Here is a 57,671-nt window from a genome sequence, read left to right as displayed (position 1 = left end):
CTCACCCCGCCCGCCCCGGTCGTGGTCGTCGAGCCGCAGCAGGCGGCCGGCGCCGTGCCCGTGCAGACGGAGAAGCAGCAGGAGCTGCGCCGCCGGGCGGCGGCCTTCGTCGAGGAGCTGGCCGCGATCGACACGAACTCGCCGGCCTTCCAGCAGAAGGTCGCGTCGATCACGTCGATGGGCGAGCAGGACATGCGCGCGGCGGCCGGGATGTCCAACCGCATGTTGGAGCGTCCCGCCGCCGCGATGGGCCGCGGCCGCAGCCGGGGCGCCACCGACGACGCCCAGGTCAGGGTGGCCAACACCCTCGTCGACCTGCGCAACACCATCACCGACCTGGACCCCAACCGGGCCGACCTGACCGGGGTGCAGAAGGTCCTGAAGTGGCTGCCCGGCGGCGACAGGATCGACCGGTACTTCGCCAAGTACAAGTCGGCGCAGTCGCACCTCAACGCGATCATCGTCTCGCTGGAGTCGGGACAGAACGACCTGCGCAAGGACAACGCGGCCATTGAGACCGAAAAGGTCAACATGTGGACGACGATGGGCCGCCTCGCCGAGTACAACGAGCTCGCCGCGGCCCTCGACGACGCGATCCAGGCGAAGGTCTCCGCCCTGGAGGCCGCGGGCCAGACCGAGGCCGCCGCGACGCTGCGCTCCGACGCGCTGTTCCCGGTGCGGCAGCGCCGGCAGGACATCATGACCCAGATGGCGGTCAACGTGCAGGGGTACATGGCCCTCGACCTGGTCCGCCGCAACAACCTGGAGCTCATCCGCGGCGTCGACCGGGCGCAGAGCACCACGATCGCGGCGCTGCGCATCGCGGTCATCGTGTCGCAGGCGCTCGCCCGGCAGAAGCTGGTCCTGGACCAGATCACCCAGCTCAACACGGTCACCTCGAACCTCATCGAGGCCACGTCCCAGCAGCTCAAGACGCAGGGTGCGGCGATCAACCAGCAGGCCGCGTCAGCCACCGTCGACATCAACAAACTCCAGGCGGCGTTCGACAACGTCTTCGCCACCATGGACGCCGTCGACACCTTCCGGGCCCAGGCGGTCGAGTCGATGGCGCAGACGGTGCAGGCCCTGGAGGGGCAGATCGAGCGGGCCAAGCCGTATCTCGAGCGCACGCTGCGCGGCCAGCAGACAGGCTGAGCCCGCGGTGCGCTGGTTGCGATGGTGGGGGGAGGCCGACGAGCCCGCGCCGGCCCCCGACCCTGCGGCCGACCCGACCAGCGCGGCGGTCGGCGACCCCGAGCAGATCCGCCGGCGCATCGTCGACGCCGAGCACTTCGTCAACCAGCAGGCGTCCCGGCTGCCGACGGCCGCGGTCGTCAAGGCGCGCTGGCTCACCGACACGCTCCGGGAGATCCTGGACACCTCGGCGAACCGGCCGCTGGACATCCACGCCGTGCTGCTGGTGCGCAACACCGTCGAGGACTTCCTGCCGACCACCCTTCGCAGCTACCTCAACCTGGAGGCGTCGATGCGCGACCGGCCCGGCCCGGTCCCCGAGCTGCTGGCCCAGCTCGACCTGCTGCAGGAGGCCGCGTCCAACATCCTGGTCGCCGTGCGCGGCCAGGACCGTGACGCCCTCGCCACGCAGGGCAACTTCCTGCGGACCAAGTTCTCCGGCTCCGACCTGGACCTGCCATGAGCGGGCCGCGCAGCGGAGGGCCGCGAATCATAAGCGCAGGGTGGAGCTCATGCCGACGCCGCAGCGCAGCGGAGGTGGCGGCATGAGCGGGCCGCAGCGCAGCGGAGGGCCGCGAATCATAAGCGCAGGGTGGAGCTCAGGCCGACGCCGCAGCGCAGCGGAGGTGGCGGCATGAAGGAGATGAAGCGGGGGGCGAACGTCACCCTGACCCGGGAGATCCCGGATCTGCGGGGTGTCGTGCTGGGGGTGCAGTACAACGCGGGCATGGAGCAGGTGCTCGCCGACAACATCGTGGTCGCCGCCATCCTGTGCCGCGGCGACGGTGACGCCCTGTCCGACCGGCACTTCGTGTACTTCAACCAGCTCGCCTCCCCCGACCTGTCGGTGCAGCAGCTGCGCGACGTCATGGGCGAGGACCAGGACCAGATCGAGGTCGACCTGCTCGCCGCGCCGGCCGAGGTGAGCCGGATCGTGATCGTCATGTACGTCAACGAGGGCACCGCGGCCCGCCGCACCCTCGGCCGGCTGAAGTCGTGCGTCATCCGGGTCCTGAACCTCGACGGCAACGCGGAGCTGATCCGGTCGGAGAACCTGGCCCCGGTGCTGAACCTGGAGACCGGCCTGGCCCTCGGCGAGCTGTACCGGCACAGTGGCGGCTGGAAGTTCAAGGTCCTCGGCGACGGGTACGCCAACGGCGTCACCGCCCTCGCGGCGGACTACGGGATCCGGTTGTGAGCGGCCAGCGCAGCGGCTCGGGCCGCGAACCATGGGCTCAGTGTTGAGCTCGCGGCGGCGCCGGAGCGCAGCGGAGGTGACGACGTGAGCGGCACGGACGACCTGTCCTGGCTGCGGCACCGCGGCCGTCCCGCCGCCGGCGCCGCCACCGACGACCTGTCGTGGATCCGGCACCGGCGCCGCCCGGCCGGCCCGCCGCCGGCGGCCACGACAGCGCCCCCGGCCGCGGCTGCCCCGGTGACGCCGCTGGCGTCCCTGGACCTGTCGCCGGCCGGGAGCACGTCGCTGGACCTGTCCGGGCCCCCGCCGACGTCGCTGGACCTGTCCGCGCCCGCACCGGCGCCCGCACCGGCGCCCTCGCCCACGCCCTCGCCACCGCCGACGTCGCTCGACCTGTCCGCGCCCGGGCCGACCGCGCCGCCCGCCGGCTCGACGTCGCTGGACCTGTCCGCGCCCGGGCCGACCGGGCCGGCCGCGCCACCGGCCGGTTCGGCCTCGCTCGACCTGCCTGCCCCCGGGCCGGCCGTGCCACCGCCGCACGGCGGGACGTCCCTGGACCTGTCCGGACCCGGGCCGGCCGCCGCGCCGCCGCCGTCGCACGGAGAGACCTCCCTGGACCTGTCCGGTGAGACGGCTCGGCGGCCGGTGCCGGCCGCCGCCCCGGCCCCGCCGGCCGGGCGGGCGGCGCAGCCGGCGTTCACGCCGCCGCGGACGCTCGGCTCGGCGCCGACGGTGCTGACCCCACAGCGGCCGTCGGTGCAGCTGGACCGGCTGCAGTCCGGGATCGGCATGCTGACGTTCGAGGCCGCGTGGTCGCCGGACGAGGGGTTCGCGCTCGGGTGCGCGTACCAGATGGACAGCGGCTGGTCGTCGGTGCTGCGGCCGGGCGAGACGTTCGGCCCGCTCACCATGGACCGGCGCGGCGGGCACCAGCGGCTGCGCCTGGACCTGCTGCACGGCCGGCACCTGCGGCGGCTCATCGTGTTCGGGGTGCCGGCCGCCGACCCTGGGCCGCACTGGGCCGGCACCCTGCTCATCAGCACCCACGGGCAGGCCCGTATCGAGGTGCCGGTCCAGCCCCCGCCGCCGGGCCCGACGGTGCTGCTGTCGCTGTACAACGTCGACGGCGAGCTGGTGCTGCGCGCCGAGGCGCAGACGGTGCCGGGCCGCATCCGCGACGCCTGCCTGGCGTTCGGCTACGACCGCATCGCCTGGCGCGACGCCGACACCGCCATCCCGCCGGCCGCCACCTGACGGCCCCACCGGACCACCCCGCGACCGCCGCCTGACGAACGCCGCCTGACGAGCGCCGCCTGACGACCGCCGCCTGACGAACGGCACCCGCGAGCGCCGCCCCGAAAAGCGCCGCCTGACGAGCGCCGCTACCCGGCGCCCCGACCGGCCGCCGGAGCGCCCTGCGAGGCACCGCGGCCGGCGCGGCGGGCCCGGTACGCGGCCGCCTTCACCCGGTTGCCGCACTCCTCCATGCCGCACCAGGCGCGGTTGCCGGCCCGGGACCGGTCCACGAACAGCCGCGTGCACTCGTCGAACGCGCACTCCCGGATCACGCTCGCGGTGCCGAGCAGCTCGACCGCGGCCACGGCGACCGCCGTGCCAAGCTCCGTCGCGCCGCCCGTGCGCCGGACCCCGCCGCCGGTCAGGCTGCGCACCGGCAGCGGACCGGCGGCGGCCGCGTTCAGCGCCCGCAGGTCCCGCGCCGGCCACGAGCGCCCCTCGGCCGTCGCGGCGGCCAGCCGGTACACCTGCTCCCGCAACGACACCAGCGCCTCGAAGTCCACAGTGGACACCGGTGGGGCGGCGCTCAGCACGCCCGCCTCGACCGCCCAGCGGGCCGCGTCGGCCGGGGTCACGAGGAGCTCCTCCGGCGCGCTGCGGCGCCACTTGCGCGTGCCGGCGAAGTCGAGCGCGAGGTCGCCGCTGACGAACACGAACGTCACGTCACCACCTTGACAGGTGACGCCATCCCGGCGCAAGGTGTGCGTCACCGGTCAAACAGGTGACGCGAGAGGGATGGGCATGATCAGCGCCGAGGAGTACCTGTACTACACCGACCGTGCGCTGGACGGCATGGTCCGCATCGTCACCGAGCTCGGCGACGAGCGCGCGGGGTGCCGGCCGCTGCCGGGGGCCAACTCGCCGTTCGCGCTGCTGACGCACTGCCTCGGGGTGGTCGAGTACTGGGCGGGCACCCTCGTCGCGGGCCGGCCGTCGCAGCGCGACCGCGACGCCGAGTTCACCGCCGAGGGGCGGGTCGGCGACCTCGTCGCCAGGGTCGCGCGGGTCCGGGCCCAGTTCGCCGACGACGTGCGCGCCGCCGAGCCGCACGCGGCGCTGCGCGGCACCCCGCCCGCCGGGTACCAGGGCCCCGACCGGGTCGCCACCCAGGGCGCCGCGCTGCAGCACGTGTTCGAGGAGCTGGCCCAGCACCACGGCCAGATGGAGATCCTGCGCGACTGCATCGCGCCCGTCCGCGGCGACGAGACCGCCCGGCTGCGCGCCGGGCACGGCGTCAAGTGGGGCGTCACGGCGCCGGACACGATCGGCGCCTGGGTCGCCGACATGGACCTCGGCGTCTCGCCCGCGATCCGCGACCGGCTCCTGGAGGTGGTGCACCGGGAGGACTTCGGCTACCCGTACTGGCGCGGCGAGGACCCGGTCGTCGCGGCGTTCGAGGACTGGATGCGCCGGCGGCACGGATGGGACCCGCGGCCGGGGCGGACCAGGATCTTCACCGACCTGCTGCAGATCCTGCAGGTCGTGGTGGAGCACACCACCGCGCCCGGCGACGGCGTCGCGGTCCACGTGCCGGCGTATCCGCCGTTCCTGGCCAGCATCGCCCGCGCCGGCCGGCGCGTCGTGCCGCTGCCGATGCTCGACGACGGCACCCGCTGGACGTTCGACACGGAAGGGCTGCGGCGGCGCCTCGCCGGCTGCCGGCTGCTGGTGCTCGTCAACCCGCACAACCCGACCGGCCGGGTGTTCGACCGCGCCGAGCTGGAGGCCCTCGCCGGGGTCGCGGAGGAGCTCGACCTGGTGGTGCTCGCCGACGAGGTGCACGCCGATCTCACGTACCGGCCGCACCGCCACATCCCGTTCGCCTCGCTGGACCCGGCCGTGGCCGCGCGGACCGTGACCATGACGTCGGCGACGAAGGCGTTCAACCTGGCGGCGTTGCGGCTCGCCGTCGCGCACGTCGGCCCGCGTCGGCTGCGCGCGTCGCTGGACGCGCAGCCCCTGGACCTGTACGGCACGCCGAGCATCCTCGGCCGGGTGGCGACCGTCGCGGCGTGGCGGGAGTCGGCCGGCTGGCTGGAGCAGACCCGGGCGCTGCTACGGGCGAACCGCGACGCCGTCGCCGCGCGGCTGCCGCACCACCCGCCGGAGGCGACCTACCTCAGCTGGATCCGGTGGGGCGGCACCGACCCGGCCGGGCACCTGGAGCGCACCGCGAAGGTGCGGCTCAGCGCCGGCGCGGAGTTCGCCGAGGGGACCGCGGTGGACACCGGGGGCTTCGTCCGGCTCAACTTCGCCACCGGCCCCGACGTGCTCGCCGACCTGCTCGACCGGCTCACCGGTGCGCGCTGACGACCCCGCCGAGGAGGTCGACGACCCGGCGCAGTCCCGGGTCGTCGCCGGGCTCGGCCGTGCTGACCGTCCATCGCCGGTACTGCACGACGTAGACGAGCCTGTCGCAGCAGCGGGCCGGGGCGCGCGCCGGCAGCCGCGCGAAGTCGGTCGCGGCGAGGGCGGCGCGCAGGTCCCGCCGCTGCCACGGGGTCAGCCGGGTGCGTGCGGTGACCTCACCGGTGATCACGGTGCGGCCCGAGTCCCACACCGCGACGGTGGTCGTCGTGCCGCGCAGGCCACCGCTGGCCGACAGGCGCACCAGCAGCCCGTCGTAGAGCACCCCGAGCGTGTCGGCGGCCAGCAGCACCGCCGCGGCCGCGAGGACCGCCGTGACCAGCAGGATCGACCGCCGTCGCACTGATTTCACCATGAGCCACCGGATCCGTAGACTGCACAGCCATGCGGGGGATCAGAAGGGGTCGATATGCGAACCTGCGGCGCATCGAGAGCAGCGACGCGGGCGTCGACTACCTGCTGATCCACCAGCTGACGCTGCGCGAGGAGTTCCCCTGGGACATGCGGATGGCGTTCAATCTAGCGTTCAACCGGTCGTTCGCGTTGCCCCGCGTCGCGCGGGAGCTGGTGCGGACCGGGCGGGTGCTGAGCGAGCCGCGCCGCCGCGCCGACGACACCGGCATCATCATGTACGAAATCCTCCTGCACGGCTTCGAACACCCCCGCGGGCGGCTGGCGCTGCGCCTGCTCAAGGAGGCGCACCGGCACGTCACCGCGGACAACGACGACAGCGTCTACGTCCTGGCGGCGCTGGCGGTCGTGCCGATGCGGTGGCTGCAGCGGTACGGCTGGCGACCGCCGGCCCGGCAGGAGCGCGAGGCGGCCGCCCGCTACTACCGCGAGGTCGGGCTGCGCATGGGGGTGCGCGACATCCCCACCGGCTACGGGGCGCTGGAGGACTGGTTCGACGCGTACGAGGCGGCGCACCTGCGGCACACCCCGGAGGCGGAGCGCATCGAGCGGACCACCCGGCAGCTGCTGCGCGGCCGCATCCCGGCACCGCTGCGCGGCGCGGCCGACGCGCTCATCGCCGCCCTGTACGACCCGCCGCTGCGCCGCGCCTACGCGGTGCCGGACCCGCCGGCGTGGGCGCGGGTCGGGCTGCACGTGGCGCTGCGGGCGCGGGCCCGGCTGCTGCGGCTCGCCGCGCCGCGGACCACGCCGCTGTTCGCCGACGGGATCGTCACGAAGTCCTACCCCGACGGCTACGACCTGGCGAAGCTGGGCCGACCGTCGTCGTGACCCGGGCGAGGGACGGGGTGCGCGGGGTGGAGCCGAAGCCGAAGCGCACCGGCGGGTCCACGTCGGTGAGGGCGCCGAGGTCGGCACCGTCCCAGGTGGCGGTCGCGGCGGTGATGCGGTGCAGGTCCTGCACGCCGTACCACTCGTGCCGGTCGTTGCCGGCGCTGCCGTGCGTGCGCACCCCCGGCTGCAGCAGGCGGGCCGGGACGTCGATCGCGGCGATCCAGCGCGGGTGCCGGGCCACGGGCGGCGGCACGCACCGCAGCAGCCCGCCCAGCGCCCCGCGGCGGCCCGTGGTGAAGTCCAGGCGGAGCGGACCGGCGGTGGCGGCCCAGGTGGTACCGGCGACGACGACATCGACCGGGACGAGCAGGATCTCGTCGAAACGGTAGGTGCCGGCGACGAAGTCGGCGAGCTGCCCCGTGCCGGCCAGCAGGATGCGGTGACCGTCGGGGCGTTCCACCATGACGTCGCTGACCGGCCCGAACGGCGAACGCGGCCAGTGACCGAGAACGAGGCGGGTGCCGCCGGCGGTGCCGATGCCGGCGATCCAGCCGTCGAAGCGCAGCACGGTCACGGGCGCCGCCGCCGGTGCGAGGTGAGCAGCAGGACCAGCCCGGCGGCGCACAGCAGCGCGGCGGCGGCGTACGCGAACCGGAACCCGAAGTGCTGCGCGAGGCCCAACAGCGGCCCGGCGACGATCGCGGCGACCGGGTAGGCGTTGCCGGCGAGGGTGGCGGCGCGGCCCGGCTCCCCCGGCAGCATCTCCTGCACGTAGGAGATGCCCAGACCCTGCACGGCGGCGATGAAGCTGGCGTTGACCAGCTGCGCCGCGGCGACCTGCCAGGTGTGCGCGGACGCGGCGACGAGCACGTAGTACAGCACGCCGAGCCCGGCGCCGGCGGTGACCAGCCGGCGCAGCGGCCAGCGCGTGGACAGCGCGCCGAAGCCGAGCATCAGCGGGATCTCCAGGGCGGCGCACAGGCCGAGCACCAGGCCGGCGTCGCGCACCGAGCCGCGCAGGTCGTGGCTGAGGAACAGCGACATCGCCTGGACGCCCAGCACCCCGGCCGCCTGCAGCAGCATGAGCGCGGCGACGACCCGCAGCACCGTGGACGGCGCGTGCCCGTCCTGTGCGCGTTCGGGTTTCGGCGCCGGTACGACGTCCTCCAGCACGAACACGGCGACCAGGACCGCCACGGCGTACATGGTGGCGGCGGACAGGTACAGCGCGCGGAACCCACCGGTGCTGAGCAGGACCGCGGCCACCGGCGGCCCCGCCACCCACGCGATGGAGAACAGCATCCGCAGCGTGCTGATCGTCATCGCGGCGCGGGTCGAGCCGTGCCGCTCCAGGACCTCCCGGGCGTACGCGAACGCCTGCGGGAACAGCGAACCGCTGATCGCGGTGACCGTCACCGTCAGCGCCAGCAGCACCCAGTAGTCACGCACGAACGCGGTGGCGCTCGCGCTGAGCGCCCCGGCGGCGGCCGCCCCGGCGAGGATCTTCCGGCGGACCGGCCGCCGGTCCGACACCCGGCCGATCAGCGTCGAGGACACGACCGTCGACACCGGCCCGACCACGAGGAACGCGGCGACGTGCACGGGGTCCGCCTTGACGGCGGTGCTGAGGAACAGCGACACGAACGGCCCGACGACCGCGGTGGACAGGCCGACGAAGAGGAACATCACGCCGAGGGGCACCAGAACCCTGGTCGCGCCCGGCGCCCGGGTGACGCTGACAGGAGTGCTGGGCGGGGCGCTCGTTACCACGAGTCGTTACCTTACCGCTAAAGATGGGGCTCGCGCCGGTGAACCGGCTCACGGTGGGCAGGGTTCGCGGCTGGTCGGTGTTGGAGGCGCTGATCGCCGTCCAACGCCGATCACGTCCCGGCAGCGATCGCCAACCAACGGCGATCAGGCTCCCGCGACGATCGCGTTCCTACGGCGGTCAAGGTTGCGGGCGGCGTCCGCCGTCACAGCGCCGGCGACGCCGCCGCGAACGGAACGGTGTCGACACCGAGGGCGAGCGCCACCCCGCCGAGCGCCGCGGCGCGCAGCGACAGAGCGCTCTGCACCACCTCGACCGACGCCGCCGCCGCCGTGAACGCCGTCTCGGCCAGCCCCCGCTGCAGCGGCTCGCGCAGGATGTCGGTGGCCGCGCCCAGCTCGTCGCCGAGCAGGACCCGCTGCGGGTTGATGAGGTTGACCAGGTTGCCGAGGGCGTACCCGAGCTGGGTGCCGGCGTCGGCGAGAAGCCGGCGGCAGCCGGGGTCGCCGGCCTGCGCGAGCGCGATGAGCCCGGCCAGGTCGGTGAGCTCCGGGTGCGACAACCGGGCGTGGCTGAGCAGGGCGCGCCCGCCGGCGGACAGCTCGACGCAGCCGCGGTTGCCGCACCGGCAGACGGGGCCGCGCGCGTCGAGGGTGACGTGGCCGAGCTCGCCCGCGGTGCCGGCGGCACCCCGGTACAGCCGGCCGTCGAGCACGATCCCGGCGCCGATGCCGGTGGCGAGCTTCACGTAGACCAGGTCGGCGCAGCCGCGGCCGGCGCCCCACACGTACTCGCCGAGGGCGGCGAGGTTGGCGTCGTTGTCGACCCGGACGGGCAGCGCCAGCCGTTGGGTGAGCTCGTCGGCCGGCAGCACGTCGGCCCAGCCGGGCAGCATCCCCGGCGACCCTATGCGCCAGTCCCTGGTGATCGGCGCCGGCACGCCCAGCCCGACGCCCACGACGTCGGCGCGGGTGGCGCCGATGTCGCGCAGCGCCGCGTCGACGAGGGTGGTGCCGAGGTCGAGGGCCTCGCGCGGCCGGTCGTCGATGTCGAAGTCGGTGCGGGACTGCCGCTCGGCGAGCACCGCGTGGCCGAGGTCGGCGAGCGCGACCCGCACGTGCCGGCGGCCGACGTCGACGCCGACCGCGATCCCGGCCCGCCGGGTCAGCCGCACCACCGACGCTGGGCGGCCGCCGACCGGTTTGGCGGCGGCACCCACCTGCTCGCTGACCAGGTCGGCGCCGCCGAGGTCGGCGAGGGCCGAGGACACCGTCGGGCGGGACAGGCCGCTGAGGTGGACGAGCTCGGCGCGGGTGCGTGGGCCGTACAGGCGCAGCGTCTCGGCCACCCGCCGGCCCGCACCACCGGTGTCGGGGTGCCATAGGGTGTGAGGGTCGATGCGCTGGGCCGCCACGGCGCGATCCTCACGGCGCGGACGTGTTCTGTCAAGGACTTACCGAAAGTATTGCCCCAAACCGGTATCCGGCGTTGGCATCTGTCAGGACTTGACAGAACGTGCGGCTTCGCCCCTCCATGGTGCCACGCGGTCAGTCGCCGCTGATCCAGTGGGAGACGCAGTCGGTGGTGGCGCGGTGCACGCGCAGCAGCCGCTCGGTGCGGGCGAATCCGGTGGCCCGGCCGGCCACGCCCGCGCCGGCGAGCCAGCCGAGGACCAGGTCCCGCGCGGCCTGCCGGGGCAGCGTGGATGTTGCCGAGGTCGCGGTGCGCGCCGGCGCGGTGCTCCTCCTCGAAGCAGAACGTCTGCGGGCGCGGCCCGACCCAGAACCGCAGGGTGAGGAACAGGTCGCCGGCCCGCAGCACCTCGTGCACGCGGGGGCGCCCGCCGACGCGGCGGGACAGGCCCGCCTCGAGGATCCGGCGCTCGACGAGGTCGCGGTTGCCGCCGGGCGGCAGGTGCGGGCCGAGCTCGCCGGCCGCGACCCGGGCCCGCATCGCGGTGACGGCGGCCGCCTCGGCGTCACGACCGTCCACCCCGGACCGTCCGAACAGGACGATCGCCCGCCGGGCCGTGTCGACCTCGAAGGTGTGCCGGCCGGCGGTCGGGTGGTCGTACACCTCGCTGAACCGAACCCGAAGGACGGCGCCGTGGAATCCCGGAACTCCAGCAGCAGGACCCCGCGGCAGCCGTCCTCCTCGGTGACCAGGAAGAGGTGTCCACCGTGGACGGACGTGGTCCGGCGGCCGTCGTGCCAGCGCGCGTCGAACGGCACCCCGGCGCGCACGCAGCACGGCACGAGCCCGTCGCGGGTGCTGCCGCCGGCCGCGCGGGCCAGCCGGCCGAGCAGGTCGCCCTCCGGCCCGTCGTGCCCCATGGACGCGGCGAGGGTCGCGGCGGCGTCCAGCGACAGCCACAGCGCCCCGCCGCGGCCGTGCCGGTCACGGGGCTCGCGGAGCTCGACGCCGGGCGGGTCGATGGTCGGGTGCGGCTCCAGCGCCATGGCGACACGGTAACGGGTGGCGGACGTTTCCCACACCTATCCGGACGTCCCGGTCATCCCGCCCACCGGCCGGTCCGGCGGCTTCGAAAAATGTCGCACCCTGTGACTAACCTCCCGGGGGTCAAGGTAGTCCGAGACCCGATGAGGCAGGGATCGCATGACGTGGCTGACCGCCGGCGGTGGCTATGAGGTCACCCTGGATGCCGGGCGCATAGTGTGCCGCAACGCCAAGGGAAAGCTGCTCAAGTCCGTGCCGCCGGCGTTGAAGGACGACGCCGCCGTGTTCGGGCTCAAGCAGCTGCAGGAGTGGCTCGGCCGGCACGAGGCGCAGGTGCGCGAGCAGGTCGACCGGTGGATGGTCCGGTCACTGCCTGTGCCCGCCGAGGTCCTCGCCAGGGTCTGGGCCGACGAGGTGTGGCGGGCCGCGCTGACCGATCTCGTCGTCGCGGTCCTCGACGACGACGGCGGGTGGGATCCCGACGAGGTCGGCTTCCTGCGCGACGCGTCCGGTGACGGCGGCGGCACCGTCGGCATCGTCAACCTCGACGGTGAGACGGTCCGGCTGCCCGCGGCGCGGGTCGCGATCCCCCACCCGGTGCAGCTGGCCGACCTGGACGACCTGCGGGAGTTCGCCGCCGACCTCGGCGTGCGGCAGTCCGTCGACCAGCTGTTCCGCCAGACGTGGACGCGCGGGGCCGACGTCGAGCCGACGGCGACCCGGGTCAGCGACTATGCCGGCGGCAAGTTCGCCGAGCTGCGGCACCTCACGGCACGCTCGTCGTCGCTGGGCTATCCGGTGAAGGGCGGCTCCGCGGTCTGCCGCGTGTTCGAGGGCGGCCGCACCGTCGAGGCCCGCAGCTGGGTCGGTGCCGACGACCCCTATTACGAGACCGAGACCGGCGACCTGGTGTTCGTCCGGGAGGACGGCACGTCACTGCCGCTGGGTGAGGTCGGGCCGGTCGCCTGGTCCGAAGGCATGCGCATGGCCGCCGCGCTGTATGCGGGGCGGGTCGTCGAGGAGAGCAAGGACAAGGCAGCATGAGCATCCCAGTGGCCGTCTCGGAGGCGCTGCTCGACGCCGGTGCGGTGCTGCCGTCCGGCGACGGCCTGCCGCAGGACACGATCGACACGCTGACCACCCGGGCCTACCGGCACCCGGTCCTCAGCGAGCGCACCGTCGTGCGGCTCGTGCCGGGCACGCTCGGCCCCGCCGAGGACCTCACCATGGAGTTCCTCGGCTTCACCGCCCCCGAGGCCGTCGCCGAGGTCGGGGTCGTGCGCCAGCAGGCGCTCGGGTTCCCCGCGTGGGCGCTGGTGCACGACCCCGCCAACGGCCACCACGCCCTCGCGCTCGTCAAGGACATCGAGCGGCTGGTGCGGATCGCCAAGTCGCGCATCGGCCCGGCGCGCGACGGGTTCGTCGAGCTCGGCGACCGGCTGGCCCGGTCCGTGCCGCACTTCCTGCCGACGTTCTACGAGGAGGCCGCGCGGGCGTTCCTCGCCGCCGACAGCCCCACCTATGCGGCGTCGATGTTCGGCAAGGCCCGCGACGCCGAGCGCGCGTTCGCGCTGCGCATCGACGAGGACCGGCAGCACACGGTGTTCCTGGAGTTCGCGCTGGCCGGCGCGCTCACCGCGAAGGCGCTGTCGGCGTATGCCCGGGACCTCGCCGCCCGCGCCGACGCGGCCACGGCGTATGAGCGGTTCCGCCGGCTGTGCGTGGAGCGGACCCTCGGCGGGATGCCGCCGTATGCGTCGATGCACACCGACCTGCGCCGGCTGGCGAAGGCGGCGAAGCTCGGGCAGGACGAGGAGGAGGCGCTGCTGCGGGTGCTGCTCACCGCCCCGTCGATCGTGCGGGCGCCCGGCGGCTTCTGGACCGCCTACCGGGCGGTGCTGGTCTCCGTCGCCCGGCAGGACCCGGCGATCCGCGGCCAGCTGCTGACCATGTTCCCCGGCAACTGCCCCGACGAGACGTGGCTGGAGATCCTCGATGAGTCCGGGGCGACCGCCGCGCTGACCGAGCCGGCCGGCACCGTGCCCGCCGAGGCCGAGTCGCCCGACGGTCCCGCCGGCTGGCTGACCCGCCTGCACCACCACCGTTCCGGCTGGCGGCGGCAGCGGCTGGCGGCGCAGTCCGCGCTCGTGGCCCGGATGGCGCCGCGGCTGCGGGCCGACGGCGTGCCGGCCGACCTGTGCGGCTCCGGTGGCTACGTGGACCTCGACTTCGTCGACCTGTGCCTCGAGCTGGGCGTGCCCCTCGGCGAGGTCGCCGCCAACGCCAACTGCCCGGTCGAGCGGTGGCTCAAGGACGACGCGCCCGGCCGCCGCGACCTCGTCCACGTCGCCGCGCACGAGCGGCTGCTGCCCCGCCTCGCCGACAGCGTCGAGGGCCACCTGCGCCCCAGCTGGCACCGCACCACGGTGTCGCCGGAGCAGGTCGCCGAGGTCGTCGCGGTGCCGGGCCTGCGCACGGCGCTGCACTGGTGGATGGACCGGCTCGCCGACAGCGTGACCGCGCAGGGCCTGCCCGGCATCGACGAGCAGCTCGACCGGCTCGCGCTCGTCGCCTGCCCGGAGGGGCTCGCGGTCAACCCCGAGGCGGTGCGGCGCATCACCGGTCACGACCTGGCCCCGGTCCTCGCCGCGACACTGCGCGCCGGGATCTTCGACGAGTATGGCTGGCCGGCACTGGAGGCGGCGGTCGACGCGCTCGTCGGTGAGGCCGCCGTCGAGTCCGACGACGACGCCTACGACGCGAAGGTGCGCACCCAGCAGCAGTGGCCGCAGCTGCTGGTGCGCGCCGGCGACCAGGTCGCCGTCGTCGGCGCCGACGGCATCGAGCTGGAGCACACCCTGCGCATCCCCACCGGCCAGCGGCACTACGACTGGAACACGGTGCTGCGTTACGTCGACGGGCAGCTGCTGGTCAGCTGGGACGTCGGCGAGGAGCGCGCCGGCTACTGGAGCGGCACCGCCGACGACGTGTTCACCAGCCCCGGCGAGTCGTTCACCACCAGCAGCCACGTCTCGATCGCCCTGCCCGGCGGCGGCCGCACCGCCGGCGGCCGGCCGCTGCACGTCGGCGACCACGCGGCGCACGAGCGCGGCCCGGTGTGCAGCGACGGCCGGCACTACTGGACCCTCGCGCAGTCCGGCGCCGACGAGGCGTGGCGGTGGCACGAGTATGACGTGCGCACCGGCGCCCTCGGCCGGCCGTCGCTGCCGGCGTTCTTCGAGGCCGGCGCCGTCGACGGCGAGCCGCTGCAGCACGGCCAGTCGCGGCTGCTGCCGGCCCCGCCGCAGGCGGCGGGCAGCCCGCTCGGCCACCACGACGGGCTGGTCGGCTGGCGGGTGCGGGAGTCGGCGTCCGGCGCGCAGACCGGGACCGGCGTCGACGGCCGCACGTTCACCGTCCCCGAGCACGCCGGGCGGGGCGGCCGGCGCCGCCGGCACGGGCGGCTGGTCGGCGCGATCCGGTTCCCGGGCTCCGACACCGTCTACGGCATCGTGTACCAGGAGGCGTGGCGGGACAACCGGTTCCTGCTGCGCGCCGAGGACAGCACCGAGATCGCCACGCTGAAGACGAACCTGAAGCACGACCCGTTCCGCGAGGGCACCCGCATGCTGCCCCCGGCGGCGTACTGGCACTACCTGCGGGTCCGCGACGAGGCCGGCTCGGCGGCGCTGCGGGCCGCCACCGACGCGCAGGTCGCGCGGCTGCTCACCGCCGTCGTCGACCTCGTCGGCCCCGAGGCCGCGATCGACGCCGACACCGCCGGCAAGCTCGTCGCCGAGACGTTCCCCGAGGTCAGCGCTCCGGGGCTCGTCGCCGGGATCAGCGGCGTGGTGAAGCAGGCGGCCCGCTCCACGACCCGGCTGGTGGAGCTGACCACGGCGACCGCGGCGATCTCGGCCGGCACCGGGCCGGTCGACCCCGACGCGCACCTGCCGCACGACCGGGTGCTCAACGCGGCGCTGTCCGGGCTCATCCCCAGCTGCTACGACTACAGCCACGTCGCGGCCAACCTGTATCTGCACGTCGGTGCGGCGCTGCTCGGGCGGGAGCCGCAGCGGCCGATCGCGCCGATCGCCGGCGCCGCCGACGCCGACTGGTTCGAGGTGCTCGGCGCGCTGCCCGCCGTGGTGTACCGCGCGGTGTCGCCGCTGATCGACGCCGGGCACCACACCGACCTGCTCGGCCTGCTCGAGATCATCGCCGGCTCGGGGCTGCTGGCGCCCGGCGGGCGGCTGCGGCGGCTGTGGCTGAAGGCCGACGACCTCACCGCCCTGCCCAAGCCCGGCGACGTCGTCACCGCCGGGCAGCGGCGCCTGGTCGTGCTGCGCGTCGACGCGTCCGACGGCGAGGTCACCGCCGTGGAGCACTCCCCCGACGGCACGTTCGGCGCCGTCGCCGGCCACGCCATCACCGGCCACCGCGTGCTCGACCCGTGCGGGTGGGACACCAAGCGGCTCACCGCGTTCGTCGCCGCGGCCCGGGAGCGGGGGCCGCTGCCGTGGCGCCCCGAGCTGGTCCCGGCGCTGTCGGCGGCGGCCGGCATCACCCTCGCCGACGCCGCGGTCCTGCTCGCCGACCCGGTCGGGGTCAAGGACTGGCTGGAGCGACGCCCGGAGGACTGGCCGATCGACCCGGCCCTGACCGACGCGGCGGTCGAGGGCGCGGTCGGCGACCGTGACGCGCTCGACCGCGGCGAGCGCCACGCCCTCGCCGCGGCGCTGCTGCCCGACGACCCGGCCGGCCTGTGGAGCACCGGCCCGTCCGTCGAAGGCGCCGGCGCCTGGCACGTGGAGCGCTACGGCGCGCGGACCCCGCTGCCCGACGACCTCATCGTCGAGGTGCGCAAGGCCCGCATCACCGCCGGGATCCGCGCCTCGGTGTTCCTGCACGGCCTCGCCAACCCCGAGACGTGCCGCTGGCTGCACGGCACCGTCAACGGTGTCGGCCTCGGCGACCTGCTCATGGCGGTCACCCGGACCGTGCCGTGGCTGGTGCGGCGCCTGCCGGCCGGGCACCAGCTGCGCACCGGCCTGCCCCGGGTGCTGGAGCTGGTCCGCGAGCGCCTCGCCGACCCGGCGGTGGAGCTGCAGATCGGCACGCTGTACAGCGACCACCTCGCCGACTTCATCGCCAAGATCGGCCTGCCGGTCACCGTCGACGGCACCACCCACGACGCCGGGCTGTACAAGGCCGACATGGACCGGCGCTGGCCGTCGATCCTGCTGCGCCCCGCCCGGCTCACCGGCCCCGACGACCCGCGGCTCGCGGCGCTGCTCACCGAGCTCGACTCGTCCCCGCGGTTCCTCGTCGCGATGCGCGCCGTCCTCGGCGGCCAGCTCGACGCCTGGGCCGAGGCGGCCACGACGACGGCCGGCGCCGACGAGGACCACGACCCGTCGCGCTCCGCGCCCGACCTCGTCGCCGAGGTCGCCGCGAAGCACGGGCTCAGCGCCGACGCGGCCACGCTCTACCTGCAACTGCTGGCGCTGCCCGACCCGACCGACCGCAACGTCGCGGGCTGGACGGGCTGGAAACCGGCCCGGCTGAAGAAGGCCCGCGCCGAGCTCGCCGCCACCGACCTGGTCGTGGAGGCGAAACGGGCCCGGGCCGGCCGGACCCTGTTCCTGCCCGGCGGCTGGGTCGCGCTGTCCAGCCCTCACCTGCCGTTCGAGCTGTGGAAGCTGCCACTGTTCATCCGCGACGGCGACGACGTCACCGGCCTTGGCGCCGTCATCCCCGTCGCACCCGCGCCGGCGCTGTTCACCGTGGCCTGGGCCAGGGTCACCGGCGGCGACCACCCCCGCTTCGAAGAACTCACCACGAGAGGGCGTCGATGAGCACCACGTTGGAGACCGCGGCCGGGCTCGACCCGGGCCCCGTCCGGCAGGTCGACCCGGCCGAGCACGCGCACGCGGGCGAGCTGGCGTTCCTGGCCGCCTACGACGACGGCGCCCGGCCGCCCGGCTGGCGGCTCACCCCGCGCGCCGTGGTGACGTTCATCGTCGGCAGCGACGGCGAGCTCACCCTGCCCAAGGGCGCCCGCGCCGCCGGGCTGCCGGCGAAGCTGGCGATCACCCGCAAGTTCGTCGGTGACCGGGCGCTCGTCGAGCGGTGCGTCGTCACCCTCGCCGGCGAGCGCGGCCTGCTGCTCGTCGGTGAGCCCGGCACCGCCAAGTCGATGCTGTCGGAGCTGCTGTCGGCGGCGGTCTGCGGCACCAGCGAGCTGGTCGTGCAGGGCACCGCCGGCACCACCGAGGACCAGCTGCGCTACGGGTGGAACTATGCGCTGCTGCTCGCCGGCGGCCCCAGCCCCGAGGCGCTCGTGCCGTCGCCGGTGCTGACCGCGATGCGCGCCGGTGCCGTCGCCCGCGTCGAGGAGATCACCCGCTGCCTGCCCGAGGTGCAGGACGCGATGGTGTCGATCCTGTCCGACCGGCGCATCGCGGTGCCGGAGCTGTCCGGCACCGCGGGCGCCACGATCCACGCCGCGCCCGGCTTCACCCTCATCGCCACCGCCAACCTCCGCGACCGTGGCGTGTCGGAGATGTCGGCGGCGCTCAAGCGCCGGTTCAACTTCGAGACCGTCGGCCCGATCCCCGACCTGGCGCAGGAGACCGCGCTCGTCGGCCGGCAGGCGAGGGCCGCGCTCGACCGGGTCCGCACCCCGTTCGCCGTCGACGAGGCCGTCCTCGAGGCTCTCGTCACCGCGTTCCGCGACCTGCGGGCCGGGCGGTCCGTCGAGGGCTGGGAGGTCGACCGGCCCTCCACGGTGATGAGCACCGCCGAGGCGGTCGCCGTCGCCACCTCACTGGGCCTGGCCGCGGCGTACTTCCCCGGCGACCGCGACGTGCTGTCGCTGCTGCCCACCCACCTGCAGGGCGTCGTGTGCAAGGACGACCCCGCCGACGGGGCGAAGCTGCTCGGCTACTGGGACGGCGCGGTGCGCCGGCGCGCCGAGGAGGGGTCCCGGCTGTGGACCCAGCTGTGGGAGCTCCGCGATGTCCTCAAGTCCTGAGCCCGCCGCCTCCGCCGGGCCCGGTGGGCCCGGCGGACGGGGCGGCCCCGACGGGTCCGTCGACCTCGACGGGCTCGGTGGGGGTGTGGTGCCCGGCGGGGCGTTGCGGGCCCTCGCGGAGTCGACGGCGCCGTACCTGATCGGCGTGCGGCACCACTCCCCGGCGCTGTCCGCGGTGATGGAGGACCTGCTCGACGCGGCGCGGCCCGAGGTGCTGCTGCTGGAGCTGCCGGCCGAGTTCGCCGGCTGGCTGCCGTGGCTGGCGGACCCGGCCACCACGGCACCGGTCGCCCTCGCCGGCGTCGCCGGCCCCCGGGGCACCGCGGCGTTCTACCCGTTCGCCGACTTCTCCCCGGAGCTGGTCGCGGTCCGCTGGGCGGCCCGCAACGGCGTCGAGGTCGTCCCGTGCGACCTGCCCCTGGCCGACCGCGCCTGGCACGAGGACCTGCCCGAGGACACCCCGGCCGCCGCGCCCTCGCTCGACGCCCCGGCCGGCGGACCCGCAGACGATGCCCCGGGCGCCGGGGGCGGAGCGGACCCGCGCGGCGAGCGGCTGCCCGCCACGGTCGCGCCCGAAGGGTTGCGGCTGCTCGGCGACGCGTTGCGGCGCGCCGCGACCGGACGGCCCGACGAGGACATGTGGGACCGGGTCGTCGAGGCCCGGTCCCCCGGCGCGGCACCGGAGGCGGTACGCCGGGCCGCGCTCCTCGTCGGCTGGGCGATGCGGCACGACACCGGCGACGGCGTCACCGCCCTCGACCTGCGCCGCGAGGCCTGGATGCGCCGGCACCTCGCGGCCCTCGAGGGGCGGCGGGTGGCCGCGGTCGTCGGCGCGTTCCACGCGTGGGCGCTGCTCGACGTCGACAAGCAGCCCGACATCCCAGCCTCGAGGCCGGCGGCCGGCAAGCAGCCTGAGGTCGTCACGTCGCTGGTGCCGTACGCGTTCTCGCTCCTCGACGCCCGGTCCGGGTACCCGGCGGGGATCCGTGACCCGCGCTGGCAGCAGGCGGTCGTCGCCGCCGGTGGACGGCCCGCGGACGTGGAGCGGGCCGCGCTCGGCGCGATCGTCGACGTGTGCGCCCGGGTCCGCGCCGCCGGGCATCCCGCCGGGCCCGGTGAGGCGCGGGAGGCGTACCGGCTCGCCAGCGACCTGGCCCGGCTGCGGGCGCTGCCGGCACCCGGCCGCGGCGAGATCGTCGAGGCGTTGCAGAGCGTCATCGCGCACGGCGAGGTCCTCGGCCGCGGCCGGGTCGTCGCGACCGCGATGGAGCAGGTGCTCGTCGGCGACGAGCGCGGCGTCCTCGCGCCCGGCACGCCCCGGTCGGGGCTGCGGCCCGCGGTCGAGACCCTCGTCGGTGAGCTGCGCCTGCCCGGCCCCGGCGAGAAGTCCCGCGACCTGCGGCTGGACCCGCTGCGGTCGGACCTCGACCGGCGGCGGGAGGTGACGCTGCGGCAGCTGGAGGTGTGCCGGGTGCCGTACGCCGAACGCGTCGCCGTCGAAGGCGCCGGCGGCACCGACGCGCTCACCACCCGCTGGACGGTGCAGTGGGTGCCCGGCACGGAGGCGATGCTGGAGCTCGCCGGCATCCGCGGCGTCACCCTGGCCCAGGCGGCCGAGGGCACGCTGCGGCACCGCCGCCGCCTCGAGCAGGACGACAACGGTCCCACGTCGGCGCAGCTGGTCGACGGTCTCGCCGTCGCCGCCGGGTGCGGGCTCGTCGCGCTGACCCGGGAGCGGGTCGCGGAGGTCGCCGCCGAGGTGCCCGCCGCGGCGAGCCTCGACGAGCTGATGGCGGCGCTCGCCCTCGTCGACCGGCTCGACCGCGGGCACGTGCCCGGCATGCCGAGCGGCCTGCTCGGCGACCTCGCACCGGTGATCGAGTCCCTCGAGTCCGCCGCCGTCCGGCAGGTCGACGGCCTGACCGGCTCCGAGTCCGTGGACGACGTGCGGGCGCTGGTCGCGCTCGCCCAGCGGGCCGACGCCGCCGGGGTCGGGCTCCGGCTCGCGGCCGCCGTCGACCGGCTCGCCGGGGACGGCACCCCGGTCATGTCGGCGGCCGCGGGTGCCGTACAGGTGATGCTCGGCCTCACCGAGCCGGGCGCGCTCGGCACCAGGCTGGCGTCGTGGGTCGACGGTGCCCGCACCGACGACGGCCGGCGGCGGTTGCTCGGCCACCTCCGCGGGCTGCTCACCGCCGCGGAGCCGCTGCTGCAGGCCGGCGACGACATCCTCGGCGGCCTGCTGGACAGGGTCGAGACGCTGCCCGACGCCGACTTCCTGTCCCGGCTGCCGGCGCTGCGCGGCGGATTCCAGGTGGTCAGCCCCGCGGGGCGGGACCGGCTCCTCGTGGTGGTCGAGCAGCGGCTCGGCGACACCGTGTCGGCCCGTGACATCGCCGACGCGGCACCGGACGAGCTGCTCGTCAGGCTGCTCGCGGACCGGGCGGGTGCGGCGGCCCTCGCCGCGTACGGCCTGGCGTTGCCCGCGGCGCCCACCGGCGCGCCCGACGTGGAGGCCGCGTCGGCGACCGGCGCGCCCGACGAGGAGGCCGCGCCGAGCCGGACCGACCAGCCCGGCGCGACCGACCAGCCCGGCGCGGCCGACCGCACGTTGTCCACAGTGGACCGGTGGCGGTTGCTGCTGGGCCGGCGCTCCGACGAGCTGGCCCCGGGCGCGGCGCGGTACGCCACCGCGCTCGACGAGCTGTACGGTGCCGGCACCGGTGAGGGCGCCCGCGCCGACGCGGCCGGGCGGGCCGGGCGGGAGGCTCCGTTCCCCGGGGTGCGGGAGTGGGCCGAGGAGCTGTCGGCGTTGTTCGGGCCGGGCATCCGTGAGGAGGTCCTCGCCCGCGCCGCGGAGGCCGGGCGGCGGGAGGCCGCGTTCCTGCTCGACCCCGACGCGGTGACCCCGTCGGTGGAGCTGCTGCAGACGGTGCTGTCGCTCGCCGGCGCGATGCCCGAGTCGGCGGTCGCGCGGCTGCGGCCGCTGGTCGCGCGGATCGTCGAGGAGCTCACCCGGCAGCTGGCGGCCCGGCTGCGGCCGGCCCTCGCCGGGATCACGACGCCGCGGCCGACCCGCCGGCCGGGCGGCCCCCTCGACCTGCCCCGGACGTTGCGCGCGAACCTCGCCACGACCCGCCGCGACGACGACGGCCGGGTGCGGGTCGTCCCGGAGCGGCCGGTGTTCCGGACGAAGGCGCGGCGCGGGGTCGACTGGCGGCTCGTCCTCGTCGTCGACGTCTCCGGGTCGATGGAGGCGTCGGTCATCTGGTCGGCGCTGACGGGGGCGATCCTTGCCGGGGTACCGGCGCTGACGACGCACTTCGTGGCGTTCTCCACCGAGGTCGTCGACCTCACCGACCGGGTCAGCGACCCGCTGGGCCTCCTGCTGGAGGTCAAGGTCGGCGGCGGCACCCACATCGCGGCGGGGTTGCGGCACGCGCGGTCGCTGGTGACGGTACCGTCGCGCACGCTGGTCGTGGTCGTCAGCGACTTCGAGGAGGGGTACCCCCTCGGCAGCCTCCTCGCGGAGACGCGTGCGCTGGTCGAGTCGGGCGCGACCGTGCTGGGTTGCGCGAGCCTCGACGACGGGGGCCGCCCCCGGTACTCCGTGTCGGTGGCCTCGCAGCTCGTCGCCTGCGGCATGTCGGTCGCCGCGTTGAGCCCTCTGGAGCTGGCCCGCTGGGTCGGGGAGAAGGTGCGTGCATGAGGACTGCTGGACACACCGCACCCGTGCGGCGGCGCGCGGCGGTGACCCGGTGAGCGGGGCCGCGCTGCCGCCGGTGGCGGAGACGGTCCTCGTCGCGGCCGTCGACGCGCTGCCGGCGCGGCTGCGCAAGAAGGTCGACGACGCGGTGACCCGGTTCGCGGCGCTGCCGGTGACGGCGGTGGACGGGCGGTTCACCGTCGCGGTCGACGACACGACCACGGTCACGCTCGTCACGGACGCGGGGGTGGTGCGTTCCCCGGACGCGGCGACGTGCACGTGCCTGCTCGCCCCGAACTGCCTGCACCGCGCCGCCGTCCTCGCGCTCGCCCCGGCCCACGCCGGCGGCCCGCCCGAGGACGCACCAGGGAGGGCGGCCACGGAGGAAACGGCGGCGGACCTCAGCGGCACCGCGGACCCCGGCGGCACCGCGGACCCCGGCGGCACGGCGCACCCCGGCGGCACGGCGCACCCCGGCGGCACGGCGCACCCCGGCGGCACGGCGGACCCCGGCGGCACGGCGGCGGAGCCGGCTCGGGACGAAATCGCCGCGGATGCCGCACGGCCGCCCGCTGACCCGTCCGGGACTGCCGCCGCGCCAGACGGCGGCACCGGTCACACCGCGATCCCCGCCACCGCCCACGGCAACGCCACGGCCCACACCGGCACCACCGCCGTCGCCGACGCCACGGCCCACGCCGAGGTCACGGCCGGCACGATGCTGCCGGCGGAGGCGGAGACCGAGGCCACCGCCGAACCGCTGACACCGCAGCAGCGGGCCGCGGTCGAGCAGCTGTGGCGGGCCGCCGTCGACGTGCTCGCCGCGGGCGTCACCGGGTCGGGGACCGTCGCGCGGGCCGCGCTGCTGCGGGCGGCGCACGAGGGGCAGGCCTGCAAGGTGTACCGCCCGGCCACCGCGGCCCGGGTGGTGGCCGCGATGCTGCAGGCGGCCCGTACCGGCGACCCCGACTTCCGGCTCGGGGACCTGACGGCGGCGCTGCAGGAGCTCATCGGTGTCCTGCAACGGCTCCGGTCGGCCGGCGGAGGACCGGCCGGCGGAGGACCGGCCGAAGGGCTGCTCGGCACCGCCCGCCGGGCGTACGACCTGCAGGGCAGCCTCCGGCTGCACGGCCTGTGCACGACGGCGGTGCTCGCCGACTCCGGGTACGCGGGCGTCGTCACGTACGTCGCGGACCGCGCCGGTGTCCTGTGGATGATCGCGGACCTCATGCCCGGCGACGCCCGCCGGGCCGCGAAGGCGGGCAACGCGACCGTCGCGCTCGGCGAGACGGCGCTGAGCCACCGGGCGCTGACCCGCGCGGGGCTCGTCGTGTCGGGGGCGACGGCGTCCGCGACGCGGCAGCTCGGCGCGGGCCGGTCGGTGCGAGCGGTCACGGCCGGCGGCTGCGGCTGGCACGAGGCACCCCTCGCCGCGTTGTGGGCGGTGCCGCTCGCCGAGCAGGTGCACCGGGCGTTCACGGCGCTGGCGCTGCCGGTGACGGACCGTCGTGCCGGCGACGACCTGCTGTTCTTGTCGGTCCGCATCGACGGTACGTCCACCGCCGCCGACATCGTCCACGCCACCACCGACGGCGGCATCCCGCTCACGCTCGGGGTCGCCGACGACTCGCCGGCGCTGGCGTACCGGGACAACCTGCGGCTCCTGGGCCAGGCCACCAGCCTGGAGCTGCTGGTCGTCGCGCGCCCCGACCCGGCGCGGCCGGGGACGGTGCTCCCGCTGTCGGTCGCGCCGGTGGACAGCACCGGCTGGAACCTGCCGGCGGCGCAGGCGGGCCACGCGGACCTGGCGTTCGACCGGCTGCACCGCAGCCACCTGCCACAGGCCGGTCCGGCCGGGCCGGGCCCGGCCGGCGGCGGCCAGGTGCCCGGGCTCGCGGCACCCCGGGCGGGCGGCGCCGCGGCCGGTGACCCGGTGCTGCGGCTGCTGGCGGCGCAGGTCGAGCGGACGGTGTCCGGCGGGAGGGCGGTGCACACGTTCCCGGCGGGCCGGGGCCCGTCGGACGCCACCCGCCTGCGGCGGGCCAGGCTCGACACGGGCGCGGCGCTGCTGGACCGGCTGACGGAGGCGGCGTGCACCCGGCCCCGGGACACGTTCGGGCGGCTGGCCGGGGACGACGGCAGCGCGTTCGCCCAGGCGTGGCTGGCGACCGCCGTCTACGCCGACGCCGCGACCCGCGCCGTGGCCGAGGCCACCTGGCTCCCCGCCACGACCCCCTGACACTGATTCCCTGACCCCTGACGGCCGTCGCAGTCACCGTCGCCCGGACAAGAGGAGATGCTTCGAGGAGGCCGCCACATCGGAGCGACGGACACCGTGGGCGACCCGACCGCCCGCACCTCAGGCAACGTCGGCGGCGACGCCACCGGGCGCCACCCGCACGGCGGCGCTCACCGCACCACCTCGGTCACGGCGGCGATCCACGCCAGCGCGTCCTGTTCGGCAGCGAACGAGCGGCGGGTCGCGTACACCGCCGCCGTGTCGCCGACGGTGACCACGAACGTGACGGCCCACGTCTCCTGGTCGCGGCGCAGCATGCGGGCCTTCGTGTCCAGGTGCACGGGCGCGACCAGGGTCGCGTGGTCCAGGTTGAGGTACGTGGGCTGCGACGTCGCCATCTCCACGACCGGGACGAGCCTCATACCCGCACTGTAACCAGCCGTGCGCCCGCACCGCCGCCACCGGCGACCCCGCACCCCGCCTGAGACAGGCACCGCCGCCGGAACGAAGAAAAGGGGTGCCGCCGGTCCGCAAGACCGGCGGCACCCCGTGCCCGCGGACGGGTCAGACGTTCCAGACCTGGAAGGTCGAGATCTGCCCCGCCGGCCAGCCGGTGTTGGCGGTGATGTTCAGCCGGACGTAGCGCTGCGTCTGCGCCGTGAACGTGATGGTGACGGTGTTGCCGGAGCCGCCGGTGAAGGCGTACGACGCGCTCGCCTTCAGCGTCGAGAACGACGAGCCGGTGGTGCTGCCGACGACCTCGATGGTCTGGTTGCGGGCGCCCCACGCGGTGGGCAGCTGCAGGACCACCTTGCTGATGCTCTGCGCCGAGCCGAGGTCGACCTGGACCCACTGCGGGAACGCGTTGTTGGCGCTCTCCCAGTACGAGTTCTGGTCGCTGTCGGTGACGTTGCCCGAGCCGTACACCTGGACGTGGCTGGACTCGCTGGTCGGCTTGCCCGCGGCCAGGTTGGTCGGGGTGGTGCCGCCGGCGCCGGTGCCGGTCAGCGAGACCGTCGTCGGGCTGTTCTGCGCGTTGCTGGTGACGGTGAGCGTGCCGGTGCGGGTGCCGGTCGCGGTCGGCCGGAAGGTCACGTTGACCACGCAGGACGCGCCGACGGCGATCGAGGAGCAGTTGTTGGTCTGCTGGTAGTCACCGGTCACGGAGACGCCGGAGACGGTGGCCGCCGCGGTGCCGGTGTTGGTGATCGTGACCGCCTGCGAGCCGCTGGTGGTGTTCAGCGCCTGCGAGGCGTAGGTGAGGCCGGTCGGGTTGGCGCTGAGCACGGCCACGTTCGGCGTGGTGCCGCCGCTCGGGTACACCTCCAGCTCGGCGACCTGGCCGGCGGGCCAGCCGGTGTTCGCGGTGATGTTCACCCGCACGTACCGGGCGTTGGTGGCCGCGAACGTCAGGTTGACCGTGTTGCCGGAGGCCGGGTTGAACGTCTGCGCGGCCGAACCGACGATCGTGCTGAAGTTGGAGCCGTCCGTGCTGCCCTGGACCGACAGTGTCTGCTGGCGGGTCGCCCAGGCGGTGTCCGGCGGGAGCTTCAGGGTGACCTTGCCGATGCTGCTCGTCGCGCCCAGGTCGACCTGGATCCACTGCGGGAAGGCGTTGTTGGCGCTCTCCCAGTAGGTGGCGGCGTTGCCGTCGGTGGCGGTGGTCGCCGCCTGCGTGCCGTTGACCTGGCTGCTGGCGGTGGCGGGCTTGTTGAGCGCGATGTTGGTGTTGGTGCCGACCCCGGTGCCGGACAGCGCGACCGTGGCCGGGCTGTTGTTCGCGTTGCTGGTGACGGTGAGCGTACCGGTGCGGGCGCCCGACGCGGTCGGGGTGAACTTCACCGTGACCGTGCACGACGCGCCGACGGCGATCGACGAGCAGGTGTTGGTCTGGCTGAAGTCGCCGCTGGCGCTGACCCCGGAGACCGTCGCGGTGGAGGTGCCGGAGTTGGTGAGGGTCACGTTCTGGGTCGCCGAGGAGGCGCCCACGACGGTACCGGCGAACGACAGCGAACCGGGGCTCGCGTTGAGGACCGGACCGGGTGCCACGCCCGTCCCCGACAGCGGGACGGTGCTGGTGACGCCGGCCGCGGTCACGGACAGGTTGCCGGTGCGGGTGCCCGCCGCGGTCGGCTGGAACGTGACGCTGACCGTGCAGGACGCGCCGGCGGCGATGCTGCTGCCGCAGGTGTTGCTCTGCGTGAAGTCGCCCGACACCGCGATGGTGCCGACGGCCGCCGACGCGGAGCCGCCGTTGGTGACGGTGACGGTCTGTGCGGCGCTCGTACCGCCGGTCGCGACCGACCCGAAGCCGAGCGCGTTCGGGCTGACGCTGATGCTCGAGCCGTTGTCGGGCAGGTACGGCGGGAACGTCGGCGTGGGCATCGTGCAGGCCGTCGAGCCGAAGATGCCGGAGTTGCCGCCGCCGTCGGTGAGGTTGAACCCGACGCCGCAGCTGTAGATCGGCGCGGGGCCCTGGGTGCCGGTGGCGGTGCTGTTGGTGATCGTCGCGGCGCCGGCGACCTGCAGCTGCGCCACGAACGTGCCGGTGTTCTGGATCGTCGCGTTGTTGATCTTCACGTTGTTGATCTGGGAGCCCGAGACGAACTGGATCGCCTCGTACGGGCTCTGCTGGATCAGGATGTTGTCGACGTTCGTGAGGCCGTTCATGACGCCGTCACGGGCGTCGAACCACAGCGCGCCGACGCCGAACTGCCAGTTCGGGTCGAGGTTGCCGGACCGGATGATCGTGTTGCGCAGCACGTCGGTGCGGCCGATCGGGGTCGAGGCGAAGCGCTGCGCGACGTGGATGCCGCCGCCCTGGCTCAGGCCCGCGTCGATGACCCGGTTGTCGGTCACGAAGTTGTCGTGGCCGCCGTAGATCGCGATGCCGTTGGCGAGGATCGGCAGCTCGACCGTGTTGTGGTCGAAGGAGTTGTTCGCGTCGGCGTTCTGCTCCGCCCACATCGCCAGGCCGTCGTCGCCGGCGTTGCGCACGTGGCTGTTGGTGACCTTCGAGTTGGTCACGCCGTTGTGGAAGTTGATCGCGTCGGCGGTGTAGTTGCGCAGCCGCATCTGGTTGAACACCAGGTTCGTGAACGGCCCGTCCATCCAGGCGCCGACCTTGGTGTGCTCGATCCAGACCCGGTCGACGGTCGAGTTCGTCAGCGAGCCGCCGATGCCGTTGACCTGGTCGCCGTCGTTGCGCTCCTGGACGTTGCCGAAGATCGCGAAGTCCGACAGGTGCACGTTGGTGCTCGGCGACGGCGCGTAGTTGCCGTAGAAACCGATGCGGTCACCGGTCGTCTTCGAGTGCCACATGCCGGCACCCTTGATCGTGATGTTGTTGACCGCGATGTGGCCCTGGATCTTGAACGTGCCCGCCGGGATCCACACCGTGCCGCCGGCGCCCGCGGCCGCGATCGCCTGGTTCATCGCGGAGGTCGAGTCCGCCACACCGGACGGGTCGGCGCCCTTGCTCGTGATCGACACCGAGCCGGTCGGCTGGCTCAGCGGCCCCGCGACGTTCTCGAAGTCCGCGAGGTCGATGGTGTACGACGAGGCCGTCGAGTCCGAGTCCACCTGCAGGCGGAACTTCGTCCCCGCCGGGTACACCTGCGGGAAGAGGCGGTTGACCTCGTCGTAGAAGTGATGGTGGTTGCTGCCGGGCTGGTTGGTGAACGGGTAGCTGCCGTAGTAGTGGCTGTACGCGTTGGTCAGCGTGAAGTTGTTGGACCGGGTCCCGTTGATGTACAGCGAGATCGGCGCCGTGTACACCGAGCCGTTGCCGGTGTCCGGGATGCTGTACCGGAAGACCATCGAGTTCGTCGCCACGGGCGAGGTGAACTCGACGTACTTGCCGCTGCCCTGCAGCGTGACGGCCTTGCGGTAGGACGCCTCACCGGCGAGCGTGTTGTAGGCGGCGCTGGGGCCGATGACCGTGCCGTTGGTGGCGGCGTTCTCCGCCTGCACCTCGACGTAGGGCAGCGTCGCACCGACGCCGCCGGTCGCGGCCGCTGCCGCCGGCGACATCGTCAACCCGACGACGACGCCCGCGGCAGCGAGGGTGGTGCCCGCGGTCAGGGCGACGAGACGCCCCTTCCGCCCGGCACCTCGAGTGGACCGGAACATGTGTTGCTCGCTTTCGACGGGGCCAAGCGCGTCCGAGGCATCGGCCGGCCTGCCGCGAGCTGGCGGTCTCGGGCTGGTCGGCGCTGGCGGTGACGTTCGAACGGCGGGGTGGGTACGGACACCGGTTGGCGGCGGTGCAAGAGGGACCGTAACGCCGTCGACACCACGACGCAATATCCAGACTCATCTTTGCTGGATTCGAACGCGTTCTTGCAAAGCGTTGACGCGCGGCGACGCTGTGCGGTGGAGGCCCTGGAAGCGTGCCCTGTGGGCCCGGTCGGCGGCAACCCCTGGGCCGCGGGTGTGTTTCTGGCGCTCGGTGGCCGGCGCTTGGTGGCCGGCGCTTGGTGGCCGGCGCTCGGCGCTTGGTGGCTGGCGGCCCGGCCGGTGGTGATCAGGCGGCGCGATCACGGCGGTGAATGGCTGACGCGCCGCGGCGGTGACCGCTCGGCGCAGCACGGGCGGCGTTCGACCGGTCCGGCGCGCCGCTGGGCTCCCGGGTTGCGCCGTACATCGCCAAGACTCGATGCGACCGTCCCTGCCGGGGTGGCCGCGGTCCCCCGCCGCCGCCCCGGACCGCCCTCGGACGGCGCAGACGAAGGGAACCAGCACATGCGACGCACTCTGAGGCGGCTCGCCGCCGCCGGGTTCGGCCTCGCCCTCGCCGCGGGGCTCACCCTCGCCACAACGGGACCGGCGCACGCCGAGTCCAACGGCGGCGTCCGGGTCATGCCGCTCGGCGACTCGATCACCGACGGGTACAACGTGCCCGGCGGCTACCGGATCAACCTGTGGCAGCGGCTCGCCGCCGGCGGCTACACCGTCGACTTCGTCGGGTCCGGGTTCAACGGCCCCGCGTCCCTCGGCGACCACGACCACGAGGGCCACTCCGGCTGGCGGATCGACCAGATCGACGCCAACATCGTCGGCTGGCTGCAGGCGTACACGCCGCGGACCATCCTGCTGCACATCGGCACCAACGACATGAACCAGAACTACGACGTCGCCAACGCCCCGGCGCGCCTGTCGGCCCTCATCGACAAGATCCGGGCGACCGCCCCGTCGGTGGAGCTGTTCGTCGCGCAGATCACCCCGGAGACCGACGCGACCCTCGAAGCGCGGGTCCAGGCGTACAACGCGGCCCTGCCCGGCATCGTCGCCGGCAAGGGCCCCCTCACCCACCTCGTCGACATGCACTCGGCGATCACGACCGCGGACCTCGCCGACGGGGTACACCCGAACGCCACCGGCTACGACAAGATGGCCGCCCGGTGGTTCGGCGCACTGCAGTCGGTGCCCGGCAGCCTCACCCCCACCATCCCGCCGGTCGGCACCGCCGTGTCCCTGGTCAACCCGCAGTCCAACCGCTGCCTCGACGTCTCCGGCGTCAGCACCACCCCCGGCACGCAGGTCCACATCTGGGACTGCCACGGCGGCACCAACCAGCGCTGGACCAGAACCGCCGCCGGCGAGCTGCGCGTCTACGGCAACCGCTGCCTCGACGTCAACGGCAACGGCACCGCCGACGGCACGAAGATCCAGATCTGGGACTGCAACGGCACCACCGCCCAGAAGTTCACGTTCAACGCCAACGGCTCCATCACCGGCGCCGGCTCCGGCAAGTGCGTCGACGTGAACGCCTCCGGCACCGCCAACGGCACCAAGGTCCAGCTGTGGACCTGCAATGGCACGGGAGCCCAACGCTGGGCCGCGCGCCCCTGACGTTCCTCCACCCGGTGCGCGGCGCTCGGGGGTTTCCCTCCTTCCCCCACGGGCGCCGCGCACCGCCCTGCCGCCGCGGTGCCCGTGTCGCCCTCGCCCGGTCAGTCGGTGCGGACCAGGCCGATCTGATACGCGAACACGACCGCCTGCACCCGGTCACGCACCTCCAGCTTGGTCAGGACCCGCCCCACGTGGGTCTTCACCGTCGTCTCCGCCACGATGAGCCGCTCCCCGATCTCCGCGTTGGACAGTCCTTCCGCGACGAGCAGCAGCACCTGCCGCTCCCGCTCCGTGAGACTGGCGAGCCGCCGCATCGCGTCGGGGTCGTCGACCACGGGCGGCGCCGTCACGAACTTCCCCGCGAACCGGTCCAGCAGGCTCCGCGTCGCCCTGGGCGCCACCATCGCCTCACCGTCGGCCACCGCTCTGATCGCCGCCAGCAGGTCCGCCGGCGGCGCGTTCTTCAACTGGAACCCGCTCGCCCCCGCCTGCAACGCCGCGAACGCGTCGTCGTCGGTGTCGAACGTGGTCAGGATCAGCACCCTCGGCCCGCCCGGCCGCGCGCACAGCGCTTCGGTCGCCGCCACCCCGTCCATCACCGGCATCCGGATGTCCATCACGACCACGTCGGCCTCGACCTGCCGCAGCAGTCGCAGCGCCTCCGCCCCGTCCCCGGCCTCCCCGACCACCTCCATGTCGTGCTGCGCGGACAGCACCATCCGGAACCCCGCCCGGATCAGCTCCTGATCGTCGACGATGACGAGCCGGATCACCGGACCCACCGACCTGCCGCGACCGCGGTGCCGGCCTCACCGCCGACACCGGGGTCGCCGGCCTCCACCAGCGCGAGACCAGGAACCTCGCCCACGCTGGGACGTCCGACCACCTCACGAACAGGAGCAACGTCACGACCGCCGACATCCCAGCCACGGATCTCGGACTCATCCGTCCCGCCGACGCCGTCGACCGCCACCGAGCCCGGGTCCCCCGGCATCTCCACGGGCCGGGCCCCTCCCGCGGCGGCGCGCACGCCGCTCAACGCTCCCACGGCCTTCGCCGGTCCCTCCGATGCCGTCGCCGGCTCCGACCGCGACACCGCCGCCGAACCTCGGTCCAGCACCACCATCCGGGGTGCCCTGGGGATCGTGGCCGTGACCCGCCAGCCGCCGTCGAACCTCGGGCCGGCGGTCACCGTCCCACCGTGCAGCGCGACCCGCTCCCGCATGCCGACCAGGCCGTGGCCGCCCGGCGTGGCGGCGGTCGCGGGCCGCCCGGCGCCGTCGTCGGTGGCCTCGATCGCGACGTGCTCCGGCGTGTACTCCAGACGCAGCGCGACCTTCGCGTCGGGTCCCGCGTGCCGGAGCGTGTTGGTGAGGGACTCCTGGACGATGCGGTACGCGGTCAGCTCCTCCGCCACGCTCAGCCCCTCGGGGGTGCCGACCGTGCGCAGGTCGACCCGCAGGCCGGCCCGCTCGACGAGCCGGTCGAGCTCGGCGAGGCCGACCCGCCGCCTCGACGCCGCGTCGGTGCCGGGGGTGCCGCCGCGCAGCACGCTCACGACGCGCCGCATGTCCTCGAGCGCGTCACGCCCGGTCGCGGCGATCGTGTCGAGCGCCTGCCGGGCCCGTGACGCGGACGGTTCGAGGGTGTACCCGGCACCGTCCGCCTGGACGATCATCACGCTCAGGCTGTGTGCGACGACGTCGTGCAGCTCGCGGGCGATCGCGGCGCGCTCGTCGGCGGCGGCGAGACGGGCCAGATGGTCGCGCTCCCGTTCGAGGGTGGCGGCGCGCTCCTCGAGGCTCGCCACGTAGAGGCGTCGGGTCCGCACCCCGTACGCCGAGAACCACACGGCGACGGTCAGCGCGCCGATGACCCAGGCGATGGTGCCGAAGTTGTCGGTGCGGCTGGCCTCGACGGCGGCGCCGATGACGACGCCGAGGCCCGCGCCGACGCCCGCGAGGATGCCCCAGAACAGCTGCGCCCGGTACTTGACGACGGCGAACATCGAGATCAGGACAGCCATGTCATAGAGCCGCATCGCGTCGTCGAACAGCAGGTGCAGCGGCGCCGCCGTGTACACGACGCAGGCGACGGCCACCGGGTAGCGGCGGCGGCCCAGCATGGCGGCCGCCATGACGAGCCCGATCGCGACGACGGGCGGCTTCAGCCCGCGCTCCATCAACGTCACGTACAGCACGCATCCCGCGACACCTCCGTCGAACAGCCAGGTCTTGATGCGCCGCAGGTGTTCGCCGTCCCACACGCCGTCCACGATAGGTCGTCAATCGGCCAGCGCGGCGACGACCGCGACGTTTGCTGCCCTGCGTGACGGGAGCACTGCGGCGAGTGTGCCCGCGAGTGCGGCGAGCCCGACGAACGCCGCGAGCTGCCCGATCGGGACCGCGACGAGGGTCTCGATGTCGCCGAACGCCGCCTCGGCGGTCAGCCACCCGTACACGAGCCCGAACACGACGCCGACGACCGCGCCGGCCGCCGCCATGAGCAATGCCTCGGCGAGCAGCGTCGCACGCAGCTGCCCCCTGGTCAGGCCGAGCGCCCTCAGCAGGGCCGACTCCCGGGTGCGTTCCAGCACCGACAGCGACAGCGTGTTGGCGATACCGACGAGCGCGATGACGAGCGCCAGCGCGAGCAGGACGGCGATCACGGCGACGATCTGGTCGATCGCGGCGTTGCGTTCGTCGCGGACCTCGGCGAGGTCGCCGACCTGCACGAGCGGGTGGGCGGCGAGCGCGGTGTCGAGCCGGCTGCGTGCCGTGGCCGCCGCGACGCCGCCCGCAGTGCGGAGCATGACGAGGGAGTCGCCGGCCGCCGCCGCCGGGAACAGCGCCGCGAAGTCGGCGTCGGTGATCACTACGTCACCGACGAGCGTCGCGCTCTGGACGGTGGCGGCGATCGTGACCGTCATCGTGCGGGCACCGGTGGTCAGTCGCAGTTGGTCGCCGACGCGCCGGCCGACGAGGATGTCGGAGCCGCTGGCCACGACGGCGGTGCCCGGCCGCAGGTCCGCCAGCCGCCCGGCGGTGACGGCGGGCCGGTACGCCGTGCCGATCGCCGCCGCGTCGATGGTCCCGACGAGCAGTGCCCCGCCGGACGTCTTCGCGGTGCCCTGCCGGACCGCGGCGACGAGGTCGAACGCAGGGTCGGACCGCAGCCCCGCCGTCACCTCCGCCGGGACCGCGGCCGCCCGGTCGCCGCCGGTGACCGCCGGGGTGAGCAGGTAGTCCACGGGGAACGCCTGATTGAGCTGGGCCTCGGCGGTGCGGTTCACGGTCGCGGCGATGGTGCTGCCACCGGCCATCAACGCCACCCCGACGAGCAGCGCCGCGGTCGTCACCGCGGTCCGGCCCGGGTTGCGCCGGGCGTTGGCGGCGGCCAGGCGGACCGGCACGCCGGCGACCCGGCCGGGCAGCCACGCGAACGCAGACACCAGCGGGCCGATGAACAGCGGCGACAGCAGCAGCACCGCCAGGAACACGCACGTGCCGCCGACCATGACGATGGCCATCGCGGTCTGCGGGTCGTCGGTGCGCATCCCGACCGCGGTCAGGGCGGACCCGCCGAGCGCGAGCAGCGCGGCGGCAGCGACGAGCGCGACTCTTCCCCACCGTCCGCCGCCGCGGGCCAGCGGGGTGACCCGCAGCGCCGCGACCGGCGGCACCCTGGTCGCCCGGACCGCCGGCACCAGCGCCGACACGACCGTCAGGGCGACGCCGAGCACCAGCGCCACCAGTACCGGCGAAACATCCACCACCACGGGGCCGCTCGGCAGCCCGATCCCCGGCAGCGCCGCGCCGCGCGACAGGCCGGACCCGATCGCGACGCCGAGGCCGATCCCGAGCGTCGCGCCGGTGAGGCCGACGGCGGCGGCCTCCGCGACCACCCGCCGGAACACCTGGGCGCGGGTGGCGCCGACGCAGCGCAGCAGCGCCGTCTCCCGCATCCGCTGCGCGAGCAGGATGGTGAACGTGTTGGCGATGACGAGCGCGGCCACCAGCACGGCGACCACGGCGAACAGTTGCATCCCGACGAGCAGTCCGTCGATCTGCCCGAACGCCTCTCGGGCCAGGTCGTGACGCAACTGGTCGCCGGTGCGGACCGTGCCGGGTGCGGACACGCGGGCCCGCACGTCGGTCGGCGCGGTGCCGTCGGCGACGGTGGCGACGACCTCGCGGTAGCCGGTGGCGCCGGTGAGGTCCACGAGCGCCCGGCGGGTGAGCACGACGGTCGACGTGTTGCCTCCGTCGACGCCGGTGATGTCGACGATCCCGGCGAGCCGGAACTCGTGCCGTTGCTCGTCGGCACCGACGAGGACGATGGTGTCGCCCACCTGGTACCCGGTGCTGCGGGCGCTGCGGGCGTCGAGTGCAGCTTCCCCGCCCGTCTGCGGCAGGCGGCCGGTGCGCAGGTCGAACGGGCGCAGCTCGGCGCGCTCGCCGGCGTCGACGGCGTGGCCCGGGACGCCGAACTCGGTGACGAGGCGGCCCTTGCGGTCGATGAGCGGCGCCTGCTCCGCCATGCGTCCCTCGACGGACGCCACTCCCGCGACGCGGCGTAGATCGTCCACTGTGGACAAGGGGAGGCGTGTGCCGTCCTTGGCGGTCACGGCGAGATCCACGTTGCGGGCGGCCCGAGCGTAGTCGTCGAGCAGCGCGGCGCGGGTCGTGTCCCCGAAGATCATGATGCCGGCGACGAATCCGACGGCCAGCACGATCGCGAGTGCGGTCGGCACGAGCCGACGCGGGCGCAGGCCCGCCAGCGTGGTGCGGCGCATGTCAGCCTCCGAGTCGCTTGAGCAGGTCGAGGACGGTGTCGGGGGTCGGGCGGCGTAACTCGTCGACGATGCGGCCGTCGGCGAGCATCAGCACCCTGTCGGCGTACGACGCGGCGACCGGGTCGTGCGTCACCATGACCACGGTCTGGCCCAGCTCGTGCACGCTGCGCCGCAGCACGTCGAGGACGTCGGCGCCGGTGCGGGAGTCGAGGTTGCCGGTCGGCTCGTCGGCGAAGACCACGTCGGGGCGGCCGAGCAGTGCCCTGGCGCAGGCGACCCGCTGCTGCTGGCCGCCGGAGAGCTGGCTCGGCGTGTGCCGCAGCCGGTCGCCGAGGCCGAGGACCGCCACCACCTGCGCCAGCCGGCGGCGGTCGGGCCTGCGCCCGGCGAGGTCGAACGGCAACAGGATGTTCTGCTCGGCGGTCAGCGTCGGCAGCAGGTTGAACGACTGGAACACGAACCCGACCCGCTCCCGGCGCAGCACGGTCAGTGCCTTGTCGGACAGCTCCGTCAGCTCCGTGCCGCCCAGCCGGATCGAGCCTGACGTCGCCGCGTCGAGTCCCGCGAGACAGTGCATCAGCGTCGACTTGCCCGACCCCGACGGGCCCATGATCGCGGTGAACTCGCCGGCGGGAAACGCGACGCCGACGCCGTCCAGCGCGCGCACCGTGGTGTCGCCTGTGCCGTACACCTTCACCAGATCGGTCACTTCGACCGCGAGCGTCGTTGTCATGCGGGCAAGGTAGGCGGCGCGCGGGGTCGGCGTCGTCATCGTCAAGCACACCACGGGGGTCCTACTCAGGTCGGACATGGCGGGATCCGGGTCGGTCCTGGGGACGACGACACGGCCGCCGTGGCGGGGCTACGTTCGGCGGCACCCGAGCGAGAGGACCGCGATGCATCCCCTGGCCCTGTCCCGCCGCCGACTGCTGGCCACCGCCGCCATCGGCGCCGGCCTGACCTTGTTCTCCGCGCGCCCGGCCGCCGCCGCGCCGCACCGCACCAGGCCGGCGTTCCGGCTGCCGGCGCCGACCGGGCCACACCCGATCGGGACGGTGCCGCTGCACCTGGTCGACCCGTCACGGACCGACCCGTGGACGACGCCGGCACGCCCCAGGGAGCTGATGGTGCAGCTGTGGTATCCGACGGCGCGCCCGGCCGGTCCACCCGCGCCGTGGCTCACCCCGGCGGAGGCCGGGCCGGTCGGCCGGGATCTCGCCGAGACCGTGAGCGGCGTACCGCGGGACCTGCCGGGACTGGCGGAGGTCCACACGCACGCACACATGGGCGCTCCCGTCACCGCATGGCGCGGCGGCTGGCCGGTCGTGCTGTTCTCCCCCGGTTACGGCGCCGAGCGCAACTCCAGCGCGGCGGTGGTGGAGGAACTCGCCAGCCGCGGCCACGTGGTGGTGACCGTCGACCACACCCACGACCCGCTCGCGGTCGAGTTCCCCGGCGGGCGGGTCGAGCCGAACACGATCACGACGCTGATCGCGGGGATCGAGGACCAGGCCAAGTTCGCGGCGTTCGCGGCGAAGATGGTCGCGGTCCGCTCCGCCGACCTGCGGTTCGTGCTGGACCGGCTCGCGGTGCTCGACGCCGGCGGCAACCCCGACGTGCAGCGGCGCCCTCTGCCCGCCGGGACGCGCGGCTCCCTACGGTTGTCCCACGTCGGGGTCATCGGCCACTCGCTCGGCGGGGCGACGGCGGCGCAGGTGATGCACGACGACCGCCGCGTCCGCGCCGGGGTCAACCTCGACGGCGCGCTCTACGGTGCCGACGCCGCCGCCGGGCTCGACCGGCCTTTCCTGCTGTACGCCGCAGGTGACACCGACCGCGGCGACACCCCGGGCTGGGGTGTGTTCGCCGATCACCTGCGCGGCTGGCGTCGCGAGCTGCGCATGCCCGACGCGCGGCACCTGGCGTTCCACGACTCGGTGCTGATGGTGCCGACCCTCGCCGCGCTGCCCGGGGCACAGACAGCCGACGCGTATGGCACGATCGACGGCCCGCGGGTGGCGGCGGTGACCCGCGCGTATGTCGGCGCGTTCTTCGACCTGCACCTGCGCGGCGTCGGGTCGGCACTGCTCGACGCGGCGTCACCCCGGTATCCAGAGGTCAGGTTCGTGGCATGAGCGGCCGTTACCGTGGCGCGGTGCTGGAGGACTTCACCGACGCCGCCGTGGCCCGGCTCGTCAAGGCCGACCGGGTCGGCTTCTGGCGGACGTCGCGGCACGCTCCGGACGAGCTCGTGGACCGGCTCGCCGACCGGATCGCCGCGTCGCCTCCCGCGACGGTCCGGCGGTACGGGACTCCGCCGGGCCTCGACACTGCCCGGGTGGAGCTGCTGCTCGGCGCCGACACGGACCGCGCCCTGACGCACCTGACCCGGTTGGCGCACGGGTCGCGGGTGGTCACCGAGATGTGCGAGGCACGCGGTGTGTGGGTGCCGGCCGACGGTCCGGCCCGGCGGCGGTATGTGCAGCAGTCCCGGACGATCGTGACGGCGCGGCAGGGCGATCCGCGGCTGGCGACGTTCGTCGAGCCGGCCACGGTGTTCGCCGACCCGCGCGGGCTGGGATGTGCGCTGCCGCTCGCGGTGCCGCTGCTGGTGGGTGCCGCGCTGCTGCCGCCCCCGGTGCGGGGGGACGGGCATCCGTTCGTGATGAGTCACTGCGCCGAGTGCGACGCCGACGAGGAGTTGCGGGGCCGCTACGGCTGGCGGGCGGGCCAGTTCGACGAAGCGCGGGACGAGTCGTGTCCCGGCTATCCGCCGGACGGCGAGCCGGAGCGGCTGCGGCTGCGGCTCGCCCCGGCCGGTGAGCGGCGGTGGGATGACGTGGGGCGGCTCGGCGGGCGACCCGGGTGGTCGCAGGCGCATCCACGGTGGCTGGGGTGCTGCGGGCGGCCGATGTGGTTCGTCGGGGAGCTGCGGACCGGGGAGTTCGGTGGAGCGGGCGGGACGATCCACGGGTTCCGGTGCGAGTGCGGATATGCGGCGCAGACCCGGCGGACCACCTGAGCGCCCGGCTGCACGACAACATGGCAGCACGACGACACGGCAGCACGACGACACGGCAGACCGCAGGAGGGCAGCGTGGCAACGGGGCGGGGGCGCGGCAACGGGGCGGTGGCGCCGCAAGAGGGCGGTTCGGGAAGAGCGCGGCGCCGCCCTGAGGGCGGCACGGCAAGAGGGCGGTGCGCTGGCGCTGTGCCTACGCGTCCGGTCGCGGTCGGAAACGGCGACCGGACGGCGCGGGTCGTGGTGTCGACGGTGCCAGGCGGACTCCCGCACGGTTCCAGCGGCGAGCGGGAAGGCGGGCCGCCGCCGCTGAGATGTGCGGCGCAGGCGAGGAGCCGGCGGCACGTGGGAGTGCGGGCCGGGGCGTCATCCAGAGCCGATGATGCTTGGGCCGGCCCAGGTGCGGGTGGTGCCGTTCATGACAGGACCTCCTTGGTCGGTGAATCGATCGCAGGGAGGAGCATCGCCGGAGGAGGGCCTGTCGCGCATCGGGAATTCTGCCTACGCGGGGAGGTGGGGGCACCCAGTTCGGCCGGCACAGGCGCCCAGCTCGGCCGCGCGAAGAAGCGAAGCATCAGCTCAGCCCTGCGAAGGACCAGCTCAGTCCTGCAGCGTGCCGGCGAGGAGGCCCCGCATGAAGAAGCGGCCCAGCATGATGTACAGCGCGAGTGTGGGCAGGCTCACCAGGAGGGCACCGGCCATGGCCTGGCCGAAGGGGACGGACTGGCCGCCGGCGATGTTGTTCAGGGCGATCGTCACCGGCCAGGAGTCGCGGCTGGTCATCATGGCGCCGAACATGAAGTCGTTCCAGGAGGAGGTGAACTGCCAGATGATGGCGACGGCGAACGCCGGCTTGGCGAGGGGCACCGCGATGTCGACGAAGCTGCGCAGGATGCCGGCGCCGTCGAGGCGGGCGGACTCGAGCAGGGTGTTGGACATGGCGACGAAGTGGTTGCGGAAGATGAGGGTGGTGATGGGTAGGCCGTAGATGATGTGGATGAGCATCAGGCCGGCGAGGCCGCCGGTCGGGTCGGCGCCGCCACGCAGGCCGACCGCCGTCATGGTCTGCGAGACGGGGATGATGACGGCCTGGTAGGGCACGAAGATGCCGAACAGGATCAGCGGGAAGACCACGTTGGAGAACGGGAAGCGGATCTTCGACAGGACGAACCCGTTGGCGCAGCCGAGCAGGGCCGACAGGAAGCTGGCCGGGATCGCCAGGGAGAGGCTGTTGCGGAAGCCGGAGGAGAGCTTCGGCCAGACGAGGCCGAAGTTGTCCAGCGAGAAGCTGGTCGGCAGCTCCCAGATCCGGGTCACCGACACGTCGACGGGGTCCTTGAAGGAGGTGACCACCAGGACGTAGACCGGCAGGAGGAAGAAGCAGGCGAGGGCCCAGAGGACGACGTACCGCACGACGCTGCGGGCGCCGCCGGCGGCCTTCGACGCGGCGGGCGGGATGGGGTCGGAGACCACGTGCCGGGGCACCGTGGCGGTGGCGCGCACCATGCGGCTACCCCCGTCCCAGCAGCGAGGCGAGACCACGCGTGGCAGCGTCGCGCGACGCAACGCCCCGCGACGCAACGCCCCGCGACGCAACGTCCCGCGACGCAACGTCCCGCGACGCAACGTCCCGCGACGCAACGCCCTGCGACGCAACGCCCCGCGACGCAACGCGCCGGGTCGCAACGCAGCGGCGCACCGTCGACCTGCGCGGCAAGCCCCGCGACACGATGCGCGGCGACATGACGTCCCCGCCGCCGCGCACGCCGGCGCCCGACGGCGTGCGCGGGTCGACGAGCACGAGCACATCCCGCGTGGCAGCGCGGGCGGACCAGATCACCATGCGTCTACCGCCGTTCCGTGCGCAGCGCGTACCAGACATAAGGACCGACGACCAGGGCAACCCCGAGCAGCAGCACCGTCGCGATCGTCGCGCCGCGGTCGTAGAAGCCCCCGTCGAAGGTGGTGAACCACATGTACAGGGAGGGCGTGTCGATGCGCAGGTTGCCCTGATCGAGGGCGTACAGCAGGTCGAACGTCTTCAGCGAGATGTGGATCATGATGAGCATGGCGCTGAAGGTGACGGGGCGCAGGGCGGGGCGCACCACGTGCCAGAAGACCTGGCTCTCGCTGGCGCCGTCGAGGCGGGCGGACTCGCGCAGGGCCTCCGGGACGCCGCGCATGCCGGCGAGGAAGAGGGCCATGACGTAGCCGGACAGGGCCCAGCCGGCGGGCAGCGCCACGGCGGCGATCGCCCACACGGAGTCGGACTTGTGCCAGTCGCTGCGCAGGAAGTCCAGCCCGAGCACGGCGAAGAGCTTGTTGAGCCCGGCGGTGTCGTCGCCGGAACCGTTGTCCAGCAGCCAGCGCCACACGATGGCGGTGGCGATGAAGGAGATGGCCATCGGGAAGAGGAAGACGCCGCGCAGGAAGCCTTCGCCGCGCACGCCCTTGTCGAGCAGCATGGCCATGAGGAAGCCGAGCAGCAGGGCGCCGCCGACGAAGACGGCCGTGAAGACGACGAGGTTGCGCACGTCGGCGTGCCAGCGTTCGTCACGCAGCAGGCGCGCGTAGTTGTCGAGGCCGACGAAGTGGTACGACGGCGACAGGCCCCGCCAGTTGGTGAACGAGACGCGGACGTTCCAGCCGAGGAAGCCGTAGACGAAGACGCCGATGAGGATCAGCGACGGCGACACGAGCAGCAGGCCGGCCAGCCAGGCCGGGCCGCGGCGCTTGCGGCGGCGCACCGGCGGCGGCGTGAAGGGCTGCGGCGGCGGGGCGTTGGAGTGCCTGGGCACATGCACCGGAGCGCTCATGCCGTCACCTCCGCTACGCTCCGGCGCCGGCCTGAGCCACAACCACCACACGATGAGCGACCCGAGACGCTCCGCTGGCCGCTCATGCCGTCACCTCCGCCACGCTCCGGCGCCAGCCTGAGCCACAACCACCACACGATGAGCGACCCGAGACGCTCCGCTGACCGCTCATGCCGTCACCTCCGCCACGCTCCGGCGCCAGCCTGAGCCACAACCACCACACGATGAGCGACCCAAGACGCTCCGCTGGCCGCTCATCGGGTCTCCTCGAACTGCTGCTGCACGGTGCCGGCGAACTTGCCCAGGTCGCCGTGCTGGACGAACAGGCCGAGCGCCGAGTCGATCTCCGCGTTGTAGGCGTTGTTGGCCACCACGCCGTGGGTGAGGGAGCCGACGATGCGGGTCTTCGGGTCGCGCCACTGCTGCAGCGTCCACCCGAGGTAGCCGCGGTACAGGCCGGCCTCCGCGTCGGTGCGGGCCGGGATCGAGCCCTTGAGCGGGTTGAACAGGTTCTGCCCGGCGGCGGAGCCGCACTCGATGAGCCACTTGCGCGACAGGTCGGGGCTGCGCGCGCCCGAGGGCAGGGTGAAGGAGTCGGAGAGGAAGTCGTATACGCCCTGGGTGCCCGGTGACGTGGCCACGTCGTAGCCGTCGCGCCACTGCAGCTTCTTGGCCTGCTCGAGGTAGGAGGAGCTCCAGTCACCCATCACGGCGTACACGGCGGAACCCTCGACGACCCGGTCCAGCTGCGGCTGCCACTCCCCGGCGGCGGACTTCACGTCGGAGACGGCCAGGACCTTGCCGAACGTGTCCAGCGCCGCCGTCACCTCCGGCGAGGTCCACCTGAGGTCACCGGAGAAGAGCCGTTCGTAGCTGTCCGCGCCGAGCTCGCCGAGCAGGACGGTCTCCAGGAGGTGCTTCTGCGTCCACTCGGGGCCGACCGCGATCGGCACCTTGCCCTTGGCCTGGATGGTGGCGGCCTGGGCGAGGAAGTCCGACCAGGTCTTCGGCGGGCCGGGCAGGCCGAGCTCGCGCAGCGTCCTCGGGTTGAACCAGATGAGGTTGGCGCGGTGGATGTTGACCGGGACGGCGTAGATCTTGCCGTCGATGGTCAGGTTGTCCAGCAGACCCTTCGGGAAGACCTTGCGCCAGCCCTGCTGCTCGTACAGCTCGGTGAGATCCCGCACCTTGCCGGAGCGCACGTCGTCGAGCAGCTCCAAGCCGGCGTGCCGCTGGTAGGAGTCGGGTGGGTCGTTGGCCAGCAGCCGGCTGGCGAGGATCGCCTTGGCGTTGGAGCCGGCACCGCCGGACACGGCGGCGTTGACGAACCGGATGCCCGGGTTCGCCGCCTCGAAGGCCTCGGCCATCGCGGCCAGGCCCTCCTCCTCACCGGGCCCGGTCCACCAGGAGTAGACCTCCAGCTGGTCGTCGCTGGCGCCGCCGACGGTCAGCATCGACAGCCCCGACAGCAGCGACACGGCCAGCAGCGCGATGATGGCCAGTCGGCCCTTCCACACGTCGAACCTCCCGTGGCCTCGCTGGCGGGCGAATCCATCTGGCGCGGCACACCCACGTCGTCGAGTGAACGTAGTGCTCACGGAAGTCGTTTGGTGATGAACGTCCGGTTCGTTGTCCAGCGTCGACCGGATGATGACGCGATCCGCACGGATGACTTATATCGGCACCCAAAGTATGGTTCGATCCCGCGGCGAAGTCCGGGGCCCAGAGGACCCCGGACCAGGCATGATGCCCTGTGGCCGGCGGCCTACAGCTGGTATGCCTCCAGTTCGGACAGCTGCCCGGCGGGCCAGCCGCTGTTGGCCGTGACGGTGACCCGCAGGTAGCGCACGGTGGCCGTCGGGAAGGACAGGACGGCGGTGTTGCCGCCGGCCGGGTCGAACGTGACGGTGACCGTCGCGCGCAGCACCGCGCCGGTGGCGCCGTCGGTGACGGTGACCGTCTGGGTGCGGGTGGCCCACGCCGTCGACGGCGGCAGCCGCAGCGTGACCCTGCCGACGGCGACCGGCGCGCCCAGGTCGACCTGGATCCACTGCGGGAACGCGTTGTTGGCGCTCTCCCAGTAGGTGTTCGCGTTGCCGTCGACGGCGTTGCCGGAGCCGTAGCTCTGCGTGTTCGACGACTGCGTCGTCGGCCGGCCGAGCGCGAGGTTCGCGCCGCTCGCCGAGGCACCCTGCCCGGACAGCACGACGCTGAGCGCCGGGTTGGTGGCGTTGCTCGCCACGGTCAGCGAGCCGGTCCTGGCGCCGGTCGCCGTCGGGCGGAACGTGACGCTGACGGTGCAGCTCGCGCCGGGGGCGATCGACGTGCCGCAGGTGTGCGTCGCGGTGTAGTCGCCGGCGGTGGTGACGCCGGAGACGGCCGCGGCGACGGTACCGGTGTTGGTGACCGTGACGTTCTGCGCGCCGCTGTACGAGCCGACGGTGGTCGCGGCGAACGTGAGCGCCGACGGGTTCGCGGTCAGGGTCGCCGTGCCGGCGGCCACGCCGGTGCCGGTCAGCGCGACGGTCGCCGTGGGGTTGGTGGCGGTGCTGGCCACGGTCAGCGTGCCGGTGCGGGTACCGGCGGCGGACGGGTGGAACGTGACGGTGACGGTGCAGTTCGCGCCGGCGGCGATGACGCTGCCGCAGGTGGTGACCCGGGTGTAGTCGCCGGTGGCGGTGATCGCGCTGACGGTCGCCGGGCCGCTGCCGGTGTTGGTGACGACGACGGTCCGCCAGTCGCTGTTGGCGTTGACCGGGGTGTCCTCGAACGCCAGCGACGCCGGGCTGAGCGTGAGGGTCGCCGGCCCGCCGCCGGTGCCGTACACCTCCAGGCTCGACACCTGCCCGGCGGGCCAGCCGGTGTTGCCGGTGAACTGCAGCCGCAGGTACCGCACGCCGGCGGTGACCGGGATGTCGGCGGTGTTGCCGGTCGCCGGGTCGAACGCCACGTCGGCCGCGGGCCGCAGCACCGCGCCGGTGGCACCGTCGAGGACCGCGACGGTCTGCCGCCGGGCGGCCCACGCGGCGGCCGGCGGCAGCTTCAGGGTGACCCGGCCGACGGAGACGGACGCGCCGAGGTCGACCTGGATCCATTGCGGGAACGCGTTGTTGGCGCTCTCCCAGTACGAGTTGACGTCGCCGTCGACGGCGTTGGACGCGGGGTAGCCGCCCTGCGCGCTGGACGAGGTCACCGGCCGGCCCGCGGCCAGGTTGCCGGTGCCGGTCACGCCGGTGCCGGTGAGCTGCACGAGGACCGCGCCCTGCCCGTCGTCGCCGGTGATCGAGTACACCGCGGACTGGCTGCCGGTCGTGGTGGGGGTGAACGTGACGGTCTGGTGGATGACGTCGCCCGGCGACAGCTGCTGCCCCTCGGACACCGGGGTGGTGGTGTTGAACGCGCCGACCGGCGGCGCGGCCTTCGTCAGGGTCAGCGTGATGTTGCCGGTGTTGGCGATGTCGAACGTCTGCGTCGCGGTCTGCCCGACCGGCACCTGCCCGAACGCGACCGGGTTCGGGGTGATCGTCAGGTGCGGCGCGCCGGTGACCGCGGTGCCGGTGACCGGGACGGTGACCGAGCCGGCGTCGCTGGTGACGATGAACGCGCTGCTCGCCGCGCCGGCCGCGGTAGGGGCGTACCGGACGGAGACGGACACCGACGCGCCCGCGGCGAGGGTGGTGCCGGCGGCGGGGAACCCGGTGGCGGTGAACGGCGCGGCCGGCGCGGTGAACCCGGTGATCGAGACGGCGGTCGTGCCGGTGTTGGTGACGCTCACGCCGAGGGTCTTGTTCGCCCCGGTCGGCACGGTCCCGAACGACAGGGCGGCCGGGGTGGCGCCGAGCCCGGTGCGGGTGCCGACGCCGTGCAGGTCGAACGGGACCGTGCCGGCGTCGGTGGTGAAGGTGAGGCTGCCGGTGGCGCCGCCGGTCGCGGTCGGCGTGAAACGCACCGGCACCGACAGGGTCTGCCCGGTGGTGAGGTTCACCGGCAGCGCCGGCGGGGTCGCGGCGAACGGCGCGGTGGTGGTGACCGCCGTGACGCGCACCGCGCGGGTCGCGGTCACGGTGACGGTCGCGTCGGCGCCGCTGCCGACGGCGACGTTGCCGAAGTCGGTGGGGCCGCTGGTCAGCGCCGCGGTGGTGGGCCGGCCGAAGCCGATCACGTGGCCGTCGCGGGTGCCGACGAAGACCCGGCCGCCGTCGGTGGCGGGCGTGACGAACTTCGTGGCGACGCCGATCGGGGCGCTGTAGCGCAGGTTGAGCCGGCCGTTGACCGGCAGCGCGTCGTAGGCGCGCAGCTGGCCGTTGGCGCCGCTGGAGCCGTCGCTGTACACGGCCCACACGACCGCCGAGCCCGACGTGGTGCCGGTGGACGTGACGACCGGCGATCCCGAGGTGTACCCGAACGTCGCGGCGCTCGTGCCGGCGGAGGTGAGCACGGGCAGCCCGGCGCCGTTGACGCCGTACTTGAACGCGCGCAGGAAGCCCTGGTTCTCGACCTGGTACACGTAACCGCCGTCGCCGCCCCAGAACGCCGGGTGTCCCCAGACGCCGTTGTAGGGTCCGGCGGGCGGGCCGACGGACGCGTCGCCGCCGCCCGGGCCCTGCGCGTTGCCGCCGAGGTTGTCGCGGTCCAGCAGGTACACCCGGCCGTCCTTGCCGGTCTGCACGAGCAGCCGCGGGTGCGCGGCGGTGCCGAAACCGGCGGGCAGCGCCATCGGGCCGCCGGAGCCGAAGTCGGTGTCGTCCTGGTCGAGGCGGCTGTTGTTGAACGGGCTGAAGAAGTCCTTCGCGGTCAGCGACCCGTCGCCGTTGACCTGCAGCCGGATCACCGACTCGGCGAGCGTCCCGGGCGGGCTGGTGCCGGGGCCGGGCGCGGGCGACACGCCGTTGCCGGTGGACACGATGATCCGGCCGGGGCCGTCGGAGACGAGGCCGCCGCCGGACTGCCAGATGCCGGCCATGCCGTTGCTGCGGCCCGCCTCCGTCGACCACAGCGTCGTCATCTGCGCCGTCGTCGTCCGTACCCCGGCGACGTAGCCGACGTAGGGGCCGTAGTCGCAGTGGCTGGCGAACCCGGCGTAGACGACGCCGTCGAGCAGCAGCAGCCCGGGGCGTTGCGCGGCGGTCTTCGCGTTGAACGTGGTGGCGGGGTCGTTGGTCGGCGAGCCCTGGATCGTCACCGGCCAGCCGGCCCGCTCGGCGCCGGTCGCCGGGTTGATCGAGTGCAGGTAGAAGTGCGGGTGGTCGGCGTCGGGCCCGTCGTTGACCTTGGCCATGAAGAACACCGCGCCGGTCGCCGGGTCGTAGACGGGGGTGCTGGTGATGCCGATGTTGGGCACCAGGTCGCCGCAGCCGATCGCGGACGCCGGCCAGGCCGGGCCGACGCTGCGGTGCCAGGTCACGGCGCCGGTGGCGGGGTTCATCCCGTACACGTGGTTGTTCTCGGTGACGGCGACGAGGGTGCCGGCGGCGACGATCGGCTGCGCGTACACCTGCCCGTCGACGGCGGTGGAGAACAGCTGGCCGAAGTCGGAGGCGGAGACGGCCGACGGGGCGAGGCCCGGCTCGTCGGCGTCCCAGCCGGTGCGCAGGTTGTCCACGGAGATCGTGGTGGCGCCGGCGTTCGCGGGTGCGGGGACGGCTGTGACGGTGGCTGCGGCCAGCGTCAACGCTGCCGGCAGGAGACGGATGAGGGCACGGCGCATGACACGCTCCTGGCGGGGAACGGCAACGATGAAGGATCGAACCGTAACTTAGTCGATCCCTCACCGCAAGATGCTGACCGTGCTATGAAATTTTGCGACCGATCATGGTCGGGCGCTGATACGTACCAGATGTCCGTCGATGACCACGGCACCGGCGCGCGTGGCGGTGTAGACGTGGTACCGGTAGCCGGCGACCACCCGCCCGCAGCGCTGTTCGGTCGGCGAGGTCTCGGCGTGCTCGTACCGGACCAGGGACGCGTCGCCCTCGACCGGCGGCCGGCCGGCGGGCATGGGGTCGCGGTGGCCGCCGACCGCGAACCGGTCGCCGACCACGGCCAGGTGCGTCGCCGTCACCACGGGCACGTCCGGCAGGGGCTGCCGCGCGTAGGCGGTGAACGTCGCCGGGCACGCGAGGTCGTGCACGGCTGCCCGGACAGCCGGGACGGCCAGCGCCAGCCCGGCGGCGCCGAGCGCGAGCAGCACCACGATGACGAGACGTCTCATACCGGTCCGACGCGCCGGACGGCTGCGGCGTTCCTACCGCCCGTAGCGTTCGGCGGCGCGCGCCTTCGCCTTGGCGGCCTCGACCTCGCGGTCCCGCGGCGGCGCCGCGGTGACCAGGGTGCCGAGCAGCTCACGGGTGGCGGCGGCGACCGCGGCCACGGCCGCGTCGAAGGCGGCCTGGTTGGCCTGCGACGGGCGGGTCATGCCGCTGACCTTGCGCACGTACTGCACGGCGGCGGCCTCGATCTCGTCCTCGGTCGCCGGCGGCTCGAAGTTGTTCAGTACCCGGATGTTCCTGCACATGCGTCCACCATGCCAGGCCGGGCCCGGTCCGTCAGTCCCGGCGCCCCCGCGGGTCCGGCGGCGCCCGCCAGGCCGGCGAGGGTGGCGGCGACGTCCGGCGGGGCGGGCAGCGCGGCGATCTCGTCGCGGACCCGGCCGGCGCGGCGGGTGACGGCGGTGTCGGCGAGCAGCGCCCGGACGGCGGCGCGGACCGCCGCCGGGGACCGGTCGGCGAACGCGACGCTGCGCGCCACCCCGGCGGCGGTGAGCCGCTCGGCGATGCTGAACTGGTCGCACATCTGCGGCAGGACCAGCTGCGGGCGGCCGGCGCCGAGGGCCGCCATGGAGCTGCCGGAGCCGCCGTGGTGCACGAACAGGTCGCAGGTCGGCAGCAGCAGGTGGTGCGGCAGCCAGCCGACGCGGCGGGCGTTGGCCGGCAGGTCGTCGATGCCGTGCACGCCGGCGCCGCTGACGACGACCTCGACGTCCAGGTCGCGCATGCCTTCCACGGCGGCGGTGAGCCCGTCGACGCCCTCCGGGATCGGCACGGTGCCCATGGAGACGCAGACGCGGGGGCGCCGGCGCGGCGCGTACAGCCACTCCGGCAGCGTGCAGCCGCTGTTGTACGGCACGTACCGCATCGGCAGGCCACCCGCGGCGCCGGCGGCGCGCAGCGACGGCGGGCACGTGTCGACCGTGGCCAGGGGCGCCGCGGCCGGACCGGCGACACCCAGGGTGCCGGCGAGGCGCGCCAGCCGGCCGGCGACGGCGGCGAGGGCGGCGCGGTGCACGCCGTCGGGGACCGGCAGCCCCCAGTGGTGCAGCACCCACGGGATGCCCAGCAGCGTGGCGGCGAGCGGCGCGGCGTACTCGACGGGTTCGGTGACGATCAGGTCGGGCCGCCAGGCGCGGGCGAGGCCGACCACGTCGGGGCCGGTCCGTTCGGCGATCGCGGCGAACACGGTCAGGTCGAGGGTGTCGTTGCCGCCGAGGCGCAGGTCCGCCGGCCACAGCTCGAAGAACGACGCGTCGCCGCCGACGACGGCGTGGCTGAGCCCGGCCCGGCGGATCTGCTGCCCCATCGACCGGGGCGCGGCGACGACGACCTCGTGGCCGCGCAGGTGCATCGCCCACGCGAGGGGCACCAGGGCGAACAGGTGCCCGGGCGCCGGGTTGACCGTGACCAGCACCCGCATCAGGCGGCCCCGCTCTCGTGCAGGCGGACGGGGAGGTCCTCGATGCCGCGCAGCACGGTGCCGGGCGCGCGGTACACCGCCGGCCCGGCGGGACGCAGCCCGGGGAAGCGGCGCAGCAGCATCGGCAGCAGCACCCGCGCGTGCGTGCGGGCGAGGGCGGCGCCCGGGCAGTAGTGCCGGCCCGCGCCGAAGGACAGCGCCGGCCGCGCCGTGCGGCGGGTGATCCGGAAGTCCCCGGGGTCGTCGGTATACGCGGGGTCCCGGTTCGCGGCGCCGAGGATGCCCAGCACCGCGGTGCCGGGCGCGACGGGTACCCCGCCGAGCTCGCGCGGCGCGGTCGCGATCCGTACCGCCATCTGCACCGGCGGGTCGAAGCGCAGGATCTCCTCGACGGCCCGCTCGGCCAGGCCCGGGTCGTCGCGCAGCAGCGCGGCCTGCGCCGGGTGGTCGAGCAGCAGCCGGGCGCCGAGCGTGACGAGGCTCGCCGGTGAGTCGTACGCCGCGCCGTAGAGCAGGGCCAGGTCACCGAGCAGCTGCTCGCCGCCGCCGGGCCGGTGCGCGCGGACCAGCGCGAGGAGCCCGTCGCCGTCCAGCGCCGCGAGGGTGTCGATGATCGTCTCACCGGCGGCGTCCATCGCGATGCGCTGCCGCGGCGTGATGAACGGCTCGAACGCGGCGCTGCCGGCCCGGGCGGCGGCGCCGACGCGCAGCGCGTCGGCGTCGGGGATGCCCAGCAGCCGCCCGGTGACCAGGGACGCGAACGGCACCGCGACGGCCTCGGCGAGGTTCACCGTCGCGCCCCCGCGCAGCCGCTCGGCGAAGCCGTCCAGGACCAGCGTGGCGACGGCGGCGACGTCGGCGGCCTGGACCGGGCAGCGGCCCGGGGTGAGCCGGCGGGCCAGGGCGGTGCGCAGCGGCAGGTGCGCGTCGCCGTCGCGCCAGCCGAACGACTGGTACAGGCAGCGCACCAGGCGGTGCTCGCGCCAGCCGGGGGTGAGCAGCTCGGGGGCCTCGCCGGCGCTGACGAACGCGGAATCTTGCAGGAGGCGGGCGCAGTCGGCGTACCGGGTGAGCACCACCGCCTCGGTCTTGCCGGGCAGCCGCACGCTCAGCACGGGGGCGACCCGGCGCAGCCGCTCGTATGCCGGGTACGGGTCGGGGTGCGCCGACGGCCGGACCAGGTCGACGAAGGTCCGCAGCGCCCGGCGCCGGTCGGTGTCGGCCCAGAACCCCAGCAGCGCCTCGACGGTGCGGCCGGGCTGCTCGAGGTTGGGGCTGTGCGAGGCGCCGTCGATGACGGCCAGGGCCGCGCCGGCCCGCTCGGCGTAGCCGGCGAACTCGCCGGCCGACCACAGCTTGCGGTCCCGGTGGCCGTGCATGACGAGCAGCGCCAGCCGGGTGGCGCGCAGCTCGTCGGCGCGGTCGGTCTCGCCGGCGAGGGCGGCGAGGGCGCCGCGGACGAACGCGGGGCGCATCAGCCGCAGCCGGGTGCGCCAGAACTCGCGCCGGGCGACGTCGTGCTCGGGGATGAGCCGCCGCACGACGGGCCACATGACGGCGTTGCCCCGCAGCGACAGCGTGTGGTCGAACCCGCCGAGGATCCTGCGGTGCGCCGGGCCGTCCATGCCGGGTCCGCTGCCGATGAGCGCGGCGGAGCGCAGCCGGTCCGGGGCGGCGAGGGCGGCGGCGCGCACCACGAACCCGCCGTAGGAGTGCCCGACGACGTGCGGCGGCTCCTCCCCCGCGGCGCCGACGGCGCCCAGCACGGCGATCAGGTCCCGGGCGTGCCGGTCGATGCTGTGGTCGTCGTCGCCGCCGTCGCTCGCGTAGTGGCCGCGGTAGTCGTACGCGTACGCCCGGTACCCGGCGGCGGCCAGGGCGGGCAGCAGCGGCAGGTAGTCCTCCTTCGAGCCGATGAGGCCCGGGCACAGCACGGCGGGGACGCCGGTGTCGACGGCCGGCGGCGGCACCGCGCGCAGCGCCGCCACGGCACCCCGCGACGTCTCCAGTACGTCGTCACATACCGTTGTCACTGCATCACAGTACGGTGATATCGCCGCACATCGGGTGTTACACGCCGATGAGCGTCCAGGCCCGGGAGCCGCCCCGGATCCCGGCCTGGTTCGCGACCAGGCGCACGTCGTCGGGCATGGCCACGACGAGGCGTTCGGCGTTGCCGCCGCCCAGGTACAGCCGGTCCCACCGGAACACCGGCCGCAGCCCGTCGACGATCCGCTGCACCCGCCGCGACCAGCGCCGGTCGCCGAGCCGCTGGCGCTCCAGCTCGCCGAGGACCCCGTCGTACGTGCGGCCCTTCGAGTACGGCGCGTGGGACAGCTCCAGGTGCGGGGCGAGCCGCCCCTCGTCGAACAGGGCGCTGCCCAGGCCGGTGCCGAGCGTCAGCACCAGCTCCAGGCCCCGCCCCTCGACGAGGGCCGCCCCGTGCACCTCGGCGTCGTTGAGCACCAGCACCGGCCGGGCGAACGCGCGCTGCAGCTCGGCGCGCGCGTCGAAGCCCTTCCACAGCGCGAACAGCTCCGGGTCGACCGGCGTGTGCGGCCCGGCCTCGTTCACGTAGTGCGGGGTCGCGACCACCACCCCGTGCCGGATCATCCCCGGCAGCCCCACGGTGACCCGGTCGGCGGCCGGCAGCCCCGCCGCGATGCCGAGCAGCGCCTCGACGAGCCTCGCCGGCGGCAGCGGGTACGGCGTCGGCACCCGCACCGGCTCGCAGCACAGCGTGTCGGTGTCGTCGACCACGGCGGCCTTGAGCCCGCCGCCCCCGCAGTCGACCGTCAGGGTCGTCACCATCGCAGCATTGTCGCAGCCCCCCGCCGGGCCACCCGTCAGGCGGGGACCCTCGGCAGGGCGGCGGTGGCCGCGGCGACGGCCTCGGCGGAGAGCTCCCGGTCCTGCATCTGGCCGGCCAGGAACCGCCCGTACGCCGGAAGGTCGAGGTGGCCGTGGCCGCACAGCGCGGTCAGGATCACCTTCGGCTCACCCGTCTCCTTGCAGCGCAGCGCCTCCTCGACGCAGGCGGCGAGGGCGTGCGTCGGCTCCGGTGCGGGGATGATGCCCTCCGTGCGGGCGAAGCGCACCCCGGCCTCGAAGCACTCCTGCTGCGTCTTGGCGACCGCCTCGATCAGGCCGAGCTCGTACACGTGCGACACCAGCGGCGCCATCCCGTGGTACCGCAGCCCGCCGGCGTGGATCGGGTCCGGGATGAAGTCGTGACCCAGCGTGTGCATCTTCATCAGCGGCGTCATGCCGGCGGTGTCGCCGAAGTCGTACGCGTACACACCCTTGGTCAGCGACGGGCACGCGGCCGGCTCGACCGCCCGGATCACCGGCGCCATCCGCCCTTGCAGCTTCTCGCGCAGGAACGGGAACGCCAGCCCGGCGAAGTTCGAGCCGCCGCCGGTGCACCCGACGATCAGGTCCGGCGCGACACCGGCCTTCGCCAGCTGCAGCAGCGCCTCCTCCCCGATGACCGTCTGGTGCAGCAGCACGTGGTTGAGGACGCTGCCCAGCGCGTAGTTCGTGTCCGCCCGCCCCGCGGCGACCTCGACGGCCTCACTGATCGCGATCCCGAGCGACCCCGGGCTGCCCGGGTCGGCCGCCAGCACCCGCCGGCCCGCCTCCGTGCGGTCCGACGGCGACGGGTGGATGGTGCCGCCGAACGTCTCGATCATCATCTTGCGGTACGGCTTCTGGTCATAGGAGGCGCGTACCTGCCAGATCTCCACGTCCAGCCCGAACTGCGCCCCGGCGAACGCCAGCGCCGTGCCCCACTGCCCGGCCCCCGTCTCGGTGGTGAGCCGGCGGATCCCGGCGGCCGCGTTGTAGTACGCCTGCGGCACCGCCGTGTTCGGCTTGTGCGACCCCGCCGGCGACACGCCCTCGTACTTGTAGAAGATCTTCGCCGGCGTGCCGAGCGCCTTCTCGAGGCGGTGCGCCCGGTACAGCGGCGACGGCCGCCACAGCCGGTACACCTCGAGCACCTCGTCGGGGATGTCGACGTACCGCTCCCGCGTGACCTCCTGCTCGATCAGCGCCGCCGGGAACAGCGGCGCCAGGTCCTGCGGTCCCACCGGCTCCAGGGTCCCCGGATGCAGCACCGGCGGCGGCGGCGCGGGCAGGTCGGCCATGACGTTGTACCAGCGGCGGGGCAGCTCGTCCTCGTCCAGCATGATCTTCGTGGCGGTCATGCCCTCGAAGCTAGAACGCGCCGCCGCGTCCCTGCGCCACTTTGCCCGCCCCGTCACTCCGCCGGTGCGGCCGCGGAGGGCTTCGAAACGTGCCGATAACCCGGCGGGGTTACCGTGAGCCGCACGGAGGTGGCGGATGGCCGGACCACGCCGCCGGTCGGTGCTGATCTCGCGCCTGGCCGGCAAGCCGCTGGGCAGCTCGCAGGGGGTGATCCTGGACGAGCTGCGCGCCTGCATCCTGGACGGGGAGGTGCCGCCCGGCTCGCCGATCCCCGTCGACGGGGTCGCCGCCGCGTTCGGGGTGAGCCGGATCCCGGTCCGGGAGGCGCTCATGACGCTCATCGGTGAGGGGCTCGTCGACCACCGGCCGCACCTGGGGTACCAGGTGGCGCGGATGACCGCGCAGGAGTTCGGCGAGATCTACCTGGTCCGGGAGGCCCTGGAGACCGCCGCGATGCGGGTCGCGGTGCGACACGCGACGGCCGAGGACGACGAGCAGGCGCGGGCCGCGCACGCGGCGCTGGAGGACGCGGTGGCGGCCGGCGACCCGCGGGCGCACCACCGGGAGAGCCGCCGCTTCCACCTGGCGCTGATCCGGCCGTGCCGGATGCGGCGGCTGCTGCACATGCTCGGCACCGCCTGGAACATGACGGAGCCGCTGCAGCCGATGGCGCACCTGCGCGACGCGGACCGGCAGCTGCTGCACCGCGACCACGCCGGGATGCTGGACGCGTTCACCGCCCGCGACGCCGACACGCTGATCCGCGTCTGTACCGGGCACCACCGGCGGCTGCAGGGGTTCATCGCGCTGCTGCCGCAGGACACGGGGCTGTTCGCGGAGCCCGACGGGTAGACAGATATATGTTCCGGCACATCCCGGTGAAACAGCCGCTTCCTAGCGTGGGCGCAACGAGCCGCACTACCTCGGGAGTTGGGGATGGCCGACACAGTGGCACGCGCACAGCAACCCGTCGCCGGAGACGGGCCGCAGGACCTGGTCGAGGCGGCCGGCATGCCGGTCGGCTCCGGCGTCGTCAAACCCGGCTACGACCCCCGCCTCACCAATGAGGACCTGGCGCCGCTGCGGCACCAGACGTGGGGCTCCTACAACATCTTCGCGTTCTGGATGTCCGACGTGCACAGCGTCGGCGGGTACGTCACCGCCGGCAGCCTCTTCGCCCTCGGCCTGTCCAGCTGGCAGGTGCTGGTCGCGCTGGTCGTCGGCATCACCGTCGTCTACTTCTTCTGCAACCTGGTGGCCAAGCCCAGCCAGGTGACGGGCGTGCCGTACCCGGTGATCAACCGGGTCGCGTTCGGCGTGCTGGGCGCCAACGTGCCGGCGATCATCCGCGGCGGCATCGCGGTCGCCTGGTACGGCATCCAGACCTACCTCGCCTCCGCGGCCCTCGACGTGGTGGTGCTGAAGCTGTTCCCGGGGCTCGCGCCGTACGCCGACGTCGACGAGTGGGGGTTCCTCGGCCTGCCCCTGCTCGGCTGGTGCTCCTACGCGCTGCTGTGGGTGCTGCAGGCGGCGGTGTTCTGGACCGGCATGGAGACGATCCGCAGGTTCATCGACTTCTGCGGCCCCGCCGTGTACGTCGTGATGATCGTGCTCGCCGGGTACCTGATCTGGAAGGCCGGCTGGGGCGAGATCGACCTCAGCCTCGGCGAGGTGAAGTACACCGGCCTCGACGCGGTGCCGGTCATGCTCGGCGCGATCGCGCTGGTCGTGTCGTACTTCTCCGGGCCGATGCTGAACTTCGGCGACTTCTCCCGCTACGGCCGGTCGTTCGCCGCGGTGCGGCGCGGCAACCTGCTGGGCCTGCCGGTGAACTTCCTCGCGTTCTCCGTCCTCGTGGTCGTCACCTCGTCGCTGACCATCCCGGTCTTCGGCGAGCTGATCACGGACCCGGTGCAGACGGTCGCGCGGATCGACAGCACGTTCGCGATCGTGCTCGGCGCGCTCACGTTCACCATCGCCACGATCGGCATCAACATCGTCGCGAACTTCATCTCCCCGGCGTTCGACTTCTCCAACGTCAGCCCGCAGCGGATCAGCTGGCGGATGGGCGGCATGATCGCCGCCGTCGGGTCGGTGCTCATCACCCCGTGGAACCTGTACAACAACCCCGACGTCATCCACTACACCCTGGAGGTCCTCGGCGCCGCGATCGGCCCGCTGTTCGGGGTGCTCATCGCCGACTACTACCTGGTGCGCCGGCAGGTCGTGTCCGTCGACGACATGTTCACCATGGACCCGGCCGGCCGGTACTTCTACCGGCGCGGCTACCACCCGCCGGCGATCGCCGCGACCGCCGCCGGCGCCGTCGTCGCCGTGGTGCCGGTGCTGTGGACCGGCGGGCCCGGCATGCACACCACCGCCCAGTACAGCTGGTTCATCGGCATGGCCGTCGGCTTCGGGGTGTACACCGCCCTCACCCGGCGCGCCCGGGCCGCCTGACGCCATGCGGATCGTGGTCGTCAACCCGAACACCACGGCGTCGATGACCGCTCGGATCGAGCGCAGCGCCCGGGCCGTCGCCGGCCCGGGCACCCGCGTCGACGCGGTCACGTCCACGATGGGCCCGGCGTCCATCGAGAGCCACTACGACGAGGCGCTCAGCGTCCCCGGCGTGCTCGCCGCCGTGCGGGCCGGCGGCGCCGACGGGTACGTGATCGCCTGCTTCGGCGACCCCGGCCTGGACGCCGCCCGGGAGGTCGCCGCCGCGCCGGTCGTCGGGATCGCCGAGGCCGCCATGCACGCCGCGGCGCTGCTCGGCCGCGGGTTCAGCGTCGTCACCACCCTGGACCGCACCCGGGGCCGGGCGTGGGACCTCGCCGGCCGGTACGTCGCACCCGGCGCGTGCCGGGGCGTGCACGCCTGCGACATCCCCGTCCTGGACCTCGACGGCGACCCCGCCGTCACCGACCGGGTCGTGGCCCTGGCGAGGGCGGCCCTCGCCCGGGACGGCTCCGACGTGGTCGTGCTCGGCTGCGCGGGCATGGCCGACCTGGCCGCCGAGGTCTCCCGGCGGGTCGGCGTGCCCGTCGTGGACGGGGTGGCGGCGGCGACGCTGCTCGTGCAGTCCCTGGTCACGCTCGGACTGGGCACGTCGAAGCACGGCGAGCTGGCGCCGCCGCCGCCGAAGCCCTACACGGGTGCCCTCACACCCTTCGGCACGGCCTGAAGCCCTGCCAGGGGTGCTACTGGCCGCTGCCGCCGGAGCCGCTGCGGAGGCGGACCTCGGCGCCGTTCTGCTCGTAGCTCTGCTGCGACACCTGGACCAGGACCGCGTCGCGGTGGAACGCCGGCACCGTCACCGCGCCGCAGCTGACCATGGTGGCGCGCAGCTTCGACACGGTGCGCGCGATGTTCGGGTACAGGCTGCCCGCGTACGGCACGTACCCGTCGACGCCCTCCTCGAACGGCATCTCCGTCTCGCCCTGGTCGTACCGGGCCACGTTGCGGGCCCGCTGCGACCCCTCACCCCAGTACTCCTTGTACAGCTGCCCGTCGAGGTTGACGAGGTTCGACGGGCTCTCGTCGAACCGGGCGAAGTACCGGCCGAGCATGATGAAGTCCGCGCCGAGCGCCAGGGCGATCGCCATGTGGTAGTCGGCGAGCAGCCCGCCGTCGCAGCAGACCGGCACGTAGACGCCGGTCTCCTGGGCGTACCGGTCCCGCTCGGCGACCACGTCGATCAGCGCGGAGGCCTGCCCGCGGCCGATCCCCTTCTGGTCGCGGGTGATGCAGATCGACCCGCCGCCGATGCCGACCTTCACGAACGCCGCGCCGGCCTCCGCGAGGTACCGGAACCCACGGCCGTCCACGACGTTGCCCGCGCCGACCGGGACGGCCCCGCCGAGCTCGCCGACCGCGTACTGCAGCGTGTTGCGCTGCCAGACCGAGTAGCCGTCGGACGAGTCGATGCACAGCACGTCCGCGCCCGCCTCGACCAGCGCCGGGATCCGGTCCCGGTAGTCGCGGGTGTTGACCCCGGCACCGACCCGGAACCGCTTGTCGTCGTCGATCGACTCGTTGCGGAACTGCTTGTGCAGCTCGTAGTCGCGGCGCAGCACGATCGAGGCGAGGTGCCCGTTGTCGGTGACGATCGGCAGCAGGTCCAGCCGGTGGTCCCAGATGAGCGTGTTCGCGTCCGACAGCGAGATCGTCGGCGGCGCCGTGACGAGCCCCGCCGCCGGCCGCATCCGCGACTCGACGGTGTCGTTGAGGTCGTGCCGGTGCGGGTGGAAGTCCGCGGTGGAGATCAGCCCGACGAACCGCCCGCCGGCGCTGCCGTCCTCGGTCACCACGGCGATGTCCCGCTCGGCGGCCCGCAGCAGCCGGCTCACCTCACCGAGCGTCGCCGACGGCTTCGTGTTGATGTCCGAGTGCCGGAACCCGGCCTTGTGCCGCTTCACCGCGCTCACCGACTCCGCCTGCTCGGCGATGCCCTGGTTCTGGTGGATGAAGCTCAGCCCGCCGGTCTGCGCCAGCGCGATCGCCAGCCGCGGCGACGACACCGCCTGCATGATCGCGCTCACCAGCGGCACCGCGATCCGCAGCGGCGACTCCCCGCCCACCGGGTACCGCACGATCGGCGTCGACAGGTCCACGTTGTCCGGGGTGCACTCCTCGGTGGTGAGGTTCGGCACCAGCAGGTATTCGTTGAGGGTCCGGGACACCTCGGGGAGGATCACGACCACGTGCCCGCTCCTAAAACACTCCACCGCCGCGCCTGACCGGCTGACCTCGTGGCGGGAATCTGGCTGGAATGCAGC

The 57,671-nt window shown here is 74.2% G+C and carries 40 protein-coding genes (1 of these 40 running past the window's edge); 17 read left to right on the top strand and 23 right to left on the bottom strand.

The window, feature by feature from the left end:
- The 4 genes from OP18_RS15715 to OP18_RS61840 all read left to right on the top strand — a co-directional run.
- On the top strand, positions 1 to 1,155 hold the 3' portion of the coding sequence (locus tag OP18_RS15715) for a toxic anion resistance protein (protein WP_033359585.1). It extends 54 nt beyond the left edge of the window; only the last 1,155 of its 1,209 coding nucleotides appear in the window; the start codon falls outside the window, past its left edge; the stop codon is at positions 1,153 to 1,155.
- Positions 1,156 to 1,162: 7 nt separating this feature from the next.
- Positions 1,163 to 1,657: a hypothetical protein gene (locus OP18_RS15710; RefSeq protein ID WP_033359584.1), complete on the top strand. Its 495-nt coding sequence runs from the start codon at positions 1,163 to 1,165 to the stop codon at positions 1,655 to 1,657.
- Positions 1,658 to 1,828: 171 nt separating this feature from the next.
- The gene (locus tag OP18_RS15705; protein WP_033359583.1) at positions 1,829 to 2,392 is read left to right on the top strand and encodes a TerD family protein; all 564 of its coding nucleotides are present in this window, start codon (positions 1,829 to 1,831) and stop codon (positions 2,390 to 2,392) included.
- An 84-nt stretch (positions 2,393 to 2,476) separates the two neighbouring features.
- A complete protein-coding gene (locus tag OP18_RS61840; protein ID WP_033359582.1) occupies positions 2,477 to 3,646 on the top strand; it encodes a hypothetical protein in 1,170 nt (389 codons plus the stop codon).
- Positions 3,647 to 3,774: 128 nt separating this feature from the next.
- On the opposite strand, the gene OP18_RS15695 is transcribed toward OP18_RS61840, so the two are convergent.
- Complete coding sequence (locus OP18_RS15695; protein WP_033359581.1) at positions 3,775 to 4,350, bottom strand: CGNR zinc finger domain-containing protein; 576 nt, start codon at positions 4,348 to 4,350, stop codon at positions 3,775 to 3,777.
- A gap of 73 nt (positions 4,351 to 4,423) precedes the next feature.
- Between OP18_RS15695 and OP18_RS15690 the strand changes: the two genes are divergently transcribed.
- Entirely contained in the window at positions 4,424 to 5,998 is a 1,575-nt protein-coding gene (locus OP18_RS15690) for an aminotransferase class I/II-fold pyridoxal phosphate-dependent enzyme (RefSeq protein WP_081970783.1), read from the top strand.
- On the opposite strand, the gene OP18_RS15685 is transcribed toward OP18_RS15690, so the two are convergent.
- Positions 5,982 to 6,398, bottom strand: a complete 417-nt coding sequence (locus OP18_RS15685; RefSeq protein WP_033359580.1) for a hypothetical protein — start codon at positions 6,396 to 6,398, stop codon at positions 5,982 to 5,984. The genes OP18_RS15690 and OP18_RS15685 overlap by 17 nt on opposite strands.
- Positions 6,399 to 6,439: 41 nt before the next feature.
- Here OP18_RS15685 and OP18_RS15680 point away from each other — a divergent pair, with 41 nt between their 5' ends.
- Positions 6,440 to 7,297: an oxygenase MpaB family protein gene (locus OP18_RS15680; protein WP_033359579.1), complete on the top strand. Its 858-nt coding sequence runs from the start codon at positions 6,440 to 6,442 to the stop codon at positions 7,295 to 7,297.
- Here OP18_RS15680 and OP18_RS15675 read toward each other — a convergent pair.
- The 4 genes from OP18_RS15675 to OP18_RS57185 form a co-directional block, all read right to left on the bottom strand.
- Positions 7,239 to 7,874, bottom strand: coding sequence for a hypothetical protein (locus OP18_RS15675; protein WP_033359578.1), 636 nt, complete (start codon positions 7,872 to 7,874; stop codon positions 7,239 to 7,241). The two genes, OP18_RS15680 and OP18_RS15675, sit on opposite strands and share 59 nt — an antisense overlap.
- The gene (locus OP18_RS15670; RefSeq protein ID WP_245635390.1) at positions 7,871 to 9,070 is read right to left on the bottom strand and encodes a sugar efflux transporter; all 1,200 of its coding nucleotides are present in this window, start codon (positions 9,068 to 9,070) and stop codon (positions 7,871 to 7,873) included. Before OP18_RS15670 ends, OP18_RS15675 begins: the two co-directional genes overlap by 4 nt.
- Positions 9,071 to 9,273: 203 nt before the next feature.
- The gene (locus OP18_RS15665) at positions 9,274 to 10,482 is read right to left on the bottom strand and encodes an ROK family transcriptional regulator (protein ID WP_052386778.1); all 1,209 of its coding nucleotides are present in this window, start codon (positions 10,480 to 10,482) and stop codon (positions 9,274 to 9,276) included.
- A 133-nt stretch (positions 10,483 to 10,615) separates the two neighbouring features.
- Entirely contained in the window at positions 10,616 to 11,527 is a 912-nt protein-coding gene (locus tag OP18_RS57185; RefSeq protein WP_156089545.1) for a hypothetical protein, read from the bottom strand.
- A gap of 157 nt (positions 11,528 to 11,684) precedes the next feature.
- Between OP18_RS57185 and OP18_RS15655 the strand changes: the two genes are divergently transcribed.
- From OP18_RS15655 to OP18_RS15635, 5 genes are read left to right on the top strand one after another with little or no spacing between them, the layout of a single operon-like run.
- Positions 11,685 to 12,569 (top strand): DUF4132 domain-containing protein, encoded by an 885-nt coding sequence (locus tag OP18_RS15655; RefSeq protein ID WP_033359576.1) that lies wholly within the window; start codon positions 11,685 to 11,687, stop codon positions 12,567 to 12,569.
- Entirely contained in the window at positions 12,566 to 17,383 is a 4,818-nt protein-coding gene (locus tag OP18_RS15650) for a hypothetical protein (protein WP_033359575.1), read from the top strand. The genes OP18_RS15655 and OP18_RS15650 overlap by 4 nt, the downstream gene beginning before the upstream one ends.
- Positions 17,380 to 18,561, top strand: coding sequence for an ATP-binding protein (locus tag OP18_RS15645; protein WP_033359574.1), 1,182 nt, complete (start codon positions 17,380 to 17,382; stop codon positions 18,559 to 18,561). Before OP18_RS15650 ends, OP18_RS15645 begins: the two co-directional genes overlap by 4 nt.
- Complete coding sequence (locus tag OP18_RS15640; protein WP_081970782.1) at positions 18,545 to 22,270, top strand: DUF5682 family protein; 3,726 nt, start codon at positions 18,545 to 18,547, stop codon at positions 22,268 to 22,270. Before OP18_RS15645 ends, OP18_RS15640 begins: the two co-directional genes overlap by 17 nt.
- 49 nt (positions 22,271 to 22,319) lie before the next feature.
- Positions 22,320 to 24,506 carry a hypothetical protein gene (locus tag OP18_RS15635; RefSeq protein ID WP_156089544.1) on the top strand — a complete coding sequence of 729 codons (2,187 nt, stop codon included), beginning with the start codon at positions 22,320 to 22,322 and terminating at the stop codon, positions 24,504 to 24,506.
- A gap of 170 nt (positions 24,507 to 24,676) precedes the next feature.
- Here the strand turns inward: OP18_RS15635 and OP18_RS15630 are convergent, their stop codons facing one another.
- Positions 24,677 to 24,928, bottom strand: a complete 252-nt coding sequence (locus OP18_RS15630) for a hypothetical protein (RefSeq protein WP_033359572.1) — start codon at positions 24,926 to 24,928, stop codon at positions 24,677 to 24,679.
- A gap of 142 nt (positions 24,929 to 25,070) precedes the next feature.
- Entirely contained in the window at positions 25,071 to 28,637 is a 3,567-nt protein-coding gene (locus OP18_RS15625) for a choice-of-anchor D domain-containing protein (RefSeq protein WP_033359571.1), read from the bottom strand.
- A gap of 612 nt (positions 28,638 to 29,249) precedes the next feature.
- On the opposite strand from OP18_RS15625, the gene OP18_RS15620 reads away from it, so the two are divergent.
- A complete protein-coding gene (locus OP18_RS15620) occupies positions 29,250 to 30,359 on the top strand; it encodes an RICIN domain-containing protein (RefSeq protein ID WP_033359570.1) in 1,110 nt (369 codons plus the stop codon).
- A gap of 101 nt (positions 30,360 to 30,460) precedes the next feature.
- On the opposite strand, the gene OP18_RS15615 is transcribed toward OP18_RS15620, so the two are convergent.
- The 4 genes from OP18_RS15615 to OP18_RS15600 are packed head-to-tail and all read right to left on the bottom strand — an operon-like array spanning position 30,461 to position 35,887.
- Positions 30,461 to 31,132: a response regulator gene (locus OP18_RS15615; RefSeq protein ID WP_033359667.1), complete on the bottom strand. Its 672-nt coding sequence runs from the start codon at positions 31,130 to 31,132 to the stop codon at positions 30,461 to 30,463.
- Positions 31,129 to 32,625: a sensor histidine kinase gene (locus tag OP18_RS15610; protein ID WP_245635389.1), complete on the bottom strand. Its 1,497-nt coding sequence runs from the start codon at positions 32,623 to 32,625 to the stop codon at positions 31,129 to 31,131. Before OP18_RS15610 ends, OP18_RS15615 begins: the two co-directional genes overlap by 4 nt.
- 18 nt (positions 32,626 to 32,643) lie before the next feature.
- Positions 32,644 to 35,154, bottom strand: a complete 2,511-nt coding sequence (locus tag OP18_RS15605) for an FtsX-like permease family protein (RefSeq protein WP_033359569.1) — start codon at positions 35,152 to 35,154, stop codon at positions 32,644 to 32,646.
- Between the two features lies 1 nt (position 35,155).
- Positions 35,156 to 35,887: an ABC transporter ATP-binding protein gene (locus OP18_RS15600; protein ID WP_033359568.1), complete on the bottom strand. Its 732-nt coding sequence runs from the start codon at positions 35,885 to 35,887 to the stop codon at positions 35,156 to 35,158.
- A 163-nt stretch (positions 35,888 to 36,050) separates the two neighbouring features.
- Here OP18_RS15600 and OP18_RS15595 point away from each other — a divergent pair, with 163 nt between their 5' ends.
- The gene (locus OP18_RS15595; protein WP_033359567.1) at positions 36,051 to 37,289 is read left to right on the top strand and encodes an alpha/beta hydrolase family protein; all 1,239 of its coding nucleotides are present in this window, start codon (positions 36,051 to 36,053) and stop codon (positions 37,287 to 37,289) included.
- On the top strand, positions 37,286 to 38,176 hold the full coding sequence (locus OP18_RS15590) for a hypothetical protein (protein WP_033359566.1): 891 nt from the start codon (positions 37,286 to 37,288) through the stop codon (positions 38,174 to 38,176). Before OP18_RS15595 ends, OP18_RS15590 begins: the two co-directional genes overlap by 4 nt.
- Before the next feature lie 600 nt (positions 38,177 to 38,776).
- On the opposite strand, the gene OP18_RS15585 is transcribed toward OP18_RS15590, so the two are convergent.
- The 10 genes from OP18_RS15585 to OP18_RS15535 all read right to left on the bottom strand — a co-directional run bounded on the left by OP18_RS15585 (position 38,777) and on the right by OP18_RS15535 (position 52,889).
- A complete protein-coding gene (locus OP18_RS15585; RefSeq protein WP_081970780.1) occupies positions 38,777 to 39,682 on the bottom strand; it encodes a carbohydrate ABC transporter permease in 906 nt (301 codons plus the stop codon).
- A 341-nt stretch (positions 39,683 to 40,023) separates the two neighbouring features.
- Complete coding sequence (locus OP18_RS15575; RefSeq protein WP_081970779.1) at positions 40,024 to 40,992, bottom strand: carbohydrate ABC transporter permease; 969 nt, start codon at positions 40,990 to 40,992, stop codon at positions 40,024 to 40,026.
- A gap of 254 nt (positions 40,993 to 41,246) precedes the next feature.
- The gene (locus OP18_RS15570; RefSeq protein WP_033359564.1) at positions 41,247 to 42,509 is read right to left on the bottom strand and encodes an ABC transporter substrate-binding protein; all 1,263 of its coding nucleotides are present in this window, start codon (positions 42,507 to 42,509) and stop codon (positions 41,247 to 41,249) included.
- 248 nt (positions 42,510 to 42,757) lie between these two features.
- Positions 42,758 to 46,699 (bottom strand): choice-of-anchor D domain-containing protein, encoded by a 3,942-nt coding sequence (locus OP18_RS52555; RefSeq protein ID WP_052386774.1) that lies wholly within the window; start codon positions 46,697 to 46,699, stop codon positions 42,758 to 42,760.
- A gap of 102 nt (positions 46,700 to 46,801) precedes the next feature.
- Positions 46,802 to 47,203, bottom strand: a complete 402-nt coding sequence (locus OP18_RS15560) for a hypothetical protein (protein ID WP_033359563.1) — start codon at positions 47,201 to 47,203, stop codon at positions 46,802 to 46,804.
- A 33-nt stretch (positions 47,204 to 47,236) separates the two neighbouring features.
- Entirely contained in the window at positions 47,237 to 47,506 is a 270-nt protein-coding gene (locus tag OP18_RS15555; RefSeq protein ID WP_033359562.1) for a DUF2277 domain-containing protein, read from the bottom strand.
- Entirely contained in the window at positions 47,482 to 48,681 is a 1,200-nt protein-coding gene (locus OP18_RS15550) for a nucleotide disphospho-sugar-binding domain-containing protein (protein WP_052386773.1), read from the bottom strand. Before OP18_RS15550 ends, OP18_RS15555 begins: the two co-directional genes overlap by 25 nt.
- Positions 48,681 to 50,714 (bottom strand): alpha/beta fold hydrolase, encoded by a 2,034-nt coding sequence (locus tag OP18_RS52550; RefSeq protein ID WP_081970778.1) that lies wholly within the window; start codon positions 50,712 to 50,714, stop codon positions 48,681 to 48,683. Before OP18_RS52550 ends, OP18_RS15550 begins: the two co-directional genes overlap by 1 nt.
- A 37-nt stretch (positions 50,715 to 50,751) precedes the next feature.
- Positions 50,752 to 51,492 carry an ROK family protein gene (locus tag OP18_RS15540; RefSeq protein WP_033359561.1) on the bottom strand — a complete coding sequence of 247 codons (741 nt, stop codon included), beginning with the start codon at positions 51,490 to 51,492 and terminating at the stop codon, positions 50,752 to 50,754.
- Between the two features lie 35 nt (positions 51,493 to 51,527).
- Positions 51,528 to 52,889, bottom strand: a complete 1,362-nt coding sequence (locus OP18_RS15535) for a TrpB-like pyridoxal phosphate-dependent enzyme (RefSeq protein ID WP_033359560.1) — start codon at positions 52,887 to 52,889, stop codon at positions 51,528 to 51,530.
- Positions 52,890 to 53,025: 136 nt separating this feature from the next.
- Here OP18_RS15535 and OP18_RS15530 point away from each other — a divergent pair, with 136 nt between their 5' ends.
- From OP18_RS15530 to OP18_RS15520, 3 genes are all read left to right on the top strand, one after another.
- Complete coding sequence (locus OP18_RS15530) at positions 53,026 to 53,742, top strand: GntR family transcriptional regulator (protein WP_033359559.1); 717 nt, start codon at positions 53,026 to 53,028, stop codon at positions 53,740 to 53,742.
- A gap of 84 nt (positions 53,743 to 53,826) precedes the next feature.
- Entirely contained in the window at positions 53,827 to 55,350 is a 1,524-nt protein-coding gene (locus OP18_RS15525) for an NCS1 family nucleobase:cation symporter-1 (protein ID WP_052386771.1), read from the top strand.
- Positions 55,351 to 55,354: 4 nt separating this feature from the next.
- Positions 55,355 to 56,077 (top strand): aspartate/glutamate racemase family protein, encoded by a 723-nt coding sequence (locus OP18_RS15520; RefSeq protein ID WP_033359558.1) that lies wholly within the window; start codon positions 55,355 to 55,357, stop codon positions 56,075 to 56,077.
- Positions 56,078 to 56,093: 16 nt separating this feature from the next.
- On the opposite strand, the gene OP18_RS15515 is transcribed toward OP18_RS15520, so the two are convergent.
- Positions 56,094 to 57,596: an IMP dehydrogenase gene (locus OP18_RS15515; protein ID WP_033359557.1), complete on the bottom strand. Its 1,503-nt coding sequence runs from the start codon at positions 57,594 to 57,596 to the stop codon at positions 56,094 to 56,096.
- Positions 57,597 to 57,671 lie beyond the last annotated feature (75 nt).

Source organism: Dactylosporangium aurantiacum (assembly GCF_000716715.1).
GTDB lineage: Bacteria > Actinomycetota > Actinomycetes > Mycobacteriales > Micromonosporaceae > Dactylosporangium > Dactylosporangium aurantiacum.
Note: the sequence above shows the minus strand (reverse complement) of the source record. Positions and strands in the feature narration are given on the sequence as shown.

What these genes read in the sequence shown, in the direction of transcription:
- OP18_RS15630 (WP_033359572.1), bottom strand. Translation starts at nt 24,928, where the DNA reads ATGAGGCTCGTCCCGGTCGTGGAGATGGCGACGTCGCAGCCCACGTAC.
- OP18_RS52555 (WP_052386774.1), bottom strand. Translation starts at nt 46,699, where the DNA reads ATGCGCCGTGCCCTCATCCGTCTCCTGCCGGCAGCGTTGACGCTGGCC.
- OP18_RS15655 (WP_033359576.1), top strand. Translation starts at nt 11,685, where the DNA reads ATGACGTGGCTGACCGCCGGCGGTGGCTATGAGGTCACCCTGGATGCC.
- OP18_RS15690 (WP_081970783.1), top strand. Translation starts at nt 4,424, where the DNA reads ATGGGCATGATCAGCGCCGAGGAGTACCTGTACTACACCGACCGTGCG.
- OP18_RS15595 (WP_033359567.1), top strand. Translation starts at nt 36,051, where the DNA reads ATGCATCCCCTGGCCCTGTCCCGCCGCCGACTGCTGGCCACCGCCGCC.
- OP18_RS15530 (WP_033359559.1), top strand. Translation starts at nt 53,026, where the DNA reads ATGGCCGGACCACGCCGCCGGTCGGTGCTGATCTCGCGCCTGGCCGGC.
- OP18_RS15680 (WP_033359579.1), top strand. Translation starts at nt 6,440, where the DNA reads ATGCGGGGGATCAGAAGGGGTCGATATGCGAACCTGCGGCGCATCGAG.
- OP18_RS15535 (WP_033359560.1), bottom strand. Translation starts at nt 52,889, where the DNA reads ATGACCGCCACGAAGATCATGCTGGACGAGGACGAGCTGCCCCGCCGC.
- OP18_RS15645 (WP_033359574.1), top strand. Translation starts at nt 17,380, where the DNA reads ATGAGCACCACGTTGGAGACCGCGGCCGGGCTCGACCCGGGCCCCGTC.
- OP18_RS15550 (WP_052386773.1), bottom strand. Translation starts at nt 48,681, where the DNA reads ATGCGGGTGCTGGTCACGGTCAACCCGGCGCCCGGGCACCTGTTCGCC.
- OP18_RS15590 (WP_033359566.1), top strand. Translation starts at nt 37,286, where the DNA reads ATGAGCGGCCGTTACCGTGGCGCGGTGCTGGAGGACTTCACCGACGCC.
- OP18_RS15525 (WP_052386771.1), top strand. Translation starts at nt 53,827, where the DNA reads ATGGCCGACACAGTGGCACGCGCACAGCAACCCGTCGCCGGAGACGGG.
- OP18_RS15605 (WP_033359569.1), bottom strand. Translation starts at nt 35,154, where the DNA reads ATGCGCCGCACCACGCTGGCGGGCCTGCGCCCGCGTCGGCTCGTGCCG.
- OP18_RS15620 (WP_033359570.1), top strand. Translation starts at nt 29,250, where the DNA reads ATGCGACGCACTCTGAGGCGGCTCGCCGCCGCCGGGTTCGGCCTCGCC.
- OP18_RS15600 (WP_033359568.1), bottom strand. Translation starts at nt 35,887, where the DNA reads ATGACAACGACGCTCGCGGTCGAAGTGACCGATCTGGTGAAGGTGTAC.
- OP18_RS15625 (WP_033359571.1), bottom strand. Translation starts at nt 28,637, where the DNA reads ATGTTCCGGTCCACTCGAGGTGCCGGGCGGAAGGGGCGTCTCGTCGCC.
- OP18_RS15540 (WP_033359561.1), bottom strand. Translation starts at nt 51,492, where the DNA reads ATGGTGACGACCCTGACGGTCGACTGCGGGGGCGGCGGGCTCAAGGCC.
- OP18_RS15575 (WP_081970779.1), bottom strand. Translation starts at nt 40,992, where the DNA reads ATGAGCGCTCCGGTGCATGTGCCCAGGCACTCCAACGCCCCGCCGCCG.
- OP18_RS15555 (WP_033359562.1), bottom strand. Translation starts at nt 47,506, where the DNA reads ATGTGCAGGAACATCCGGGTACTGAACAACTTCGAGCCGCCGGCGACC.
- OP18_RS15520 (WP_033359558.1), top strand. Translation starts at nt 55,355, where the DNA reads ATGCGGATCGTGGTCGTCAACCCGAACACCACGGCGTCGATGACCGCT.
- OP18_RS15560 (WP_033359563.1), bottom strand. Translation starts at nt 47,203, where the DNA reads ATGAGACGTCTCGTCATCGTGGTGCTGCTCGCGCTCGGCGCCGCCGGG.
- OP18_RS57185 (WP_156089545.1), bottom strand. Translation starts at nt 11,527, where the DNA reads ATGGCGCTGGAGCCGCACCCGACCATCGACCCGCCCGGCGTCGAGCTC.
- OP18_RS15585 (WP_081970780.1), bottom strand. Translation starts at nt 39,682, where the DNA reads ATGGTGCGCGCCACCGCCACGGTGCCCCGGCACGTGGTCTCCGACCCC.
- OP18_RS15640 (WP_081970782.1), top strand. Translation starts at nt 18,545, where the DNA reads ATGTCCTCAAGTCCTGAGCCCGCCGCCTCCGCCGGGCCCGGTGGGCCC.
- OP18_RS15705 (WP_033359583.1), top strand. Translation starts at nt 1,829, where the DNA reads ATGAAGGAGATGAAGCGGGGGGCGAACGTCACCCTGACCCGGGAGATC.
- OP18_RS15650 (WP_033359575.1), top strand. Translation starts at nt 12,566, where the DNA reads ATGAGCATCCCAGTGGCCGTCTCGGAGGCGCTGCTCGACGCCGGTGCG.